The sequence below is a fragment of the Pseudomonas alloputida genome, assembly GCF_021283545.2.
Classification (GTDB): Bacteria; Pseudomonadota; Gammaproteobacteria; order Pseudomonadales; family Pseudomonadaceae; genus Aquipseudomonas; species Aquipseudomonas alloputida.
Genome location: NZ_CP128540.1, coordinates 717501 through 773188, shown reverse-complemented (window position 1 = coordinate 773188; position 55688 = coordinate 717501). Strand labels below are relative to the sequence as shown.

The window sequence follows — 55688 nt, the reverse complement described above, 5'->3', positions numbered from 1 at the left end:
CGACCAATGATGCACAAGGCTCTTGGTCGAGATATTCAAGCTTTTCTTCAGCCGCTCGTAGGCCCCTAGATTCAGATGTTTATTTAGAAAAGTCGCCTTCAGCTGACCATCTAGCTGCTCCAATAACAGCCGTCGTTCGGCGAAGAACGATGGACTATTCAGATGGCCATGGCGCAGAAATTCTTGCTGATGCAAACGCTCGATGTTGCCAAGTGTGCTGCGAAGCTGCCGGAGGCCGTGGTCCATCATGTCCTTACCCACACCCATGGAGAGACTGGCGTCACTAAGCAGCCCGGCAATTTCAGCCTGATACTCCATCATGAAATCTGACTCGGCAAAATCGAGTACAGCCAAGGAACGTCGCGCGCGCTCGGCGGCCGCCATGAGTTGGCCCTCCTCCTGGGTGCAGGCATAACCGTTATCCGGATCGCCGATGACGAAGATTTCCCCTGCCTTGAACCCCTGCTCGAAAGTCGGGTTAAGGCGTTGCAGGTACGAAATGGGCAAGGTCGAATCATGGCTAGCCAGCTCCAACAGAATCTGCGGGAACGACATGCTCCGGGGCACCACATAGAATCCCGGCTGCATCTGCCCAGGCAACCCGCCAACCATGGCGGGCGAAGCCCCTGCCAAAGCGCTAGAGCTCCCAGGGCCGGCGGGTGTGAGGCTAGTGCGTACGGCAACCGGCAGCCGCGGCGGGGGCATTTCCCCTAAAGGCGCCACCACCCGGTTGCTACCCTCTGGGCAACCGCAATCAACTAACGCGCCATCCATCGCGACTGGCTGGCCATCCGAGATGAAGTGCCACACCCCTTCGACGACCTTTCCTTCCAGCCCGCAAAGTGGACAAGGTGTGGTGGGATCCCCCATCCTCAGGACCATTCGTCCTTCGTCGAGGTAACCTTCCCCGGTGGCGATGCAAATCGCACCTGTGGTGGTCACATCACCGTCTACTGCTTGGCCAAGCCCATCCAGACTGACGCGCATTTCAGAGTCCCTTGCGAACTGTAGGAGCGAAAGAACCTAACAGCTAGGAAGGGGCAAATGAGGCCTCGAGCAGCTAACGAGACGATTCCTACGAGCAACGCGGATTTAGGACTAAGCACAACCTAGCGGTTTGGGAACTAGAGCCCTCCCCCTTTTTGTTCACTCCCGCAAATAAAAAAAGGGGGACAGACCCGAATGGCACTAACTTAACGTGCTTCGGGTGCCCTTTTTTTGTGTCGGAGGCAGAGCGATGACCAAAGCACGGCGCACTGGCATGACCTACGAAATGGCCAACCACATAGACCGTCACAACCGGACAACAAAAGGCCCGATGACGATTAGCCAGGAGCTGACAGCCAGGATTATGAACAAGGCCAAAGACCTTGCATTGCAGTATGAACACCGCGCCGTTGTCGGCCTCACAGGCAAGGCGCGAGACGCGCTAGCCCGTGATGATAGTGTGGCCAGCATCATCAAGGAATTGCAGCTGTAGCGGCGCGCCAGAGCTTCACAGGGGTGGCCTGGCCCTGGCCGCCACCAATGAGGCTATGCGCCAGATGATCAGCTTCGGCTCGATGTTGGGCCTGGAGCCGGCCAACCATGCGCGGATCATCGGGGGCAACAGGCAAAGCCCGGCGAATGAATTCGCCGCCCTGCTGAATGCGTGATTTCGCGACCGTCCGCGCGCTGGAGCGGCACCTGCGCAACGCGGGCGTGCCCAAGTCGCTGGCCACCAAGATATCCAGCCAGGTGACGGACGAAACCGCGCGCCGGCTGCTGCCGCTGCACGTTCGGTTTTGGATTGTTGCACGGGCCATGACCGCCAGGCCCCGGAAAATCTGAGTTCCAGGCGGTGCCCAGCATCACATTCAAATCAGCCCCGATACCGGCCAGGCTTGTGCCAGCGGATCAGCACCAGGTTCATTGCGACGGTGCCGACCGCCGACCAGGCCATTTTGTCGGCGGGCAGGTAGAAGGCCGCGACCAGGAACAGCGCCGCATCGCAAGCGAGCTGCGCCACGCCGGCGTTAACGCCGAATTTCCGCTGAAACCAGAGAACCATCGAGCCTGTACCGCCCATGGATGCGTTGTGCCTGGCCAGGCAAAGGATGCCCATTCCCAGGAGCGTTCCGCCGAGCGCCCACCCCACCGCCGGGTCGATGCCAGCAACGTTTAACGCCGGGGTAACCAGCTTAACGCCCAGGCCAAGGGCGAAGCTGACCAGGACGCTTTTCAGGGTGAAGTTCCGCCCCATCGTGAACAGCGCAAACAGCAGGAACGGCACGTTGATAGCCGGCACCAGGATCGACGACGGGTAGGGGGTGACGAACGAGGCCAGCAGGGCCATTCCAGCAATGCCCCCGGTGATCAGCCCGCTTTTGCCCAGGATGGCGATTCCGGTCGCGGCCAGCGCGATGCCAGTGAACAGCCCGTATGCGTCATCTAGCGCGCTGTGGCGCGGGTAGAAGGCGTGGGTATCACAGCTCATAGGGCGCCCCCATTAGCGTCGTAGCGCGCTGGCGCAGGCCTTCCACTGCGGTGACGCGGGCAATCTCGATGCCCTGGCGAACGATGATAACCACGGTTCCATAGATCACTTGTTCGAGGATGAATTCAAGGCTCGACTGAGCGTCGGCCAGGTCGTATTTCACCTGGTGCACGGTGCGGGTTCCTTTTGGGAGGGTGGCTCGAAAGGTGGGTTTCACCTGGGGCGCCGTGGGCCAGGGTAGGCCTACAGGCGAGGGGAAATGATGGCGCGGATTGTGCGAAAAGTGCTTTCTAACTTTGCAGGGTATGGGGGTATTCTCGAATGGACTATGCGCAGACTGGTAGAAACTCAGAAAATCTATGCGCCGGCGCGAAAATGATCGGTTTCGATAGGAGCCTAATAAATCCGATCCTGGCGCGCTGCTGGCTGCACGAAAACACTCCCACATCTAAAGCGATTCGGGCGACGCAGAGATAAATACCACCAAAAGGTGGGGGTTTGGGTTTACTGCCACCCGGTCGGCGCCGCTGGTGAAATCCCCGGAAAAGCGGATATTTGGGCAGTTTGCTGTCACGCTGCTGGCACGCTGGGCGGGAGGTGATAGCGGGAGGCGCTGGAGGCATTGAATTGACTGGTGCGGAGACAGGAACCAAAAATGGTGCTTACAAGCCACATAAAACAAGGGGCCGATAAAAATCAATCCTTACGCGTATCCCTAAACGTATCCCTAAACCAAAATCCACTGTCTGCTCAGGACGCGGCGCACTGCAAACCCTGTTTGTTCTCGCCTCCATAATGGATTCGTAGGTATCAGGCCGAACCACGGAAAATTGTCATACGATGGTACTGAAGGAAAGGTATGGCACCTGGATTGAATGCAACCTTTTTGGGAGCGTTTACGCCGTATATGGATTGATCTTCTTGACTGAGGGCGTTCGAAACCAAAAGGTTCCCCTCATCGGAAAATGAGATAAAACCTTCATCGAGCAATCCATGAAGTGCCACATTCAAAATAATACTGTTGTAAGGGTTCAGCATATCGGATTCGCTATCGCGTTTAGATGCAGCAACTCCTTTGATATGGGCAGCCTCCAACAGACATGTCGCTCCGCTAAGCGCACATTTGGGCTCCCACAATTCTAAGGCTTTGGCCCTGAAATCCATTTGAAATGTCCTCATCTCCCGTGTGACCTGGCGAAACATCGGACCTTCAGGGTTGGCTCTCAAGCGTTTGGAGGTCACTAGGATTTTTCCTGACGACTCGATTTCGAGCGCTAACTCCTCGTCAGAAACTTCCTCTAACAGCTCAAATGGAATTTCAACCCAACCCGATGTAGGACTGAGCAGTGGAGAGCTTTTCTTCCTACCGTGGCGCCACGCATCCTTTCGTTGAGGCTCAGGCCCACCCGCAACGATGAAGGTCTTCCTCCCCCCCTCCACATACGCTTTTTGAATCGATCTGAGAGCCTCAAAGTACGGTGATAATTCCGGTTCAGCTTTGTAACCATGAGCGTACTGGCCGCTTAACCCAGCGAATGGCAGGAGTGCTCGTGCTTGGCCCTGCGGCGATCTGCTACTGACCGGCACCCAGATCGTGGGGTCACCCTTCTCGTAGATTTTAATTTTGAGGTAGCTCAAGACTTGGCTCCCGTGATTGACTGTTGAATAGGCAGGCCGCAATGCATCAAAAGTAGCTCGGTATCATTAAAGCGCCTTTCATCAGCGCCGGGCCAGCCTGAAGCTGCCGGGGACCCTGAGGTCTTCCAAGGGATACGGGGACGGAAACCCGCGCAGCTTTGCTAGCGGCTGCCAGGTTGACGATGGTTGACAGTTGACGAGGTTGACGCCTCCCGAAGAGAAGGGTCAGTAGCCTGGTGAATGGTTGATTGGGTTCACCACCCAGACGGGTGTGTTCACCCGGTTCACCTGTTCACTAAGCTGGGCCCCCTGCTGCTAACAAAGTCCCGCGGGTTCCCAGCCCCGTACTACGAGGTAGGTGCCAGGGTCCCCGGGATCCTTTGCACCACAAACGCTTCGAGGAAACTCATTCCGCTGAGGGTGCGTGACATACGGGGCGGAGGGGTTAAGAAAAAGGGTGTAACAGGTGTCACGGGTGTTGCAGTTCGCGCAAGCCATTGAATTTCTTGGATTTATTGTTGATACACGATTTGCAGCCTTCCTAGGAGGCTCGTGTTACAAGCCCCTCGCGTGTTACAAGGCGTTGAATCAGCTTGCAGCTTGACTAAGCATGCGATAAGCATCAGCAATTGCGTGGACTAGAAGAATTCTGCTGGTTACATTTACGGCTTATCCAGCCCACCTGAAGGTCAACAGACGAACGCCACGGAGGCTATTTGTCAACCATTACCGCTAACGATCTCGAGAATGCCCTCACAGGAAACCCAGAGGCACTCCAGGTCCATCTCACGCTAGTAGAACGAGACGTGTCTGTAGAAGGACACTTAGTCAAAATTCACTGCCATTGTCTTTCGGTAGATGGAAATGGGCGTGTTCAGCCAAATCGCTTAGCTGAGTTCATGCGGAATTCCATAGTTGACTACGCGATCCCAAGATCGAAGTTGGCTGAAGCGAAAGCCCGCGACATTAGGTTCAACAGCACCGAAGCCGTGGCGGAGCTTGTGGAACGAGCCAAACGTTCTTTCACTGATTTGGCGAAGACTGGGGAAGGAGGAGAGATGCTATTGTTTTTATTAGCAGAGCGTTTCCTCAAGCTCCCTCAGATACTATGCAAGATGGATTTAAAGACTGACTCACGCATGCATTTCCATGGAGCAGATGGGGTATACGCAGACGTCTCACCTGAAGGCACCTTGAAACTATTTTGGGGAGAGTCAAAAATATATTCAGATCCAAATGCCGCCATTCGCGACTGTTTCAACTCTCTTGCTCCTTTCCTAATTGAGCCAGAGCACGAAAGCGCGGCTCGGGAACGGGATCTATTACTCTTAAGCGATAAAGCTGACCTCAGCGATCCAGCGCTCACCGGAGCGCTTAAGAAATACTTTGATAAGTCATCAGTCATGTCAAATAGGGTTCAATATTGTGGTGTAGCCCTCATTGGCTTCGATGCATCTTTCTATCCTCAAGAAAATGCAAAAGCGGTTGCTGAGGAGCTTGTGAGTGCTTCCCGAGCAGAACTCACAGGCTGGTGTAAAAGTATTGGAAACCGCCTTAAGCTGGAGAAACTCGATCAAATGGAAATCGAGGTGTTCTGTTTGCCTTTACCTTCAGCTGAAGGATTTCGGGATGCGTTTCTCAAGGCTATGGGAATTAAGACTCAATGAGTATCGCTTCTCTCCAATCGTGGCTTCTCGAAGACGGTGTAAGAGAAGATCTAGATGCGATTACGCTGCTCACCGTAAGAAATGAACTCGACAACCTCACGGTTGACTCCTCTGCACCTTCTTCCTCAGAGATAGACTGGCCTAGATTGTTGCTCGCGGGCAGCATACTGGCTCGATCCGAAAAGAGGGTTGATCAAGAAGCGGCTCTCAGAATCGCAACTGCAGTGATTTCATTAACCGAAGATCAGGCATACAAGGACGCCGGTTATGTTTTACTCGGTAAGCTTTCTAATTTCCGAGCTACCTCGTTAGCAGTTAACCGCGGTTTGGTTGCTCCAGGTCTAGAAAGCAGACTAGGTGTCGCTTTGCGTCTAGAAGCTCAGCGCCGTGAAATGAATCGTTCTATCCTCTTACAATCGAGCGGGGCGTGGGTACAAGTTAACGACTTTCAGCAAAGTTTTTGGACTAATGCGAGCGGAAACCGATGGCTATCTGCGTCAGCCCCTACGGCCTCAGGCAAGACATATCTTGTCCTTCAGTGGTTAATAGATCAAGTTATAACTGGCGAAACAAAGGTTGCGGTGTATCTCGCACCAACGCGCGCGCTTGTATCCGAGATTGAAACCAGCCTTACAGAGCTTCTTAGCGATACGGAGCTAGTTGAAGTATCATCACTTCCGCTACCCGCCAAGTACAAAGCTGCCCTTACAGGCGGAGCACGGCTGATATTAGTATTTACCCAGGAACGGTTACATCTCCTGGCAAATATTCTTAACAATTCAATTTCAATTGATTTACTCATCGTGGATGAGGCACACAAGATCGGTGACAGTCAGCGTGGCGTAATTTTACAGGACGCGATCGAGCGAGTCACACGCGCCAATCCAAAACTTAAAGCAGTCTTTATAAGTCCGGCGACTCAAAACCCCGAAGAGTTGCTAACCGACGCGCCTGAAGGTGTTCAGAAAACCTCAATTGATAGCGACTCCTCCACAGTGCTTCAGAATTTGATAGTCGCTAATCAAATGCCTAGAAAAGCGAAGCTATGGTCGCTGACACTGCGACAGCAGAACTCGACGATCCCTATCGGAACTCTTCAACTTTCAAGCACACCTGTTGGGCTAAAAAAAAGGCTCGCATTCATCGCAGCAGCAATCGGCGAGAGGGGGGGGACGCTCGTTTATACAAATGGTGCTAGCGAGGCAGAAGATGTAGCCGATTTGATAAGTCAACTACTACCCGGCTTTAATAGCATCGATCCGGAACTTATCGAGCTCGCTGAGCTCGCCCGCAAAGGAGTACACCAAGACTTTCGCCTCGCCCCGTTAGTTGAGTCAGGCGTGGCTTTTCATTACGGCAATATGCCGTCGCTGCTTCGGCTGGAGATAGAAAGACTATTCAGGACAGGTAAAATTCGATTTCTGGTATGCACGTCAACTTTAATCGAGGGAGTCAACCTTTCGTGTCGAACTATAGTAGTGCGCGGTCCGCGAAAAGGGAGAGGCCACCCCATGGAACCGCACGATTTCTGGAATTTAGCCGGCCGGGCAGGCCGATGGGGTGACGAGTTCCAAGGGAATATCATCTGCATTGATCCAGACGACAATCAAGCGTGGCCTACCGGGGTGCCTAGCCGTGCGCGCTATCCGATAAAACGGGAAAGTGATGCGGTTCTCGAGGATTTTAATGGTATGGCGAATTACCTCACCCAGCGTGCGGTATCGGATCTGCCTGAAATTGAGGAAACTGATAAGTTCGAGCAGGTCGGTGCTTATCTACTAACCACGTACATGCGTCTCGGTACCATATCGGTTGCGAATCTCGCAAAACGCCATGACGCGTCGTCTATTGTGATGCTCGATCAGGCCCTCAATGTTTTGGCCCAGAAAATTGAGATCAACATTGATTTAGCTATTCGGCATCCAGGAGTAAGTGCGTTAGGACTTCAGCGTCTCCTTGAAGCCTTCCGGTCCTACACAGGTGACGTCGAAAATTTACTTCCAGCTGAAGTTGCGAGCAATGATAGCTACGACAGATTTGCAACTATCATGGCGCGAATTAACAGACACTTGTTCCCCGCTTTCACCCCCGAAAACCGTATCAGACTTTACTCACTGATCATTATAAAATGGCTAAAGGGATACTCATTAGCCAGGATCATCCGCGATAGTATTGAGTGGCATCAAAACGCCAATAGACCGTTCAAATTACCCGAACTGATACGCAGCACAATGGAATTAGTTGAACAGATTGCCCGCTTTAAAGCACCAAAATATCTCTCAGCGTACATGGATGTTCTGCATCTATATCTTCGCGAAATCGGCCGTGAGGATCTAATTGAGGAAGGTTTAGATATTGGAACCCAGTTAGAGTTCGGTGTCTCGTCAACTACCCTCCTTTCGCTTATGGAGCTAGGGCTTTCCCGAATGAGCGCTGTAGCTATGTATGAAAAAATTGCTCGTGACGACCTTAGTAAAGAAGAGTGTATAAATTGGTTTATAGCGCGAGTGGGGCAGCTGCCAGCGATGGGAATTCCTGCAATCATTATTCGTGAAGTACGTGAACTTCTGATACCTAATTCATCTGCCACTTAACCCCTCCTAAAAGGAGATTAGATATGCCTGCAAAGCCCATTACTCTAGGTCCACTTGAATTCGACCGTAGGGGAGACGCGGTCAAACATTTAAGAGCCATGCTGCACCGGTATGATGTTGGAGATCGGGTTAACTCCGATGACGCGGTGATTTTGCAAGCTGCGTTAGAGCATCATCCTAACTCCGCTTCGAAAATTGGATGTGGAGTTATCGGTTTCAGCGTTCGAAGTGCTGACTATGGCACGAAATGCTTCTGGCTAAATCGATCAGACGGATCGACCGAGAAGTTCTCCATAACTGGTGCCATCCACGGAAAATAGAAGTTTCGCATAAGAGCTATTTTCAAGGACTACTTTAGAAGGATTTTCCGTTGGGAATCTTAGACAGCTTAAAAGCGTTGGATCCAAGGCTATTTGAGAACCTATCATATGACCTCTTAACGCAGTCAGGAATAACCAACCTAGTCTGGCGAACACCTGGCGCCGACAGAGGCAGAGATCTAGAGGGTGAATTTCCCGTCATTGACTTTAGTGGAACCGGCTTCACTGAAAAATGGTACATTGAGTGCAAGCGATACGAGTCGTCTATCGATTGGCCGACTGTCTTTGGAAAGCTCTCATACGCCATTAATAACGGCGCTGACTATCTCCTAATGATAACTACTTCTAACCTTTCAACCAATTGTGTGGACGAAGTAAATAACTGGAACAGTAAGAATAAATACCCCAAGATAAGGTGCTGGCCAGGATATTATCTTGAAAACTCCCTACAGCTTTTCCCATCTATCCTTTTGAAATATGGTCTCACTTCAAATTCAGCCATTGTTCCTCCTGCTTTCCTTCAACTAGCCCAAACGGTGGCAAAGACAACTGCTGCCGCTATGGGCAGAGACTCACTAGAATCCAAAAATCAAGAAAACCGAGAGCTTACATTTGCTGGGTCGCTTGCAGAGTTGATGCAGGCAAAAATGATGCAACATGAACTTGAAGGAAAAATAAGCCCTTCGCCATTTAACGCAAAAGTTGACGGATTCGAAGGCGACAACTACTCAGAAAAAATATACCCAGTAGATAAATATGCACTTAGGGCTTTGTTAGCTTTTGTGCGCATGCTCAAGAAAAGCTCATCAATTGATGTAAGCTCAATTCAAAAAGACAACTCCATAATTATTGATGCCGATATTTCAATGCAACCAGAGAGCGACATCCAGCTACTAAAACTCGTTGCATTCTGGGGATCTTTTCAGATAGAGCACCAAGCAGGAGTCATAAAGATTCATGAATGACAACAACTTCGAATCAAAAGCAAATGAAGCTCAGCGCATTGATCTTCTATTTCTTGGAAACTTTGTCCACCAACTTGTTAATCCTTTAAACGGCGTAGCTGGAACATTAGATAATGTGGTAGATGGCATATATAAAGGCGCAGAAATAAACCAAAAGATTAACGCCGCAAGAGCACAAATCGAACAATGCATTCACCTTACAAAAAATCTTGCTTTTTTCTCTGAGATTTCTTCCGAACAAAAACTCTTGAGCGCCCCAAAGAAAGAGGGCATTGTAATTTTACCTCAATCTATAATTGAGGCACTTCAATTTTACTCAGAGCTTGGAGCCAAAAGGAACATTAAAATTGGCTTAACTGACAAGGTCACGCAATACAAGATCAAGGGAAGACCGGAGGCATTACGGCAGGTTTTTATGAACCTATTTGACAACGCAGTTAAATATGGGATTCCTGACACAACAATATCCGTTACCCCAACCGTACAAAAAAAGACTGGGGCGCTGAGGGTATCATTTGAGAACCACAGCATTGGATTTTCGTCGCACGATGCTGAGAAAATATTTGCATTAGGATTTCGTAGCCAAGAGGCTAAAGCATCCATCGCTTTGAGCACTGGACTTGGTCTGTATTTATGTCGAGAAATTATGCGGACGTTTTTCGGCGGAGATGTTACCGCAGCTCATAGTAGGCGGCGTGGCATTTCAACCTTCACTGTAATTTTTCCCAAGGACTCGTGGTACCTATAATGAAAAAATATTTAGAAAAAACAATTCTTCTTGCAGACGACGAACCAACCAATCTTGATTGGCTAATCGACTTTATCAACCACATAGGCTTTAATGTCGAGATTGCTCTGACTGCTAGTGACGCGATACAAAAAATTCAAACCGATGACTACAGAGCCCTTATCATCGACTTAAACATCCCTAAAGGTGAAGGTTTCCACCCACAAGGAAATGAGCCCACACTATTCAAACAGTATCCAGGACTCCATATAGCCAGATCCGCCAGAAATAATGGCAACAACCAACGCAGAGTCATTATCTACTCGGTCTATCAGACCGAAGAACTTGCAAAAGAAATAGAAAAATTCGGCTGCGAATACGTTTCGAAGCAAAGACCAAAACTAATAAAAGAAACAATTAAGTCCGCAACCGACTTCGACCCAAAGGCGACCAGCCAGAATTGATCTTACTTTAAGCCGCGGAAACCAGTTAGGTTTCCGCTAAACTACAACCCCTTTCTTGCAGCGAAACAACGAATGCAAAACCAATAGATTGGGGATCTACCGCCTTATACTCTCCACTCCGAATGATACACGCGCACTGAATATGCTCAGGGCATCCTATTCAACTCATGCGCAATTAAAACTCATAGTTACACAATTAACATAGTTTATATGAGATATCCACTCGAAAAACGCATTACCGCACACAGTTAGGCAATGCGTTCGGCGCTTTCTTTAGGACAGGGCGCTATTTTTTTGGTGATCTATGAGTTTGATATCTATGATCTGAGCGGGGGAATATTGATGGCTCATTACAGCCAAATCGCTGTCACTCCAGTGAGTGTAGCTTTCCAACTGACTACTTACATGAAAGCGATGAAATGCCATCCCTTCACGCCCCATGTAACGCTTCGCAGCATACAGTTTTGCACCTAGCTCAAGAAGCTCTTTCACCGCTACATCCCACTGTTCTTCCAGGCGTTCCAGTGCGATGACTACCGCAGACCGTTCTGCTTTGAGAACTTCCTTAGCTGCTTCCTCGATATGCACGTCGATAATGCCAATTTCCTGCTCCATGGCAGCGATTATTAAACCTTGGCGGCGCTCATGGTCTCTCGCTGAGCTCAAAGCCTTCGCCGCTTTCTGCATGTCATCGGCAGCTTTTTTCTCACCCTCGTCATCGCTCCAAGCAATCGCTTGTGCATAGGCCCGTGCGGCCTCTTCTTCAGTCTGACGAGCAACGGAGATAAGCTTCTCGGTCTGGTTCTTGATTTCTACCACTCGAGTGTTCAGTACCTTCCGCTTGCCCTCTAGGTCCACCTTATCAGTTGTCCAGTTGCTCATGGTCTCTTTGTACTCAGCCATCAGTTCGGAGCTATTTGCCTTTCGGCCATACCATGCAATGTCCTGATCGATGGCGGAAATCCTGTAATTGAGGTTGTCGACCTTCGACTTTGCTTCTTGGCGAGGTATCTCAAGGCTCTGTCCGGCCGGCGTTACCGCGAAGTCTGGGTCACACAAGTGCGCTTCCCATTGGGCGATTTGCTGTTCTAGCTCCTGGAGTTCTGTTTGATATTGCCTGCGTTCAGTGTTCAGTTTTTCAAGGCTTTTCATTGATCTGTCATCCTAGAGTTGAGGTTATGGTTGAGCGGCTGGCGAGGCCGGACACGCCGGTGTATGCCTCATGTGGAAAAGCTGCTTTTAGGCAGCCGTTGCCTCAGCCAGCGGACCCTCGGTGCTTGGTTCACTGAGCACCACATAGCAGCGCTGCATTCCCATGCCAGGCAACCTCACAGTGCAGGACGCCTTTCCGTCCTTACCGCTCTGGAGAACGCCCCGCTCTATCAGCTCGCGGTTAACGGCCGTGATGTTCATTCCCCGGAACACCTCCGATCGCCACGCCTCCGGGAGCACGTAGTAGGTGATGGTCGTGTGCATGGTGTCGCCCATGCCGTGCTCCATTGTTTTGCGAAAGCCCAAACGGTCGATCGTGCGAGGGCCGTGCTCATCGATCTTCGCGGCGACGGACTCCCACCGCGTGAAACGGCTCTCGCCGAAGCGCTCAATGACTTGGCGCAGGCGTGCCATGATGGCTTCCCCCTCCATATTCCCAGCACCGCCGCGCTCCGCCAGCCATGCGTGCAGGCAAACGCGAGCTGCCGTGAGCGCAGCGCCGTCTGGCCAGCCGGTCACGCCCAAGGCAGTTGCGAGCTCGCCCGCGGCCCCGGCCAGGCCGAAGCGAAGAGCAGCACGCTGGACCTGCCCACTTGCTGACGTCGGGAGGTTCTGTGCGATGAACTGCTCGACCGTACGACGCATGATGCTCACCAGGCCGGGAAGCTTGCCGGGAGCGCACAGGGCCTCCAGGAATGCTGTGAGCGGCGTACCATAGAACTTGCTCACCCGCAGCTTGAGTGCATCGGAGAGCGTCGCGGCATCTTCAAATCCACACAGGGTGTCGAACATCCCTAACCCTTTGCTGGCGTTCGCCGGTACCGCCAGCATGCGAACCTCCATGCCAGCCTTAAGCTCTTTGTTGGCTTCAGCCATGTGCTGCGCCAGCGTCTTCTCACCAGTCGAAAGAAACAGCAGGCGCCATTCCTGTACGGTACGGCCTGCTTGTCCTCGATCATTCGCCCGGGCTTTGCCGGTGCCATTGCCGAGCATGTAGACGGTCTCGCCGATAATGCGAGCGTCGCACATGCCGATTTCATCCAAGATCAACAGTCCATCAGAGTGCGCCGCAGCGATTGACTCAAGCGCATTGTCGGTCGATCGCCATGACCGTACCAAGCGTGGTCCGCCGTACACCGAGGCGGCTACCTGCAAGTGCGTGGTCTTCCCACCAGAACTGTCACCATAAAGGTGAAAACCGCCAGACTCGTGTCCCAGCAGATGAAGCAAGGGGCCAGCAAAGGCCGTGCTGACCACAAACGCCAAGCGATGATTACCGACACAAAGAGCGCCGATCTGGCTCTGCCACTGCTCTAGGGTGCCCGCCTCGTTGATTGGCGGGAGCTGGGCTCCAGCGTCATAGAAGTGCAGGTGCTCACCATGCTGACCGACCTGACGATCAGGCAGCAGGAATGCATTGTTGTGCCAGCCCAAACGGGTACGCGTCCATGCTTGAACCTCGGAAAGAACCCAGGCTACCGGGGCACCCCGGGCGGTGCTGTTGCTCAGCTTCACCGGCAGCGGAAAGCCACTCTCGGCCTGCTGCATCAGCTTGTAGATCGTGGGGCGGGCCAACCCGACAATGGCCATCACTTCAGTGATGCGTATCAGTGTGGTCTGCGGGTCGCGCCCAGAATGGAGGGTGTTTGCTGCGGAGAGAGTGGTCATAGTCATGCCTATATCTACAGAGACAGGCACAGACTAAAAACTCAAAAACGAATCAACACGGTCCGCTCGTTTTTCTTTTTTTCCTCGGGCCGTACTCTCCCAGCGCTCTGAGATTTTCCCTTATCGTGTCGCGCGTTCCGATTCCCTCTATGCCGACCAACCTGGACAGCAGTGCCTTAGGTTCAATTTCAGGATAGGACTTCTTGATACGCTCAACGGCGGCCCGAGTGAGCTCCCGCTTCTTCGCCTTTCCATCTTGAGTAGCGGTACCTGGCCGACTGTTCCCCTTGCCAGCCAAGCGCGCCCTCTCGGAGCTTTTCACGGTGTAGATTTTGTCGATCATCGTTGGGAAAAAACTACCTGGCTGAATCGTCCCAGAGCTCAACGCGACTTCAGACTGGCGATGAAGGTCAGCAAGCATCAAAACCTTTTCCGATTCAGCCACCCACTGGGCAAAGGTCTCTCTGACCTCAGCTTCCCTGCCCGGTTGGGTACGGCGTTGGCGCTCAACCATGGTGTGAAAAAACTCGGGATCATTCAGCCTTAGGAATTCGACTAAGTCAGGGTTGATGTCGTACACATTTAGCTCAACATTCCCCAACCAGTCAGCCAGCACCTGAACAGCGTCCAGCGCTTGCGCGAAGGCGTAGCTCGCCGCCATTCGAGAGCTAGAAATAGCTTCAACTTGACCTAGCACCTGACGCACTACATCCGGCAGCGAAAACGACTGGGCATAGCACAATCGCTCGTAAATGAGATCTCGCTGCCTGAACGTCTCATGGATTACCCGCCTTGCTTGACTAGAATACCCCAAGCCTTCCTCGAGCCAATATGAAGCTGCCTCGTTTATCACATCAAATGCCTGGCGAAAGTGCTCACGAAACTCAGGGAAAAGTGCAGCTTCCGCTACAGCATCCTCCATCATCTGGATCTCATCGAGCAGGCTACTGATGTCAGTATTCGCAAGCGCGAACGTGAATTGCTCCAACTCATTTTCGGACCAGATCACACCCCACGCCCCCTTGATCGAAAAATGAGCCTGCGCGATAGATGATCGCTAAGCTGCCGACAGGACCGACAGGCAACAGTGGTGCGAAACACCATATAGCTTTGATACACCTGCTTGTCCGTGTGGGCCAGCGATGTGTTACCAGTCCGGAGGCTAGGATTTTCAACGGTTCCACCAGCCCCGAAACACGAGTTGCACATGAAACACCCCAATTGGTGGCTACGATCCACGAGCATTGACGACCGTAACGTATCGCTGGCTCTCGATGCCTCATGCGTTGCTTGAAATCTCAAATGTCGCTCGCGACAGCATCTCGGTGGGCAAAGTCGTACGGGGTGATCGCTTCCACTCGATTGGCGTCTAAATAATCTGCCCACCACTGCACCATGAGCCTTCGCTCCTGAATGTGTTCTGCTTTGTGGATATACGCTGCGCGCACCGTGTTTCGCTCCTGATGGCTCATCTGTCGTTCGACGGCGTCTTTACTCCACAACCCCGACTCAACTAGTGCTGAACAAGCCATTGTCCTGAAACCGTGGCCGCACAACTCTGACTTCGTGTCATACCCCATGCGTCGAAGGGCCTTGTTGACGGTGTTTTCGCTCATGGGTTTCCAGTGATGGTGATCACCTGCAAATACCAAGTCGAATCGGCCGGTGAGATCGCGGATTCGCTCCAAGACACTAACTGACTGGCGACTGAGCGGAACCAAGTGTGGTGTGCTCATCTTCGAGCCGCGATGGGAGTTCTTTACGCCCTCGATAGGCGCTCGCTCACCAGGGATTTCCCACATCAACCTTCCCATGTCGATCTCACCCCAGCGAGCGAATCGGAGCTCACTAGAGCGGATAAACACCAGCAAGGTCAGCTGCACCGCGAGCTTGGTCAGGCCGCGCCCGCTGTCGGCATCTATCCGCTGGAGGAGCTCAGGTAAGCGCTCAAATGGCAAAGCAGGCCGGTGCGCTGTTTTGCGGGTAGCCGTGGCGCCTTGCAGATCTATCGCAGGGTTGAAATCCAGATGGCCATGCTGAACCGCCATGCGGAGGATGCCCGTCATGTACTGCCGTAGGCGTGCAGCCGTATCCAAGGTATCCCGCTTTTCCGCCGCCTTCAGTGGAACCAGCAGATCCCGTGTTTTGAGTTCCGCGACCGGGCGATCACCGAGAGTGGGCAACAGGTGGGATTCAATGCGTCGCCACACGGTGGAGGCATGACCAGGTGTCCACTTACGAGCGCAGGCCGCGTGCCATTCCTGAGCAAGCAAACGGAATGTATTCGCCCGGGCGTTAGCCGCTTCCTGTTTGTCCAAGCGCGCCTGCTCGATGGGGTCTTTCCCAGCAGCAAGGAGCTCAAGCGCCTGAGCGCGTCGCTCCCTGGCCGCTTTCAAGCCGAGCGCCGGATAGTTGCCAAACGTAGCTAAACCATCACGGCCATCAGGTTTGGTGTACTTCATACGCCAAGTCTTGACCCCTGACGGCTTCACCAGCAGGTAGAGGCCTTTGCCATCGAACAGCTTGTAGTCCTTCTCCCGAGGCTTGGCCGCATCACATTTGGGATCGGTGAGAGGCACCACTGTGCGCGCCATAGGGATACGTTTCCTTGTCGAACCGAGATATCCCTAACCATATCCCTAAATCGCGTAGATGCCCAGAGACAAAACGAGACAGACAGAAACAACAAAACCCGCGCTAGGCGGGCTTTGCGGGGTGTTTCGTAGACAGTCATAGACTTCTGGAAACTGGTCTCTGGTGCCGGAGACAGGAATCGAACCTGCGACCTTCGCGTTACGAGTGCGCTGCTCTACCGACTGAGCTACACCGGCGTGTAGCGCAACGTACCACTGCTCACACCCGTAACGCAAACCCCTGTTTCCGCTGGTTTATTGCCCTGCCCTCAAGCCCCCTTGCACCCTTTGGGCGCCAGGTCGTCCTCGATGTCGGTCGTGCACGCCCAGCCGCTGGTCGAACGCGTCAGGGTCAGGGCCTTGCCCAGCGCGTTGGCAGGCGCATCCACCAGGGTGCAGACAATGCTGCCGCTGCCATCTGCGGCCTTGCCGCTGGCCGTGATCGCACAATGCGCCGTCGCTGGCTGGCCACCCAGGGCGGCTACATCCGCTACATCCTTCCCATCATTCAGCCGCAGATCCATCGCCGTCTTCAGGGCGCTGATCTCCAGCAACCCGGCCGCGGCCTTGGAGCGTGCCTGGTGGTTGGTGTACATCGGTAAGGCGATGGTCGCCAGAATGCCGATGATCGCGACGACGATCATCAGTTCGATCAGGGTGATACCGCGTTGCCCTTTCATGAACGTAGTTCCTTTTTGATTCGCTTACACATTGAGGTCAGTTGCGCCCCAACCGGCAGCGGCGCAGTAGGCCTGAACAGACACCTTTTGTCACCCCTGCCCGCACGGGCGTCATCTTCGCTGAACTACTCTAGTGAGCATCACGGACGCGTGCCCTTGCATGGACGCGGCAAGCTGTTTCCAGGCTTGTCGCCGGGGCTGAACAAGGACCTTTGCATGACTTCATCTTCACTTCTCTACCACTGGCACGGCACCGACGCCAACGGCGCGCCGGTCAGCGGCCAAACACCCGGGCGCAGCCCGGCTTATGTGCGCGCCGGGCTGATTCGCCAGGGCATCACGGTGGCGAGTTTGCGGCCGGCCAGCGGGCTGGCGTTCAGCTTGCCAAAGCGGCGCGAAAAGGCTGACCCGGCGGGGTTCAGCCGGCAGTTGGCGACGTTGCTCAAGGCCGGCGTGCCGCTGCTGCAGGCGTTCGAGGTGATGGGCCGCAGTGGTTGCGATGCGGCGCAGGCGGCGCTGCTGGAAAGATTGAAACAGGATGTGGCCTCGGGCCTGGGGTTGGCGGATGCGTTGCAGCGTCACCCGGCATGGTTCGATGCGCTGTATTGCAACCTGGTACGGGTGGGCGAGCAGTCCGGTACGCTCGACCGGCAACTGGAGCAACTGGCGGGCATGCTGGAACAGCGTCGGGTGCTGCACAAGAAGGTGCGCAAGGCAATGATCTACCCGCTGCTGCTGTTGCTGACCGGGCTGGGGGTGTCGGCGATCTTGTTGCTGGAGGTGATTCCTAAATTCGAGAGCATGTTCTCGGGCATGGGTGCGGCGTTGCCGGCATTTACCCAATGGGTGATCAACTTGTCCACAGGGCTGAGCCGGTTTGCGCCGCTGCTGCTGGTGATGGGCGTGGTGATGGGTGTTGCCGTGCGCCAGCTTTACCGGCAGCACGCGCCAGCGCGCCTGTGGATATCTCGACGGGTGCTGGGCTTGCCCGTGTTTGGCAAGTTGCTGGGGCAGGCCGCGCTGGCGCGGTTTGCGCGCAGCCTGGCAACGTCCTACGGCGCCGGGGTGCCGTTGCTGGATGCGCTGGGGACGGTGGCGCGGGTAACGGGTGGCGACCTGCACGAGCAGGCGGTGTTGCGGCTGCGCCAAGGCATGGCCAATGGGCAAGGGCTGAACCAGGCGATGGCCGGTGAACCGCTGTTCCCCCCCTTGCTGGTGCAGTTGACGGCCATCGGTGAATCCAGCGGCACGCTGGACCAGATGCTGGAAAAAGCCGCCAGCCATTACGAGGAACAGGTCAGCCAGGCGCTGGATCAGTTGACCAGCCTGCTGGAGCCGGCCATCGTGCTGATCCTGGGCTTGCTGGTGGGTGGCCTGGTGGTGGCGATGTACCTGCCGATCTTCCAGTTGGGTAGTTTGATCTGAACATGACTTTATGGGCTTTGCTGGCTGAACAGCCAGCGTATTTCCTCACCCTTGCCACGGTGCTCGGCCTGCTGGTGGGCAGCTTTATCAACGTGCTGGTGTATCGCCTGCCGATCATGCTGGAGCGGCAATGGCAGCGTGAGGCGCAAGAGGTATTGGGGCTGCCGACCACGCAGCACGCGCGTTTCGACCTGTGCCTGCCCGCCTCCCGGTGCCCACACTGCGCGCACCGGATTCGTGCGTGGGAGAACATTCCGGTCATCAGCTACCTGGCCTTGGGCGGGCGCTGTTCGTCCTGCAAAAACCGCATCAGCCTGCGTTACCCGGTAGTGGAAGTGGCCAGCGCGCTGCTGTCGCTGGTAGTGGCCTGGCGCTTCGGCGCTTCGGTAGAGGCGTTGGTGGCTCTGCCGCTGACCTGGTGCCTGCTGGCGCTGAGCCTGATCGATGCGGACCACCAGCTGCTGCCGGATGTGCTGGTGCTGCCGACCATGTGGCTAGGGCTGATCGTCAATGCCTTTGGCATCCATGTGCCCCTGGCCGACGCACTGTGGGGCGCAGTGGCCGGGTACCTCAGCCTGTGGACGGTGTACTGGGTGTTCAGGCTGGTCACCGGCAAGGAAGGCATGGGCTATGGCGATTTCAAGCTGATGGCGCTGATCGGGGCGTGGGGGGGTTGGCAGGTGCTGCCGTTGACGCTGCTGTTGTCGTCGGTGGTGGGGGCGCTGTTTGGCCTGTGCCTGCTGCGTTTTCGCCGGGATGCCATGGGCACGGCAATCCCGTTTGGCCCTTATCTGGCAATTGCGGGGTGGATTGCCGTGCTCTGGGGTGATGAAATATACGCCTCATACATGCAACTGCTTGGATACTGATGACCACTGCGGCCTTTACCCCCTGGATTCTCGGCCTGACCGGCGGCATTGGTAGCGGTAAAAGCGCCGCTGCCGAGCGCTTTGTCGAGCTTGGCGTGCACCTGGTCGATGCGGACCAGGCGGCGCGCTGGGTTGTCGAACCTGGCCGCCCGGCCCTGGCCAGCATCGTCGAGCGCTTCGGCCCGGGCGTGCTGCAGGGTGACGGCCAGCTCGATCGCGCCGCCCTGCGCCAGCTGATATTCGCCGACCCGGCGCAACGCAAATGGCTGGAACAACTGCTGCACCCGCTGATCGGTCAGGAGATTTTCAGCTATCTGGCCAAGGCGCAGTCGCCTTATGCGGTCTATGTGTCGCCGCTGCTGATCGAATCGGGCCAGCACCATAAGACCCAACGCGTACTGGTGATCGATGCGCCGCAGGACCTGCAAATAGCCCGTACCCTGGCGCGGGACAACACCAGTGCCGAGCACGTGCAGGCCATTTTGCAGGCGCAGTTGGCCCGTGAGGATCGCTTGCGCCATGCCGATGATGTGGTGGTCAACGACGGCGGCCTGGCCGCGCTGCACGAGCAGATTGACCGCCTGCACCACTTTTACCTGACTTTGAAAGGAGGCCAGCCATGAGCCAGCCATTGACCGTCGATTGCCCAACTTGCGGCGCGCCTGTGGAATGGAGCGAAAAAAACGCGTTCCGGCCGTTTTGTTCGGACCGTTGCAAACTGATCGACCTGGGCGCCTGGGCGGCTGAGGAGCACAAGATTGCGGGGTCGGAAGAGTCCGAAGATGAGCTGTATTCGGGGGACCTGGAGCCGCGGCATTGAGCTGATCCACCAATACAACGCGGGCCCACAACCCGCGCGGTACCTGTGGGAGCGGGCAAGCTCTGAGTGCTGTGCATTACCCCCGAAGAGGCCGGCACAGCCACCACACATTCACCGCTCATCTTCCTTCCAGGGCGCCTGCAAATACCGCGTCCGGTTGAAGGTTTCCAGCCACTCGGGGCAAAACACCACCAGCGCACTTATCACCATGCCGTTGATGAACGCCTCGGGGAACATCATCAGCCACAGGTAGCCGACAAAGTCGCTGAGCCATTCCGGCAGGGCAAACCGCCCGTCGAGCCACAACACCCCTAGCGCCGCCGGTACGCAAACCAGCACGGTGAGCGCTGCCGGGAAGAACCCCGAACAAAAAATATAAACGAACAGGTTTCGCGGCTGGGCGCGCTCGACCACTATCGCGCACACCTCAGTAATCAGCACCGGCAAACCAATCAGCATCAAGCCGTTCACCCCCAACGCCGCCAGGTCTTGTCGCCCAAGCGCCAGCAAGCCGAGCTGGGCCATGAAGCCACCCAGCACCGCCAGCGGCCAGTCCAGCAACAGGGTGACCGCCGTCATGCCAATAAAGTGGTACGACACCCCGGTATCAAAGTCGCGCCGCACCAGCCACAGCGCAAACAGGCAGAACACCGTGCCAAACAGCAAATGCTGGCGGCGCCGGTCGGTAAACAGTTCCACCCAGCGAACCCGGCTGACCGCCCAGATCAGCAACGGCACATAACCCAGCCAGCCAAGGGTAAGGGTGGTGCCGGATAACACCTGCGCGCTGATCACCTGAACAATACCCTTTGCGGCCATGTGGATAAAACCGAGTCTACACCCATTCTCCCATTCCTTCGGCTGCGGTAGGCTGACGCTTCCATTCGATGCAGGAAGCATTGGTCATGCTGGAAGGAACCAACCCCGCCCTGCTACTGGCAGCGGCACTCAACGCCATCATCGGTGTAATTCACCTGGCCATCATCGCCGTGGGGCCGCGTTGGTACCGTTTGTTCGGGGCCGGTGAGCGCATGGCGGTGGCCGCCGAGAAGGGCCGCTGCTACCCGGCGCTGATCACCGCCGCCATCGCCTGCGTGTTGCTGGCCTGGTCGGCCTATGCGCTGTCGGCTGCCGGGGCGATCGGGCGGCTGCCCTTGCTGCTGCCAGTCATTTGCCTGATCACCCTGGTGTACTTGCTACGCGGCCTGCTGGGGCCAGTATTGCTGGCGGGCACCGGGCGTTCGCAGCGTTTTATCGTGGTCAGTTCGCTGATCTGCCTGGGCTTTGGCGTGGTGCATCTGGTCGGGCTGGTGCAACAGTGGCCAGTGCTGGGCTGATTCTCACGCTTAAACAGCATCTTACCGTCATCGATTAGCGGCTAAGCTTGTCTGCATGGATGACTCAGACTACCTGCGCCTGCTTACCATCCAGGCCGAACAAGCCAATGCCTTTCTCTCCAACGCCCGTAAGTGGGAGCGGGAGCGTTGGGTGTGCCAGCGCCTGTTGCAGGGGCTGAACATTCCCTACCGCAGCGAGGACTTCACCCCGGCGGGGCAGGAGCCACCTGACGTGCTGTTCCGCGACGCCGCCTTCGAGGTGTTTTTCGTGCTCGACGAGGGCCGCCGGCTGAACGATGAATGGCGCGAGGAGCTGCAGCGGCGACGCAGTGCGTTTTCCCTGGCGCAGCTGGTACGCCGCGAAGCACGCCCACGGCGCATCAGTGCCACCGAACTGCTGGGGCGCCTGGCGCCCACCTTGCGCAAGAAGGCGCACAATTACCGGGAACGCGGGCTGGAGCTGAACGAGCTGGACATCATCGCGTTCTCCAGCCTCAAGCGCGAAGTGCTCGACCTCAACACCCACTTCCCGCCGCCTACCGAATACCTGCGCCAGGGCTGGCGCTCGCTGTCGCTGGTCGGGCCAACCTTTGCCCGGGTACTGTTTGCCCACCCCGATGCGCCGGATTTCCTGCGCGGCAACCTGGGCCGCAGCATCGTCTTCGACGTAGGCATCAGTCTTTGATCCAGTGCAGCGACTGTTTGCGATGGCGTACACTCGGCGCCAGGGATAGAAAGCATTATCATTTGTTTCAAGCGCCTGCGCGAACGCTGTAGCGTTTGCGCAGTCACAAACGTCTACCTGACGAGGCCCACCATGACCAGTCGCCTGAACCCGGAAGATCAGCGTCGTGTCGATGAGTATCTGCGAGCCCCCCAGCACCAAGTCGAGCGCAGGCCCTTCCGGCCGTGGCTGCTCCTTGTGCTGGTGCTGGCCGTGACCATCGGGTTGGGTCTCATCAGCCGCCTGCTGAGTGGACTGGTGCTATGAGCTGCTTCGCGCTCGCCCTCCCCTCGTGCAGTTTGCGGCCGGCCCCCAGGGCCACGAATTCCGTAAACCTTATGAGATATTCCCATGACTCATCGCATCGTGATTGTCGGCGGCGGCGCCGGCGGCCTGGAACTGGCGACCCGCCTGGGTAAAAGCCTGGGCAAGCGCAAGCAGGCCGAAATCACCCTGGTCGACACCAACCTCACGCACATCTGGAAGCCACTGCTGCACGAAGTGGCCGCCGGCTCGCTGAACTCCTCGGAAGACGAACTGAACTACGTGGCCCAGGCCAAGTGGAACCACTTCAATTTCCAGCTGGGGCGCATGAGCGGCCTGGACCGTGAAGGCAAGCAGATTCAACTGGCTGCCACCCTCGACGAAGAGGGCCGCGAGCTGCTGCCTGCGCGCACCCTGGGCTACGACACCCTGGTGATTGCCGTGGGCTCCAACACCAACGACTTCGGCACCCTGGGCGCAGCGCAGCACTGCCTGTTCCTGGATACCCGCAAGCAGGCCGAGCGTTTCCACCAGCAACTGCTCAACCACTACCTGCGTGCCCACGCCGGCGACGTGGCCAGCGAGAAAATCAGCGTAGCCATTGTCGGCGCCGGTGCCACCGGTGTAGAGCTGGCGGCCGAGCTGCACCACGCTGCCCACGAGCTGGCGGCCTATGGCCTGGACCGCATCCAGCCCAAGGACATGCACATCACCCTTATCGAGGCGGGCCCGCGCGTTCTGCCAGCGCTGCCGGAGCGCATCAGCGTACCGGTTCACAAAACCCTGGAAAAACTCGGGGTGAAGGTGATGACCAACGCCGCAGTCAGTGAAGTGACCGAGGACGGCCTGAAAACCAAGGACGGTGAAGTGATCCAGGCCAGCCTGAAGGTGTGGGCAGCCGGTATCCGCGCGCCAGGTTTCCTCAAGGACATCGATGGCCTGGAAACCAACCGCATCAACCAGCTGGTCGTGCGCCCTACCCTGCAAACCACCCGCGACGACAACATCTTCGCCTTCGGTGACTGCGCCGCCTGCCCGCAACCCGGCAGCGATCGTAACGTGCCGCCGCGCGCACAGGCGGCGCACCAGCAGGCTTCGATGCTGGCGCAAAGCCTGAAGGCGCGCCTGGAGAACAAGGCCCTGCCGACGTACGAGTACAAGGACTATGGCTCGCTGGTGTCGCTGTCGCGCTTCTCGGCGGTGGGCAACCTGATGGGTAACCTGATGGGCAGCGTGAAGCTGGAAGGCTGGCTGGCGCGCATGTTCTATGTGTCGCTGTACCGCATGCACCAGATGGCGCTGTACGGGTTCTTCCGCACGGCGTTGATGATGCTGGGCAGCAAGATTGGCCGGGGTACCGAGCCGCGCCTGAAGTTGCACTAACAGGCGCCCCCATGCCCTGTAGGCGCGGGTTTACCTGTGAATGCGATGGTGGCTGCACTGCCGCATTCGCGGGTGAACCCGCTCCTACATAGGGGCGGTGTGGCAAATAGATGCAGGTGGGATTGCGCCGATGGGCGCATTTTTCGAGGCAAAAGAAAAAGGGCATCTCATGCGAGATGCCCTTTGTTCATGGTGGGTCGTGTAGGATTCGAACCTACGACCAATTGGTTAAAAGCCAACTGCTCTACCAACTGAGCTAACGACCCAAAAATGGTCGGGGTGAGGGGATTCGAACTCCTGACATCCTGCTCCCAAAGCAGGCGCGCTACCGGACTGCGCTACACCCCGAGTGTTTCAAAAAAAAGGGCATCTCTTTGAGATGCCCTTTTCTACATGGTGGGTCGTGTAGGATTCGAACCTACGACCAATTGGTTAAAAGCCAACTGCTCTACCAACTGAGCTAACGACCCGGAAAATGGTCGGGGTGAGGGGATTCGAACTCCTGACATCCTGCTCCCAAAGCAGGCGCGCTACCGGACTGCGCTACACCCCGAGATTGGCTCCGCGACCTGGACTCGAACCAGGGACCCAATGATTAACAGTCATTTGCTCTACCGACTGAGCTATCGCGGAACTGAACTTCGGTACAACTCCGAAGACTGTGTTCGCTTCGGACTCTTTAGCTTCTTCGCTTTCGCGTTGTCGCTGCTGAGGCCGGCTATTCTACATTCTTCGTTTTGCTTGTCAACCACTTTTTTTCATTCAACTTACTGATTTGTAAGTTGTTTTGCGATCACCGATGTTGCTGGTGTTTCGCTTAGTGCCTGACAACGCGGCGTATATTAGGGGCACTCTAAATTTGATGCAAGCAAAAATTTCAAAAATTTCAGGCGGTTACCCCGGGTTGGCCCAAAGGCCCGAAATAGCTGGGCTGTGCCGGCATTGGCAACAGGCAAAAAAAGCCCCGCAAACGCGGGGCTCATGGTGCAACACAATCAGCCAAAGACGATTTCGTCGCCTTCCACCTTGGCGGTGATCGCCGTACCGGGCAGGAACTTGCCGGCCAGAATCAGCTGCGCCAGCGGGTTCTCGATCCAGCGCTGGATCGCACGCTTCAGCGGCCGCGCGCCGTACACCGGGTCATAACCCACGGCAATCAGCTTGTCCAACGCCTCTGGGCTCAGGCTCAACGACAGTTCGCGCTCCAGCAGGCGGCTGCGCAGGCGGCCGAGCTGGATTTCTGTAATACCGGCAATCTGCTCGCGGCCCAAAGGCTCGAACACCACCACTTCGTCGATGCGGTTGATGAATTCCGGACGGAAGTGCGCCCCCACCGCATCCATCACTGCCGCACGCTGTGCCTCGCGGTCACCCACCAGTTCCTGAATCTGCGCCGAGCCCAGGTTGGAGGTCATCACGATCACGGTGTTGCGGAAGTCCACGGTGCGCCCGTGGCTGTCGGTCAGGCGGCCGTCTTCCAGCACCTGCAACAGCACGTTGAACACATCCGGGTGGGCTTTTTCCACCTCGTCCAGCAGCACCACCGAGTAAGGCTTGCGCCGCACGGCCTCGGTCAGGTAACCGCCCTCTTCATACCCTACATAGCCTGGTGGTGCACCGATCAGGCGCGCGACGGAGTGCTTCTCCATGAATTCGGACATGTCGATGCGCACCATCGCCTCTTCGGTGTCGAACAGGAACTCGGCCAGCGCCTTGCACAGTTCGGTCTTGCCCACACCGGTCGGGCCGAGGAACAGGAACGAACCACTTGGCCGGTTCGGGTCGGACAGCCCGGCACGCGAGCGGCGTACGGCGTTGGCTACGGCGGTTACCGCCTCGCTCTGGCCAATCACGCGCTGGTGCAGCAGCTCTTCCATCTTCAGCAGCTTCTCACGCTCGCCTTCGAGCATCTTGGCCACAGGAATGCCGGTCCATTTCGATACCACTTCGGCAATTTCTTCCTCGGTGACCTTGTTGCGCAGCAACTGGTTGTCGGTCTTGCCGTGCTGGTCGACCATCTGCAGGCTGCGCTCCAGGTCCGGGATCACCCCGTACTGCAGTTCGGCCATGCGGTTCAGGTCGCCTTTGCGACGGGCGGCTTCCAGCTCCTGGCGAGACTGCTCGATCTTTTGCTGGATCTGCGCCGAGCCCTGCACTTCAGCTTTCTCCGAAGCCCAGATTTCTTCCAGGTCGGAATACTCACGCTCCAGCCGCTCGATTTCCTCGGTCAGCTTCTCCAGGCGCTTTTTCGCCGCTTCGTCTTCTTCTTTCTTCAGCGCCTGCGACTCCACCTTCAGCTGGATCAGGCGGCGATCAAGGCGGTCGAGCACTTCCGGCTTGGAGTCGATCTCCATGCGGATGCGGCTGGCCGCTTCGTCGATCAGGTCAATGGCCTTGTCCGGCAGCTGGCGGTCGGTGATGTAGCGATGGCTGAGCTTGGCCGCAGCGATGATTGCACCGTCGGTGATGGCCACCTTGTGGTGCACTTCATAGCGCTCTTTCAGGCCACGCAGGATGGCGATGGTGTCTTCCTCGCTCGGCTCCTCGACCAGCACCTTCTGGAAACGGCGCTCCAGGGCGGCGTCCTTTTCGATGAACTGGCGGTACTCGTTCAGCGTGGTGGCACCTACGCAATGCAGCTCGCCGCGGGCCAGGGCCGGCTTGAGCATGTTGCCGGCGTCCATGGCGCCCTCGCCTTTGCCGGCGCCGACCATGGTGTGCAGTTCGTCGATGAACAGGATGATCTGGCCTTCCTGCTTGGACAGTTCGTTCAGCAGGCTTTTCAAGCGCTCTTCGAACTCACCGCGGTACTTGGCACCGGCAATTAGCGCGCCCATGTCCAGCGCCAACAGGCGCTTGCCTTTGAGGCCGTCGGGCACTTCACCATTGATGATGCGCTGGGCCAGGCCTTCGGCGATGGCGGTTTTACCCACGCCAGGCTCACCGATCAGCACCGGGTTGTTCTTGGTACGGCGTTGCAGCACCTGCACGGTACGGCGGATTTCATCGTCACGGCCAATGACCGGGTCCAGCTTGCCCTCTTCGGCACGCTTGGTCAGGTCGACGGTGTATTTGTCCAGCGCCTGGCGCGATTCCTCGGCGTTGGCGTCATTCACTGCCGCGCCGCCACGCAGGTTGTTGATGGCATTTTCCAGCGCTTTCTTGCTCACGCCCTGGCTCAGCAGCAGCTTGCCGAGCTTGCTGTTTTCGTCCATGGCGGCCAACAGCACCAGCTCGCTGGAAATGAACTGGTCGCCCTTCTGCTGTGCCAGGCGGTCTGCCTGGTTAAGCAGACGTGCCAAGTCCTGCGACATGTTCACGTCGCCGGTAGGGTTCTGTATTTTCGGCAGTTGGTCGAGCTCTTTCACCAGCCCCTGGCGCAGGCCATTGATGTCGAAGCCTACCTGCATCAGCAGCGGTTTGATGGAGCCGCCCTGCTGTTCGAGCAGCGCCTGTAACAGGTGCACGGGCTCGATGGCAGGGTGGTCCATGCCAACGGCCAAAGACTGGGCATCGGATATTGCAAGTTGCAGCTTGCTGGTTAAACGGTCTATTCGCATGGTGTACCTTCCTTTAAAGGGCAGGTCGGAGCGATGGACAGCGCCTGTTTATAAAGAAACCTGCCTGAGATGACTTTATAGATAAGGCTGATTCTGGAAGATTCAAGCTTAGCGGGGTTGACCAAAGTCAACCTGTTGGATTAACGGGGGCCATTCGCGGGCATGCTCGCCCCCACAGGTACACCACCAGTTTCAACGTTTGCGGAATCTCTGTGGGAGCGGGCGTGCCCGCGAAGAGGCCGGTACAGGCTAGCGCGGGTCCAGCCAGACCAACGATGCAAAACGCCCACCCTGCGGGGTACGGCGATAGGAGAAGAACCGCGCATCACTGACCGTGCACAAGCCACCGCCATAAACAGCAGTCACGCCACGGGCAGCCAGGCGAATACGCGCCAGCTCATAGATATCCGCCAACAGCTTGCCTGGCCGTTCGCCGTCGACGAATGCCCGAGCTGCTTGCGGGTGCACGGCGGTAAAGGCATCACGCACTTCCAGCCCCACTTCGAATGCTTGCGGGCCGATGGCAGGCCCCAACCACACCAGCACCTCTTCTGGCGGCAGCGCCAGCCGGTCCAGCGTGGCTTCCAGCACGCCACCCGCCAGCCCACGCCAGCCAGCATGCGCCGCCGCCACGCGGGTGCCCGCGCGGTCGCAGAACAGCGCAGGCAGGCAATCGGCGGTCATCACGGTGCAGGCAATGCCAGGCTGGCGGGTCCAGCTGGCATCGGCCTCGGCCACCACGGTCGGGTCGGCATCCGCCACCACCCGCCCATGCACCTGCTTGAGCCAGGCCGGTTGGATGGTGAACTGTTCGCTCAGGCGGCGGCGGTTCTCGGCGACCGCGGCAGGGTCATCCCCAACATGGTCGCCGAGGTTGAAGGTTTCGTAAGGCGGCAGGCTGACGCCGCCCTGACGGGTGGTGACACAGGCGCGGACCGAAGCCGGGGCCGGCCAGTCGGGGAACAGCAACGCCTGCGTCAGGTCACTCATCCGATGAAGCTCTCGCGGTCCTGGTTCAGCAGCGACAGCAACCAGACGAAGTCATCCGGCAGTGGCGATTCCCACTTCATGACTTCACCGGTAATCGGGTGGGCCAAGGCGAGGAAACGCGCATGCAGCGCCTGGCGCGGGAAGGTCTTGACCGCCTCGACCATGGTCGGGCTGGCAGCGGGCGGAATACGAAAGCGCCCGCCGTACGTCTGGTCACCAACCAGTGGGAAACCCACGTGGGCCATGTGCACGCGAATCTGGTGGGTACGGCCGGTTTCCAGCTTGACCCGCACATGGGTGTGCGAGCGGAAGCGCTTGAGTACGCGGTAGTGACTGACCGCCGGCTTGCCGCCGTCGGTTACAGCCATGCGCTGGCGCATGCCGCCGTGGCGGCCGATGGGCGCGTCGATCTTGCCACCGGCAGTCACCACGCCAATCACGATGCACTCGTAGATGCGGCTGACCTTGCGGGCCTGCATCTGCTCGACCAGCTTGGTCTGCGCCTGCAGGGTCTTGGCCACCACCATCAGGCCGGTGGTGTCCTTGTCCAGGCGGTGCACGATACCGGCGCGCGGCACGTTGACGATGTCTGGCACATGGTGCAGCAGCGCGTTGAGCAGGGTGCCGCTGGCATGCCCGGCCGCCGGGTGCACAACCAGCCCGGCAGGCTTGTTGATCACCAGGATGTGGTCGTCTTCGTAGACGATATCCAGTTCGATATCTTCTGCGATCCACTCGCCCTGGGCCTCTTGTTCGGCCTCCAGGGCAAGCTGAGAGCCACCATGAACAAGGTCTCGAGGGCGCACGACTGCACCATCGACCGTCAGGCGGCCCTCTTTGATCCACGAAGTTAGCCGCGAACGCGAGTACTCGGCGAACAATTGGGCGGCGACCTGGTCGAGGCGTTGGCCGCCCAGTTCGGACGGTACCTCTGCGCTAAGTTGAATGATCTCGGACATGCTCGATTCGGCGGGCGCACAGCCTTTGGTTTCGGCTGCGAGCTTGTGGTTAAATACGGCTTCTTTTGTCCCGGGGTTGGCCGGGGCGCTCATCATAACAGGACGGCACCGCCCAAGACAGCGGCCGTCAAAGGGACGCAAGCCGCCATGCGAGTGAAACACCTGCTGCTGATCGCCATCCTCGGGCTTACCGCGGCCTGTTCCTCTAATAAAGAGGTCATTGACGAGAACCTCAGCGAGGCCGAACTGTACCAGCAGGCCCAGGCTGATCTGGACAACTCCAGCTACACCAGCGCCGTGAACAAGCTCAAGGCCCTGGAGTCGCGCTACCCGTTCGGCCGCTATGCCGATCAGGCGCAGCTCGAGCTGATCTACGCCAACTACAAGAATTCCGAGCCCGAGGCCGCCAAGTCGGCCGCCGAGCGCTTCATCCGCCTGCACCCGCAGCACCCGAACGTCGATTACGCCTACTACCTCAAGGGCCTGACCTCGTTCGACCAGGACCGTGGCCTGCTGGCGCGCTTCCTGCCGCTGGACATGACCAAGCGTGACCCGGGCGCCGCCCGCGACTCGTACAACGAGTTCGCCCAGCTGACCAGCCGCTTCCCCAACAGCCGCTACGCGCCAGACGCCAAGCAGCGCATGATCTACCTGCGCAACCTGCTGGCTTCGTACGAAATCCACGTGGCCGACTACTACCTGAGCCGCCAGGCTTATGTAGCGGCTGCCAACCGTGGCCGCTACGTGGTCGAAAACTTCCAGGAAACCCCGTCCGTCGGTGACGGCCTGGCGGTGATGGTCGAGTCGTACCAGAAGCTGCACCTGGACGAACTGGCCGCCACGAGCCTGGAAACCCTCAAGCTCAACTACCCGGATCACCCGAGCCTGGTCGATGGCGAGTTCCAGCCCAAGCAGACCGAGTCTGACGGCCGCGGCTGGCTGTCCAAGGCCACCTTGGGCCTGATCGAAACCGAAACCCCGCTGCCGCCAGGCGAAACCCGCGCCAACCAGGACGTGGTCAAACAGTTCCAGGACGCGCGCGACGAGATGCCGCGAGAGCTGCTGCCTAAAGACGAGAACGGCGACCCAATCGTGCCGGAAGGCCCGAAAGAAGCCGAGAAAGACCGTTCCTGGTTCAGCTACATGACCTTTGGTCTGTTCGACTGACCTTCAGCGGTGAATGAAAGGGAGGCCTTGGGCCTCCCTTTTTTATTGGCCGCGTCCTAGACTGTTGGCTTCTTCAATCGACAAGCTGGACACCATGGTTCGCCTACTTTTCTGGATCGCCCTGATCGCCGCCGCGTTCTGGCTGTGGCGCAAATACAAAGTCAGCCAGCAGTCGCACCCCGAGGCGAAGCTGGATGCGCCGCTGAAGATGGTGCGCTGTGCCCATTGCGGCGTGCACCTGCCCAACGACCGGGCGCTGCAGCAGGGCAATGAGTGGTATTGCAGCCAGGCCCACCTGCAGCAGGGCCCTGGCCACCAAGGCTGAACACGATGTCTGTTCAATCCTGAAACCAATTCGAAATCTGTGGGAGCGGGCTTGCCCGCGAAGCAGGCACCACGGTGTATGGCACCGGCTTCGCCGGTGTTCGCGGGCACGCCCGCTCCCACAGTTTTTATCTGCAATTTCGTGTTCCACATATCCCTCCCCGACCCTTTCACACCATTTACGACCCCTCCCCCCCGCCAGCATTGACCCGTCCGGGCAAAATTCGCTAAATCCTATTTATCCGCATAAATATGAAAAATAGCGAAATGCTCAAACCCAAACGCAAGCGCCAGAAGCTGTCCGATGTGATCGTCGAATCAGTCAAGCGCTCGATCGTCACCGAAGCGCTGCACCCCGGCGACCGCCTGCCTACCGAGCGGGAGCTGATGGAGCATTTCGAATGCTCCAAGGGCACCGCCCGCGAAGCCCTCAAGGCGCTCGAAGTCGAAGGCCTGGTGAGCACCCGCACCGGCCCGACCGGGGGCGCCTACCTGAACGAAGTGGGCACCGAACCAGCCAGCCGCGCACTGCGCAACTACCTGCACTTTCAGCACCTGGACGGCGAACAGGTGTACCAGCTGCGCAAAGTCATCGAGGTAGAACTGGCGGTGTCGGTGATGGGCAAGCTGAGCGAAGCCGATTACGCCGCGTTGCAGGCCAACATCGACTTCTGCAGCGCGCCGGAAGACAGCGAAGAAGGCCAGCGTGAGCAGCGCTTGGCGGAGCTTGAATTCCACACCCTGCTGGCCGACCGCTGCCCCAACCCGTTGCTGCGTTTCATGGCGGTGTTCCTCAACGACCTGCTGCGCGACCTGGTGGTGCTGAAAAAGGCCTACCTGCCCAAGCGCCAGCAGTTCGCCGCCGCCAACATCGGCTACCACAAGCAACTGCTGACCGCCTTGCGCGCCAGCGACGAACCCGCCGTACGCCGGCTGATGCACGAACACATGTGCGACGCCGAGCACCACATGACCGCGCTGGAAGGCGAGGTTGCCCGTAACTTCCTGCTGGAGTTCGATCACCACCACTGATGCGCCTGTAAAGAGGCCTGCACACAGGCCCGGCCGTACCCGCTTTGTCATTGCCACTCCTGCCTAATAACCACAAACAAGGAGTTACTCATGCAAAGACGTACCCTGCTCAAGGCAGGCCTTGCCCTGGGTGCCTTAGGTAGCCTCCCCTTGGGGGCACACCGGGCATTCGCCGACCAACCGCTGACCTTCTATGGGCTCAAGTCCATGTCGGGCGCCTTCGCCAGCTACGGCAAGTACGCCGACATGGGCTCGCGCCTGGCCATCGCCGAGCACCCGCAGTTGCTCGGCCACCCGCTCAAGTACAAAGTCATCGACACCGAAGGCAACGCCGGCAAGGCGGTGCGCAAGGTGCAGGAAGCCATCGGTCAGGATGGTGCACGCTTCTTCCAGGGGTGCACCCTGTCGTCTTCGGCACTGGCAGTGTCCAAGGAAATCCACAAAGCCGGCGGCGTGTTCATGACGCCTGTGGGCGCCGACGAAATCACCGGCAAGGACTGCAATGCCTCAACCTTCCGCTGGTCGGTGCCCACCTATGGTGCCATCCGCGAAACCCTGGTGCCGATGAGCCGCCAGCTGCCCCAGGCCAAGCGCTGGTACACCATCACCCCGCAATACGTATTCGGCGATGCCCTGCTGGACAACGCCCGCAAAGTGTTCGCCGAGCTCGGCGTGGAACACATCGGCAACAGCTACCACTCGCTGCAGGAGCAGGAATTTTCCGGCTACCTGACCAACGCCATCGCCGCCAAGCCCGACGTGCTGGTGCTGCTCAACTTCGGTAGCCAGGCCTCCAACGCCCTGCGCCAGGCGGTCAACTTCGGCATCAAGGACCGCATGAAAGTGCTGATGGTGTGGTCTGCCGGCCTCGACCAGTTCCAGGAGCTGGGCAGCGACGTGCTCGAGGGCGTGTACCTGGGTGCGCAGTACTGGCACCAGGTCGACACCCCGCTGAACAAGCTGTTGGTCGCCGCCACCCGCAAGGCCTATGGCATCAACCCCAACTATCCGCTGGCCGCCGACTACATCGGCACCAAGGTGATGCTCGAAGCCATCGTCAAGGCCGGCAGCCTGGACGGGGCCGCCGTGTCTGCGGCATTGCAGGGCATGCGCTTCCAGGGCCCGACCGGCGAAGAACTGATCCGCCCGGGTGACCACCAGGTGCTCAAGGACTACTACCTGCTGCGCGGCAAGCCCCAGGGGCAGATGCGCGACGAGGACGACCTGGCCGAAGTCATCAGTTCGGGCCGCTCGTTCGTCGAGGTCGATCACACCGGTTGCGCCCTGGCCTGAAGCTGCGGCGTTAGTCACAAACACTTGTACAGGCAGCCGCCCGGCGCGCTGTCGAGGGCACGCTCATGCTCGATTTGTACCTGTTCCAACTGCTCAACGGCCTGGGCCTGGGGATGATCTACTTCCTCATCGCCGTAGGCCTGACGATCATTTTCGGCCTGCTCAACTTCGTCAACTTCGCCCACGGCGCGTTTTTCTTGCTGGGCGCCTACCTGTGCTACACCGCCGTGGCCGTCACCGGCAACTTCTGGCTGGCGCTGCTGATTGCGCCACTGGTGGTGGCCGCGCTGGCCTGGGCGGTCGAGCGCCTGTTGATCAAACGCATCTACCACCTGCCGCACACCTTCCAGATCCTCGTCACCCTCGGCATCGCGCTGATCATCCAGGAAGCGTCGGTGCTGATCTGGGGCCCGGTGGGCAAAAACATTGCCGTGCCACCCGAACTGCGCGGGGTGCTGATACTCGGCGACTTCATCTACCCCTACTACCGCTTGTTCCTGATCGGCTTCGCAGCGCTGATCGGTATTGGCCTGTGGCTGCTGCTGGAACGCACCCGTTTCGGCGCACTGGTGCGGGCCGGTAGCGAAAGCACCGAGACCGTGTCGCTGTTGGGCACCAACATTTTCCGCCTGTTCTCCCTGACATTCGCCCTGGGCGTGGGCCTGGCAGGTGTGGCGGGTGTGCTATTTGCGCCGCTACGGGGCGCCCAGCCCTTCGTCGGCCCGGAAATCCTCGGCATTGCCTTCGTGGTGGTGGTGATTGGCGGCATGGGGTCGTTCGGCGGGGCGCTGGTTGGCGGCCTGCTGGTGGGTGTGGTGCAAAGCATGATGACCAGTCTCTGGCCGCAAGGCGCCAGCCTGATGATCTACGGCGCCATGGCAGCAGTGATTCTGGTCCGTCCCTACGGCCTGTTCGGGAGAGCCTGAGATGAGCGAGAAAAACCCATTGCCAGTCGCCAAGGGCCGCGCCCCGGCGCTGCTGTCGCTGGTAGTTGCCAGCCTGGTGGCGCTGCCGCTGTTGCTGCCCTCGGCCACCCTGGCCACCGAGATCCTGATCTTTGCCATGGCCGCACTGGCCTGCAACCTGCTGCTCGGCTACACCGGACTGCTGTCGTTCGGCCAGGGCATCTTCTTTGGCGTGGGCGCCTATGGCGCAGCGCTGCTGATGATCCACCTGCAGTGGGGCATGTTCGCCGCGCTGCTTGGCGCAGCAGTGTTCGGCGCCTTCCTCGCGCTGCTGGTGGGCGCACTGGCGATCCGTCGCACGGGCATCTACTTCGTCATGCTGACCCTGGCCTTCAGCCAGATGGCCTACTTCCTGGCCTATACCCTCAGCGGCTGGACCGGCGGTGACAACGGCCTGCTTGATGTGCCACGGCCGAATATCGAAATCGCCGGCCATGTGCTAGTCGACCTGGCCGACCCACGGCACTTCTATGTGTTCGTCGCGGTGCTGTTCCTGTTGATCTTCGCCGCAGCCCTGCGGGTGATCCGTTCGCCATTCGGCAGCACCCTGCTGGCTATCCGTGAGAACGAGACCCGCGCCGCCGCCATCGGCTACGACACCCGCCATTTCAAGATTCTGGTGTTCATGCTGTCGGGCGCCATCACCGGCATCGCCGGGGCGCTGTACGCCATGCTGCTGCACTTTGCGCCGCTGTCGAACATCGACCTGATGATGAGCGAGAACATCCTGATCATGACCATCGTCGGCGGCACCGGCTCATTGTTCGGCTCGCTGCTGGGGGCCGGCGCCATCGTGCTGCTGGGTGACGTGCTGTCGGAGCTTTGGCCACGCTGGCTGATGCTGCTGGGGGTGATCCTGATTCTGGTGGTGGTGTTCATGCGTGGCGGCCTGTGGGGCGGCCTGACCGAACTGGGCAAGCGCCTGCTGGCCACGCGCAATGCCGATGACAAACCCCAGGCCAAGACCAAGGAGACCCTGTAATGAGCGACTACCTCCTGGAAACCCGCCACCTGGAGCTGGCCTACGGGCCGTTCAAGGCGGTCGCGGGCGTTGACCTCAAAGTGCGAGCCGGCACCATCCACACCATCATCGGCCCCAACGGCGCCGGCAAGACCAGCCTGTTCCACTGCCTGACCGGCGAGCGTCAGGCCACGGCCGGCAAGATCCTGTTCAATGGCCAGGACATCATTCGCAAGCCGTCCCACGGGCGCGTGGCGCTTGGCATGGCGCGCTCGTTTCAGCTCACCAGCCTGTTCCAGAACCTTTCAGTGCGCGAGAACCTGCGCCTGGCAGCCCAAGGCCGTGATGGCCTGGGCGCGCTGAACTTCTGGCGCAGCGTCGAGCACAAGCGCAGCCACTGGAACACCGCCGACCAGGTGCTGGAGCGCCTGAAACTGAGCGCCCGTGCCGAAACCCTGGCGGGCGAACTGTCGCACGGCCAGCAAAGGGTGCTGGAAGTGGGCATGTCGATCTGTGCCAAGCCCACCCTGCTGATGCTTGACGAACCCACTTCGGGCATGGGCATCGACGACATCCCGGTGATGACCGACCTGATCAGCGACCTTGGCCGCGACCATACCGTGCTACTGATCGAGCACAACATGAGCATTGTCATGTCGATCAGCCAGCGCATCACGGTGATGAGTCACGGCCAGATCCTGGTCGAGGGTACCCCTGAACAGGTGCGCAACGACGAGCGCGTACGCACCGCCTACCTTGGAGAGGCCGCCTGATGCTCAACGTCGATTCGATCCATTCCTACTACGACAAGAGCCATGTGCTCGAAGGCGTCTCGCTCAAGGTCGAGGCAGGCGAACTGGTAACGCTGCTGGGGCGCAACGGCGCAGGCAAGACCACCACCTTGCGCAGCATCCTTGGCATTGTCCGCCCACGACAGGGGCAGATCAGCTTCAACGGCCAGCAGTTGGTCGGCCGCGAAATTTTCGATATCGCCCGGCTCGGCATTGCTCTGGTGCCGGAGCACCGCGGCATTTTCCGCCAGCTCAGCGTGGAGGAGAACCTGAAGATTGCCGTGCGCAAGACCAGTCGCTGGCAGCTGGAGGACGTCTACAGCATGTTCCCGCGCCTGAAGGAGCGGCGCCGCAACGGTGGTTTCGCCCTGTCCGGTGGCGAGCAGCAAATGTTGGCCATCGCCCGCGCCCTGCTCAACGGCCCCAGGCTGCTGATCCTCGACGAGCCCACCGAAGGCCTGGCCCCGGTGATTGTCGATGAACTGGTGAAGATCCTGCGACGGATCAAGGACGAAGGGCTGTCGATCCTGCTGGTAGAGCAGAACCTAATGGTCTGCGATGCCCTTGCTGATCGCCACTATGTGCTGGAGCAGGGCCGCGTCGCTTACCAGGGCAGTGCGGCGCAGTTCCGCGAGGACCCGAGCATCAAGAACCGTTACCTGGCCCTTAGCGCCTGACCCGACCGTGCTTACCTGTACCGGCCACTGCCAGGCCTTTGTAGGAGCGGGTTCACCCGCGAATAGGCCGGTACAAGCAACCCAGTAATTTCAGGAGAGATGAACCATGAACACCCGCATCGATCCCTCGCAGCACCTGCTCGGCCAAGGCCCTCTGATCAACCGCGAGCGCCTGTGGCAATCATTGATGGACCTGGCCCAACTCGGCGCCACCGCCAAGGGCGGCGTATGCCGCCTGGCCCTGACCGACCTCGACCGCCAGGCTCGCGACCTGTTCGTCCATTGGTGCGAGGAGGCCGGCTGCACGGTCAGCGTCGACGCCATCGGCAATATCTTCGCCCGCCGCCCAGGGCGCAACCCTGCCCTGCCGCCCATCATGACCGGCAGCCACATCGACACCCAACCCACCGGCGGCAAGTTCGATGGCTGCTACGGCGTCATGGCCGGCCTCGAAGTGATGCGCACGCTCAACGACCTGCACCTGACCACCGAAGCCCCGCTGGAAGTGGTGGTATGGACCAACGAAGAAGGTTCGCGCTTCCCGCCCTGCATGATGGGCTCGGGCGTGTTTGCCGGTAAATTCGGCCTGCAGGAAACCCTGGACAAGGTCGATGACCAAGGTCTGTCGGTCGGCGCTGAGTTGCAGCGCATCGGCTACGCCGGCCCACGCGTGCCTACCGGGCATGCCGTGGGCGCCTACTTCGAAGCACATATCGAACAAGGCCCGGTGCTGGAAGACCAACGCACCACCATCGGCGTGGTCCAGGGCTGCCTGGGGCAAAAATGGTTCGACCTGACCCTTACCGGCGTCGAGGCGCATGCAGGCCCCACACCCATGCACCTGCGCAAGGACGCATTGGTCGGCGCAGCCGAGGTGGTGGCTGCGGTCAACCGCGTCGCTCACGCGCACCAGCCACATGCCTGCGGCACGGTCGGCTGCCTGACCCTGCATCCAGGTTCGCGCAACGTCATCCCCGGCCAGGTACACATGACCATCGACCTGCGCCACCTCGACCCTGGGCACCTCGACGTCATGGTCAGCGAAGTGCGCGCAGCCATCGAAAACAGCACGGCGAAAAATGGCCTGAGCTATCAGCTGACCCCGACAGCCGACTTCCCGCCACTGTACTTCGCCGAGCAGTGTGTGGATGCCGTGCGCCAGGGGGCGCGTGCGCTGGGCCTGAGCCACATGGATATCGTCAGCGGCGCCGGTCACGATGCGATCTTCCTCGCCGAGCTGGGCCCGGCCGGGATGATCTTCGTGCCATGCGAAGGCGGCATCAGCCACAACGAAATCGAAAATGCCGCGCCCCAGGACCTGGCCGATGGTTGCGACGTCCTGTTGCGCGCCATGTTCCAGGCCGCCAACCCGGGAGCCCGTTGAAATGACCCAGAAAACCGCGATTGGCGAACTCACCGCCGTCGAACTGCTCGAACTGTACCATCGCCGCCAGTTGTCACCCGTCGAGGTGGTCGACGATGTGCTGGCGCGTATCGACCTGCATAACCCGGCGGTCAACGCCTTCTGCCATGTCGACGGCGAAGGCGCCCGCGCCGCCGCCCGTGCCAGCGAACAGCGCTGGCAACGTGGCCAACCCTGTGGCCGACTGGATGGCGTACCCGCCTCGATCAAGGACCTGACCCTGACCCGCGGCATGCCTACCCGCAAGGGCTCGCGTACTACCTCGGGTGCCGGGCCGTGGGAAATCGATGCGCCCTTCAGCGCCTTCATGCGTGAAGCCGGTGCAGTGCTGGTGGGCAAGACCACCACGCCAGAGTTCGGCTGGAAAGGGGTGACCGACAACCCGCTGTACGGCATCACTCGCAACCCGTGGGACACCAGGCTGACTGCCGGTGGTTCGTCTGGTGGTGCTGCGGCAGCCGCCGCGCTGAACCTGGGGGTGCTGCATCAGGGCAGCGATGCCGGTGGTTCGATTCGCATCCCTTGCGCCTTCACCGGCACCTTCGGCATCAAACCGACCTTCGGCTATGTGCCGCAATGGCCGGCCAGCGCCATGACCGTGCTGTCGCACCTGGGGCCGATGACGCGTACCGTGGACGACTCGGTGCTGATGCTCGACTGCGTAGCGCGCCCCGATGCCCGCGACGGTTTGGCCGGCGCACCCCGGCAGGCGCCGTGGCTCAGCCAGCAGCAAGATCTGAGCGGCCTACGCATCGCCTACAGCGCCAACTTCGGTTACGTGCAGGTCGACCCACAGATCCAGGCACTGGTGGCGCAAGCGGTGCAGCGCCTGGCGCGGCTGGGTGCGCAGGTAGAGGAAGTGGACCCGGGCTTCAGCGACCCGCTGGAAACCTTCAACACCCTGTGGTTTGCCGGCGCGGCGCGGTTGGCCAGTGCCTTGAGCGATGAGCAGAAAGCGTTGCTTGACCCGGGGCTGCGCTGGATTGCCGAACAAGGTGCACAGATCAGCCTTGGCGAATACACCCAGGCGCTTGAGGCACGGGCAGAATTGATTGCGAAGATGAATGCCTTTCATCAGCGATATGACGTGCTGGTATCGCCGATGCTGCCGTTGGTGGCGTTCGAAGCCGGACACAACGTGCCGCCTGGGTCGGGGATGGCGCAATGGATGGAGTGGACGCCGTTAAGCTATCCGTTCAACCTGACCCAACAGCCGGCGGCCTCGGTACCCTGCGGGTTCACCCGCGAGGGGTTGCCGGTGGGCCTGCAGGTGGTGGCCGGGCGCTTTGCTGATGAGCAAGTGCTGCGGGTGTGCAAGGTGTATGAGCAGCATTATCCGAGCCGGCACCTGCAAGCACCGATTACTGGCTGAAATCTGTATTGGCTTCTGCGGCCCTTTCGCGGGTAAACCCGCTCGCGTAGGAGCGGGTTTACCCGCGAAGAGGTCCTCAGCCCAAACGCCCTTCTGGCGCATACGGCGCCGGGTCGATAATCGGCTCGGCCCCTGTCAGCAAATCGGTAAACAGCTGGCACGAAGCCGGCGCCAGCACCAGCCCATTGCGATAATGCCCGCAGTTCAGCCACAACCCTTCATGCCCTGGCACAGGCCCAATGTAAGGGATGCCTTCTGGCGACCCCGGCCGCAGTCCCGCCCAGTGCGCCACCACTGTCGCGCCTTCAAGCTCAGGCAACAACTCCACCGCCGATGCCTTCAGGCTTTCCAGCGCATCCGCGGTCGGGGTCTTGTCATACCCGGCGTGTTCCAGCGTGCTCCCTACCAGAATGTGCCCGTCACGTCGCGGGATTGCATAGCGCCCCTTGGCCAGCACCATGCTCGGCAAGAAGTCTTCAGCACACTTGAACAGAATCATCTGGCCCTTCACGGGCTCCACCGGCAGTTCAAGGCCAAGGGTACGCAACAGGTCGCCACTCCAGGCGCCTGCGCTGAGCACAACCTCATCCGCCGCCAGTACGCCATCAGCCGTCTGTACACCAGTCACGCGCCCCTTTTCCTGCACGAAGCCGGTGATCTGGCAGTGTTCGCGCAAGCTCACGTTCGGCAGCGCCAGCAACGCCGCCTTCAGCGACTTGACCAAGCGTGGGTTGCGCACATTGGCCACACCAGCCATGTAGATGGCGTGCTTGAAGCCCGGGCCCAGCACCGGCACCGCATCGTAGGCCGCCGAAATATCCACGGCACTGAGCGGCCGCTGCTCGCGCGCGGCCCAGGCCAACGCTTCGGCCTCGTCGTCCAGGTCGAGCCAGTACAGCCCGGTGGTGTGAACTTCCGGGTCGACACCGGTGCTGGCGAACAGACGCTCGCCCAGCTGTGGATAAAAGTCCTGCGACCAGTGCGCCAGAGCGGTCACGGCGGGGCTGTAGCGCCACGGGTACAACGGCGAGACAATGCCTCCGCCAGCCCAGGACGACTCTCGGCCAACCTCGCCCTGATCGCACACCACCACCTGGCCGACCTTGGCTGCCAGGTTGAATGCCGTCAGCAGGCCGATCACCCCGCCGCCAACCACCACTACTTGCTTGCTCATCTGTCGATCCAACACCTGAAGTAAAACCGCGATGCACCGGGCATCATTGAACCTTCAACTTCCCCAACAGTGCGTGCTGTGCTCAACGGCGCCCGGATTGTGCTGCACGCCAGCCTGGTCGAGCTGGAAATCGCCACAGCCATCCTGTGCCATCAGCCCATGCGGTAGCCGCCGGGCGCGCAGCGTGAAGGTGTCACTGTCGCGCTGGGCCTGAAGGCTGTAGTAGCGGGTACCTTCGGGCAAGACCAGGTCGCCCTCGGCGTATTGGCCAGTGCGCACGCGGTGGCGCTCCAGGCGCAGGGCGGCATCATGCAGCAGGCCAACCACTTCGCTGCGTGCGGCTCGCCGAAGCTGGTCGCTGTAACTGGGGTAGGCAATGGCTGCCAGAATGCCGGTCACGGCCAGCACAATCAACAACTCGATCAGGCTCAAGCCTTGCTGCATGTCAGTCTCCTCGCAATCTTTGTCGCCAGGTGATGCGTTGGGTTTGATTGCCGGCCATGGCGTAGACCGCTTCCAGCACATGCCGTGAGCGGCTTTGCTTGCTGACGGCGGTAATCCGGAACAGGCTAACCGGCTGCCCTTCGGGCATGTGCGCGGCACGTTCGCTGACACCCAGGTTCTGCAGCTGGAAAAAGCCGGTCTGGGTACTTTGCCACTGCCCAATCAGATCGTGCGGCCTGGGCGGTGGCGGGCACGCGCTACAAGCGTCAGGGGGCGCCCGTTCAAGTTCGCGTACCCCGGCCAGCAAAGTGGCCTCAGCCTCTTCCAGCGCCATCAGGCCATCGCTCAGGTAGCCGGTCATCCGCGTTTCCACCAGCGCGTCGCGCAGGGCAGATGTGGCAAGCAGGCCCAGCAGGACGCTCAGGACCAAGGCCAGTAGAAGAACCACGCCACGCTGGTGAGTCATGAAGCGGGGACCGGGTTGCGGATTGCGACGCTCAACTCATGGCGCTGCTGAACCTTGAGCGTGGGTTCGTAGAGTGTCAGGCTGATATCCACCCGTTCTCCCCCCACCATCTGCACACGCTCCACACGCATCGCCTGCACATTATCAACCAACGGTTGAAATTTGCTGTTTCCGCGTTTGAACCTCAGCTTATCGTCCTGGAGCTGGTAGACATACCTGCTGACCGGGTACACCAGTAGGTCCCCAGCCTTGCGTGCTGCATCGACAGACACTTCGGTCAGGCAATCGGTGTGCAGAAACCAGTCAGGTCGGCCAGCTTGCCCAGGCAACTCCGCCACGATCAGGCTGAGGGTGGACGCTTCGATCACCAGGGGGCGAGCGAAGACCTGCTGTAATGCCGGGTCATCGAAATCGGAAGGTTTCAGGCGCAAACAGCCAAACATGCCGGCCATGCGAATATCCTGGGCCATGCGCAGCAACGCCTGCCGCGCCTCATCCTGCATGCGCAGCGCAGTACTTTGCAGGCGCCAGGCCTGTTGAGCCGATGCAAAGAGCTGACTGGCGGCCGCCAACAGCATCAACCCGATAGTCAGCGCCAACATCAGCTCAACCAAACCAAAACCAAGTTGGCCGCGCCTCATCGACGCCCCCGTTCATGCTCGCTGTGCGCCGCCATTGCCGCCTGCCCATTGCGCCGCGCACTGTCCACAGCCTGCAATGCCTGCAATTGCAGCCCCGCTGCGGCGAACATACCCACAGCCACGACCACAACCGCCAACAACACTTCCAGAAGCGTCATGCCCCCTTGCCTTGCGTGCATCCCTGCACCTCCTGCGACTTTTCCCGTCATTGCTTTCAACTTGGGCGACTGGACCTCTTGTCCAACCGCCAGGAAGCTATAGCCAAGCACGTCCAGGGAGGAATGCACGGTGAAGCAACGCGGCGTAACACTGATACAAATGTTGTCGGCCTTGGCCGTGGCGGTCTTGCTGACCCAGCTGGGCATGCCGGCCTACGCCAGAATGAGCGATGACCTGCACCGGGCGGCGGCTGCCCGTGATCTGGCGCAGGCGCTGCGCAGTGCACGCAGCCATGCGCTGTTGCAGGGTCAGCCGGTGCTGGTGCTGGCGCTGGACGGTAATTGGGGGAATGGGTGGCGGGTAGTGCTGGAGCATAACCGGCAGGTGCTGCGCGAACAGCGCCTTTCAAAGCCGCTGAAAATAACCAGCAATCGCGGTGAGCAGTTCAAATTCAGTGCGCTGGGCGTGCCCATGACGTCGGGCAACAGCTGGTTGGGCGCAAAACTGGAAATGTGCGAACGCGCCGCTGCTCGCAGCCGATATCAGGTGGTGCTGGCATCAAGCGGCAGAGTCAGGTTGCTTACGGAGGACCTGAGCAATGACCGCTGCTAGCGCGGTCATTGCAGGAGCGGTCTTGTGTCGCGCAAGGGCTGCAAAGCAGCCCCTGCATTGGCGGCGGTACTGCCCGTCAGATCAGCGAGCGAACCCGCAGCTCTTTGGGCATTGAAAAGGTGATGTTCTCTTCGCGCCCGTCCAGCTCTTCAGCGCCAGTGGCGCCCCAGGCCTTGAGCTGTTCGATCACGCCACGCACCAGCACTTCGGGCGCAGAAGCACCGGCGGTGATGCCGATGCGCGCGGCCTGGTCAAACCAGCCGCGTTGCAGGTCCTCGGCACCGTCGATCAGGTAGGCCGGGGTGCCCATGCGCTCAGCCAGCTCACGCAAACGGTTGGAGTTGGAACTGTTCGGGCTGCCGACCACCAGCACCACGTCGCTTTCGCCGGCCAGTTGCTTGACGGCATCCTGGCGGTTCTGGGTGGCGTAGCAGATGTCGTCCTTGCGCGGGCCGCCGATGTTCGGGAAGCGCGCACGCAGCGCATCGATGACGCGGCTGGTGTCGTCCATCGACAGTGTTGTCTGGGTGACGAAAGCCAGGTGGTCCGGGTCGCGCACCTGCAGGTTGGCCACATCTTCCTCGTCTTCGACAAGGTAGATGGCGCCACCGTTGCTGGCATCGTACTGGCCCATGGTGCCTTCGACTTCCGGGTGCCCTTCGTGGCCGATGAGAATGCACTCACGGCCATCGCGGCTGTACTTGGCCACTTCGATGTGAACCTTGGTCACCAGCGGGCAAGTGGCATCGAACACTTTCAGGCCACGGCCAGCAGCTTCCTGCCGCACGGCCTGGGAAACACCGTGGGCACTGAAGATGACGATGACATCGTCCGGCACCTGGTCCAGCTCTTCGACAAAGATGGCGCCGCGGTTACGCAAGTCTTCCACCACGAACTTGTTGTGCACCACTTCGTGGCGCACATAGATCGGCGGGCCGAAGACTTCCAGCGCGCGGTTGACGATCTCGATCGCCCGGTCGACCCCGGCGCAGAAGCCGCGAGGGTTGGCGAGTTTGATTTGCATGCTCGGCTCCAGGCTTACAGGGCCTTCACCTCGAGGATCTCCACCTCGAAGGTCAGGGTCTTGCCAGCCAGTGGGTGATTGAAGTCGATGGTGACCTGGTCGTCATCGAACGCTTTGACCACACCCGGCAGCTCGGTGTTGGCGGCGTCGTTGAAGATGATCAGCAGCCCTTCGGACAACTCCATGCCTTCGAAGTTGGACCTCGGCATGACCTGCACGTTCTGCGGGTTAGGCTGGCCGAACGCGTTCTCCGGGGCCACTGCCACGGTGCGCTTGTCACCGGCCTTGAAGCCGAACAGGGCGTTTTCAAAGCCCGGCAGCAGGTTGCCATCACCCACTTTGAAAGTAGCCGGGGCCTTATCGAACGTGCTGTCGACGGTGTCGCCGTTTTCCAGGTGCAGCGCGAAGTGCAGGGTGACTTCGGTGTTCTGGCCGATACGGGTGTCAGTCATGGACCGGATCCTCGGACTTCTTGCTCTTGAACATATCCAGCGCCAGCATCACCGCACCAACGGTGATGGCGCTGTCGGCCACGTTGAAGGCCGGGAAGTAATGGCGGTTCTGCCAGTGCACCAGGATGAAGTCGACCACATGGCCCAGCACGATGCGGTCGTACAGGTTGCCAATCGCCCCACCCAGCACCAGCGCCAGCGCCACGGCCAGCCAGGTCTCGTTGCGCCCCAGGCGCTTGAGCCAGACGACCAGTACCGCGCTGACCACCACGGCGATCAGGGCGAACAACCAGCGCTGCCAACCCGCTCCGTCAGCCAGGAAGCTGAACGCGGCACCGGTGTTGTAGGCCAGGGTCCAGCTGAAGTAGTCAGGAATGACCACGATCTGCTGGTACATGGTCAGGGCGTTGTTGAAGTACAGCTTGGTGGCCTGGTCGATGACCAGGACCAGCAAGCTCAGCCACAGCCATGCAAGGCGCCCGAAGCGCCCCGCTGCAGGGTTAGGCATAGTGGCGCACCTCACCCGAGCCGGTCAGGTTGTCGACGCAACGGCCGCAGATTTCCGGGTGCTCCGGATGGCTGCCGACGTCGGCGCGGAAGTGCCAGCAACGGCCGCACTTGGTGTGGCCGGACTTGACCACTTGCAGCTTGAGGCCTTCGACTTCGGTGGCTACCGCTTCGGCCGGCGCCTGTGCGAACGGCACCACGCTGGCGGCCGAGGTGATCAGCACGAAGCGCAACTCGTCACCCAGCTTGCCCAGGTCGGCACTCAGGCCTTCGTCGGCGTACAGGGTCACTTCGGCTTGCAGGTTGCCGCCGATGACCTTGGCGGTGCGCTGGTTTTCCAGCTCCTTGTTGACCGATGCCTTCACTGCCATCACGCGGTCCCAGTAGGCGCGGTCCAACTCGGTGCCTTCCGGCAGCTCGCTCAGGCCTTGGTACCAGCCGTTGAGCATTACCGACTCGTTGCGCTCGCCCGGCAGGTACTGCCAGATTTCGTCGGCGGTGAATGCCAGGATCGGCGCGATCCAGCGCACCAGCGCCTCGCTGATGTGGTACAGCGCAGTCTGGCAGGAACGGCGGGCGACACTGTTGGCGCCGGTGGTGTACTGGCGGTCCTTGATGATGTCGAGATAGAAGCCGCCCAGCTCCTGTACGCAGAAGTTGTGCACCTTGGAGTAGACGTTCCAGAAACGGTACTCGCTGTAGTGCTCTTCCAGTTCGCGTTGCAGCAGCAGGGTACGGTCCACGGCCCAGCGGTCCAGCGCCAGCATGTCTCCCGGTGCCAGCAGGTCGCGGGCCGGGTCGAAGCCGGACAGGTTGGACAGCAGGAAGCGGGCGGTATTGCGGATACGCCGGTAGGCGTCGGCACTGCGCTGCAGGATCTGCTCGGAAACGGCCATTTCACCGGAATAGTCGGTGGCCGAAACCCACAGGCGCAGGATATCGGCACCCAGGGTGTTGTTGACCTTCTCCGGTTCGATGGTGTTGCCCAGCGACTTGGACATCTTGCGGCCGTTCTCGTCCACGGTGAAGCCGTGGGTCAACAGCTCGCGGTATGGCGCATGGTTATCGATGGCGCAACCGGTCAGCAAGGACGAGTGGAACCAGCCGCGGTGCTGGTCGGAACCTTCCAGGTACAGGTCAGCGCGCGGGCCGGTGGCGTGGCCGATGTCGTGCGAGCCACGCAGTACGTGCCAGTGAGTGGTGCCCGAGTCGAACCACACGTCGAGGGTGTCGGCGATCTTGTCGTACTGGTCGGCTTCAGCGCCCAGCAGTTCGGCGGCGTCCAGCTTGAACCAGGCCTCGATGCCTTGCTGCTCGACACGCTTGGCCACTTCTTCCATCAGTTCGACAGTGCGCGGATGCAGATCGCCGGTCTGCTTGTGCAGGAAGAACGGGATCGGCACACCCCAGTTGCGCTGACGCGAGATGCACCAGTCCGGGCGGTTGGCGATCATCGCGTGCAGGCGCGCCTGGCCCCAGGCCGGGACGAACTTGGTGTCTTCGATGGCTTTCAGCGCACGCTCACGCAGCGGCTCGCCGGTGCTCGGCTGCTTGTCCATGCCCACGAACCACTGCGCGGTGGCGCGGTAGATCAGCGGGGTCTTGTGGCGCCAGCAGTGCATGTAGCTGTGGCTGATGGTTTCGGTGTGCATCAGCGCACCGACTTCGCTCAGCTTCTCGACGATGGCCGGGTTGGCCTTCCAGATGAACTGGCCGCCGAAGAATGGCAGCGAGTCGACATACACGCCGTTGCTCTGCACCGGGGTAAGGATGTCGTCGTTGACCATGCCGTAGCGCTTGCAGGTGACGAAGTCGTCTTCACCGTAGGCTGGCGAGGAATGCACCACGCCGGTACCGGCGCCCAGCTCGACGTAGTCGGCCAGGTAGATTGGCGACAGGCGATCGTAGAACGGATGACGGAAGTTGATCAGCTCCAGCGCCGAACCTTGGGCGCTGGCAACAACCGAACCTTCCAGGTTGTAGCGCTTCAGGCACGACTCGACCAGCTCTTCAGCCAGCACCAGCAGGCGCTCGCCGGTGTCGACCAGGGCGTACTTGAATTCCGGGTGGATGTTCAGAGCCTGGTTGGCCGGGATGGTCCACGGGGTGGTGGTCCAGATCACGATGGCGGCCGGCTTGGCCAGCGAGGCCAGGCCGAAGGCGGCGGCCAGCTTGGCTTCATCGGCAACCGGGAAGGCCACGTCGATGGTCTGCGACTTCTTGTCGGCGTACTCGACTTCCGCTTCAGCCAGCGCCGAACCGCAATCAAAGCACCAGTTCACCGGCTTCAGGCCCTTGAACACGAAGCCTTGCTTGACCATCTCGGCCAGGGCGCGGATTTCACCGGCCTCGTTGGCGAAGTTCATGGTCTTGTATGGGTTGTCCCAGTCACCCAGCACGCCCAGGCGGATGAACTCGGTCTTCTGCCCTTCGATCTGCTCGGCAGCGTACTCGCGGCACAGCTCGCGGGTACGGTCGGCGGAGAGGTGCTTGCCGTGGGTAACCTCGACCTTGTGCTCGATCGGCAGGCCGTGGCAGTCCCAACCTGGCACGTACGGCGCATCGAAGCCGGCCAGGGTCTTGGAACGGACGATCATGTCCTTGAGGATCTTGTTCAGCGCATGACCGATGTGAATCTTGCCGTTGGCATAGGGCGGGCCGTCGTGCAGGACGAACTTGGGACGATCCTTGCCAATTTCGCGCAGCTTCTGGTACAGGCCAATGCTGTCCCAGCGCTGCAGGATCTGCGGTTCGCGCTGAGGCAGGCCGGCCTTCATGGGGAAGGCGGTGTCCGGAAGGTTAAGCGTGGCTTTGTAGTCGGTCATTTCAGGCTCTTCGTTAGCGGTTGAGCGTGCCAATGTGCACGTGCGGCGGCGATATCCGCATCGATCGCCGACTTCAGCGCCTCCAGGGAGGCGAATCGCTGCTCTTCACGCAGCTTGTGGTGGAACTCCACCGTCAGGCGCCGGCCGTAAAGATCGCCGGCAAAGTCCAGAAGATGAATCTCCAGGTGCGGGCGCCCATCACCGGCAACGGTGGGGCGCACGCCGATATTGCCGACACCCGGCCAAGCTTTGCCGTCGATCACGATGCTGGCCAGGTATACCCCGGACAGCGGCACGCGGCGGCGCTTGAGCTGGATGTTGGCGGTTGGTGTGCCGAGCTGGCGGGCCAGCTTCTGGCCGTGCAGCACGCGGCCTGTAATGCGGTACGGGCGGCCCAGCAGGTGTTCGGCCAGTTCGAAGTCGCCCTCGGACAAGGCCTTGCGCACTTCGGTGCTGCTGACCCGCAGGCCATCCTGGATGACCGTGTTGGCGGCCTCGACGGTAAAGCCGTACGCGTTGCCGGCCTCGACCAGGAAAGCGAAGTCGCCAGCGCGGTCGCAGCCGAAGCGGAAGTCATCGCCCACTTCGAGATGACGCACGCCCAGGCCGTCGACCAGGATGGCCTTGACGAAGGCATCGGCACTGAGCTTGCTCAGACGCTGGTTGAACGCCAGGCACAGCACCCGGTCGATGCCTTCGGTCGCCAGCAGCTCGATCTTGTCGCGCAGCCGGGCCAGGCGCGCTGGCGCGGTATCGGGTGCGAAGTACTCGCGTGGTTGTGGTTCGAAGATCACCACGCAGGTCGGCAGGCCCAAGGCCTGACCGCGCTCGCGCAGGCGCGCCAGGATTGCCTGGTGGCCGCGGTGAACCCCGTCGAAGTTGCCAATGGTGGCGACACAGCCCCGGTGCTCGGGGCGCAGGTTGTGAAGACCTCGAACCAGCTGCATAACGCGCTTCTTGCTCATAAAGTGGCCGATTATAACCACACCCGGGCGCTGGTGACAGGCAGCAGCGCCCAAGGGCGGCGTGGAATGCGAAAAACCGACGCCTGACCCGCCAAAAGCCTCAGTGCAAGGCCTTGCGAGCGAAATGCCGGGGCCGGAAGCCACACAGGTACAGGCAGCCAAAATACGTCACGACGCCCGCCAGGATCAGCGCCCCAAGCCGCAGGAAGCGCTCAAGCATGATGCCCTGCTCCCAGGCCGGCATATAGTGCATGCCCGCCAGCAGTACCGCCGACATCAGCGTCACCGCCAACACAAGCTTGAGCAGGAACACTGCCCAGCCAGGCTGAGGCTCGAACAGCTGCTGACTGCGCAGCTTCCAGAACAGCAAACCGGCATTCAGGCAGGCACCGAGGCTGATCGCCAATGCCAGGCCGGCATGTGCAAGCGGGCCGACCAGGGCAAGGTTGAACAGCTGGGTGCAGACCAGGGTGAAGACTGCGATCTTCACCGGCGTGCGAATATTCTGCTGCGCATAGAAGCCAGGTGCCAGTACCTTGATCAGAATGATCGCCAGCAAGCCCACGGAATAGGCGATCAACGCCCGCTGGGTCATCGCCGCATCAAACGCGCTGAACTTGCCATATTGAAACAAAGCAACGGTCAGCGGTTCGGCAAGAATGGCCAACGCCAGGGTGCAGGGCAGTACCAGCAGGAAGCACAGGCGCAGGCCCCAGTCGAGAATTCGCGAGTACTCCTCGCGGTCCTTGTTGGCGTAGGTCTTGGCCAGTGTCGGCAGCAGGATAGTGCCCAGGGCAACGCCCAGCACACCGGAAGGCAGCTCCATGAGGCGGTCGGCGTAGTACATCCACGACACCGAGCCGGCCACCAGGAAGGAAGCGAAGATGGTGTTGATGATCAGCGAGATCTGGCTCACCGACACCCCCAGGATCGCCGGCAGCATCTGTTTCAGTACCCGCCACACTCCCGCGTCCTTGAGGTTCAGGCGCGGCAACACGAGCATGCCGATCTTCTTCAGCGCTGGCAGCTGGTACAGCAACTGCGCCAGGCCACCCGCCAGCACGCCCCAGGCCAACGCCATGATTGGCGGGTTGAAGTACGGCGTCAGCAACACGGCGAAGGCGATCATCGCCACGTTCAGCAAGGTAGGCGTGAAGGCCGGCACCGAAAAGCGGTTCCAGGTATTGAGGATCGCTCCGGCCAGGGAAGACAGCGAGATCAGGAATATATAAGGAAACGTCACCCGCAACAGGTCGGTGGTCAGCGCGTATTTTTCGGTGCTGTCGACAAAACCCGGGGCCGTGGCCCACACCACCCACGGTGCAGCGAGGATGCCGATGGCGGTCACCAGGGCCAGCACCAGGGTCAGAAGGCCGCTGACATAGGCAATGAAGGTGCGCGTCGCCTCCTCGCCCTGCTGGGTCTTGTACTCGGCCAGAATCGGCACGAAGGCCTGGGAGAATGCGCCTTCGGCGAAGATGCGCCGCAACAGGTTGGGCAGTTTGAACGCGATGAAGAAGGCATCGGTAGCGACACCAGCACCAAAGATGCGGGCCAGGATGGTGTCGCGAACAAAGCCCAGCACCCGCGAAATCATGGTGATCGAGCTTACTGCAGCCAGGGATTTGAGCAGGTTCATCGAAAAGATTCACGCCAATGACAGAGGACGCTGCCAGACAGCGTCCGAATGTGCGATACTCCCGCGCCTTCGCAGGGGAGCCAAAAATTCCCGAGTGTACAGGTCGCGCAGCAGAAAGGAATCTTTCCCGCTTGTTGGCGCACCGCTCGGCGGAACCTTGCAGGTGGCCTTGACATCCGCTCGACTGATCGGCATGATTCGCGGCCTATTTTGTTTGCTATTTACCTAAAGTCTTTCGAGGAGCTCGACGGTGGCCAACACACCTTCCGCCAAGAAACGTGCAAAACAGGCTGAGAAGCGTCGCAGCCACAACGCCAGCCTGCGTTCCATGGTCCGCACCTACATCAAGAATGTAGTTAAAGCCATCGACGCAAAAGACGCCGAAAAAGCGCAAGCCGCTTACGTTCTGGCTGTACCTGTAATCGACCGTATGGCCGACAAGGGTATCATCCACAAGAACAAGGCTGCTCGTCACAAAGGCCGTCTGAATGGCCACATCAAGGCGCTGAAAGAAGCTGCAGCTGCCTAAGCGACGCGCTAGTCGAAAAACCGACCCTAGGGTCGGTTTTTTGTTGCCTGCGATTTATGCTTGCGGGCCCAGTTCCATGCGGGACTCGATCTGTGGGAGCGGCCTTGTGTCGCGATAGGGCTGCGGGGCAGCCCCGGCAATCTCACTTTCTGCGCTGAGACCGAGGGGCCGCTACGCGCCCCTTTCGCGACGCAAGGCCGCTCCCACAAAAAAGCAGGGCCGCGCTTGGCGGCCCTACTTTTACATCACTTGGCGATCTGAATCTTCGGTGCCCACTGCAGCCATTCATCCTCGGCCTTTTCGAACAAGGCAAAGGTCTGCTGCGGCCGCGCCGGGTTACCCATCTGCTCGCCATCTGGCGTTGCGAAGGCGATACCGCCATCGATCAGGGTTTCCACCGACTCGGTACGCACTGTAGCGCCCTTGAACAGACCCCAGTCGAAACCGAAACCACTGCTGTTCCAGAAGCGGCTACCGCTGCGCACCAAGGCGGCATAGCGCGGCTCGATGAGGATATGAATCAGCACGCGGTCAGCGCTCTGGCCCAGCTCGAAGCCTGTCACCTTGCCCACCGTAACCTCACGATAGGTAACCGGCACACCCGGCTTGATCGAGCCACGGCGTGGCGCACTGAGCGTCAATGGCAGGCCGACCTCTGGCCCTGCTACCTCCGGTGCTTCGGCCAGGGCGATGAAATCGCGCTGTGGCCCACGGTTCTTGGCTGCTGGCTGCACTTCCAGGTACTGCCCACCTATCAAGGTGTCCAGGTTTTCAGTGCGCACCAGGCCCAGGGCCGGCTTGACCACCCAGAACTGCGTACCGGCACGGGCAATGCGATCCGCCGATTCGGTAATGCGCGCCCGTAGCAGCACCGCCTGCAGGTCATCGGTGAGGTCGACGCTCTCGATGCTGCCCACATCCAGGCCGCGGAAGCGGATGGCCGTACCCGGTTTCAGGCCATCGGCACGATCCACACGGATGGTGATCAACGTACCCGCACGGTTCACCGCTTCCTGGCTGTCATGCAGGCGGAAGCGTGGAATGTGCCGTTTCAGCGGTACATCGGGCCGTGGCGTATCGAACGCAATACCGCCGGCCATCAGTGTTTGCAGCGACTCACTCTTGATCTTGATGCCCGACAGGCCGCCGGTCAGGGTGATCCCACTGACGTTCCAGAAGCGCGACGAACCATTGACCAGCTTCTCGTACTCCTTCTCGATATGCACACCGATCAGGATGCGGTTGCTGTTACGGGCGAACTGATAGCTCTGCACGCTACCCACCTTCACCTGGCGGTACGTCACCGGGCTGCCGATTTCCAGCGAACCCAAGGTGTCGGCGAACAACACCATGTGCAGGCCCGGCGCTTTGAGGTCGAGCGGCGGCGCCTTGGCACGCGCCTCGAACTCACGCTCTGGCCGTGCGCCCTTCTCACCAGGACGAATGGCAATGTAGTTACCTTTGACCAAGGCTTCCAGGCCAGTGATTCCCGCCAGGGAAATCGACGGTTTGACTACCCAGAACTGTGTCCCGTCTACCAGGTAGTCCTCGGTCAGTGGGTCGAGTGTCAGCTCGGCCGAAGCGCTGGCCAGGTTGTCTTCCATCTTCAGGGCTTTCAGCGAGCCCACCTGGATGCCCTTGTACATGACCGGCGTGCGACCCGCCTGCAGGCCTTCATAATCGCTCAGCTTCACTTTTACCCGGATACCCGCCTGGGCGGCATCGAAGTCCTCGTACAGGCGGAACGGCAGGCTCGGGTCGGTGGGAGGGCTGTCCTTGCGGTACTCCGGCGTGGCGAAGGCGATACCACCCGCCACAATGCTCGACAAAGACTCACTGCGCACCTTCACACCCGAAAGCGAAGCATCGATGCTGACACCGCTGGCGTTCCAGAAACGCGTGTGCTTGCGCACCAGGCTGGCGTAGGCCGGCTCGATGAAGACTTTCACCTCTACGGTGCTCTGGTCCTCGGACAGGCGGTAGCTTTTCACCCGGCCTACCTGAATCTGCTTGTAGAACACCGGGCTGTCACGGTTGAGCGAGCCCAGCCTGTCGGCCTTGAGGGTCAGGTGCAGGCCTGGTTCAGAATCCGAGAGCGGTGGCGCCACCTTCAATGCCACAAAGCGTTTGGTACGTTCCCCCTCTCCCGGGCTAACGGCGATGTAGTTACCCGACACCAGTGTTTCAAGGCCAGATATACCGGCCAGGCTGACACTCGGCTTCACCAGCCAGAAACGCGTGCCTTTGGTTAGATGGGGCTCGGCAGCCTTGTTCATCTCGATGGTAGCGATCACCCCCTGCGTGTCGCCCTTGGCGTCGAGCACCAGGCTTTTCACCTTGCCAACCGGCATGCCTTTGTAGATGACCTCGGTCTTGTTGGCGACGATACCCTCTCCCGACTCGAAGCGGACTTCAATTTCCACACCAGCGTCGCGGTAGGCCTGCCACGCGAGCCAGCCACCGATCATCAGCGCAATCAAAGGCAGGATCCAGATGGCCGACCAGTTCGAGGCTGGGCGGGTTTTAGCCGTTGGCAGGTCACTCATGGTCGTCCTCCGACTCCGTGTTATCCCAAATCAGTCGGGGATCGAAAGTTAAAGCGGCAAGCATTGTCAGGATCACCACAGTTGCGAAGGCGACAGCGCCCAGGTTGGCTTCGACACTGGCTATTCGGCCAAAATTCACCACTGCCACCAGGATGGCAATGACGAAGATGTCCAGCATGGACCAGCGCCCAATGAATTCGATGAAGCGGTACATCAATATCCGCTGCCGGGCCGAAAGCGGCTGCCGCCGCTGAACGGAGTACAACAGCAAGCCGATGCCCACCAGCTTGAACGTGGGGACCAGGATACTGGCAATGAACACCACAGCCGCAATGGGCACCATGCCGTGCTTGAGCAGGGTGATGACACCGGACATGATGGTGTCCGGGCTACCCTGACCGAGGGTACTCACGGTCATGATCGGCAGTATGTTGGCCGGGATGTAGAGGATCGACGCCGCAATCAGCAACGCCCAGGTGCGCACGATACTGTTCGGCCGGCGTGCATGCACGATAGCGCCGCAACGTGTGCAGGTTTGCGAAGTGCTGTCTGGCTCCTGCCTGTTCAGCTCGTGACACTCATTGCAGACAACAATGCCTGCGTCAATCGCCCGCATGCAGGTCCTCCCCCGATAGCGCACTCCAGATCTGGTGGGGCGACATCACCACTTCGAGCCACACCTGGATCAATAACAGACTGATGAAACAGAACAGCCCAAGGCCCACGGTCAGTTCGGCCAGGTCAACCAATTTGACGATGGCCACCAGCACCCCCATGAAATAGACCTCGAGCATGCCCCAGTCACGCAGGTGGTGATAGATGCGGTAGAAGACCAGGCCGTAGTCACGCCCGAAGTTCAAGCGGATGCTCAACAGCACGGCCAGCTGACAGAGCAGCTTCGCCAGCGGAATGACCATGCTACAGAGCAGTACCACTACGGCAACACCGCGCATTCCCGAGTTGTACAGGCCTAGCACGCCACTCCAGACCGTATCGTCCGAAGTCTGGCCAAGCAGGTGCAACTGCATGATCGGCAGGAAATTGGCCGGCACGAACAGCAAAAGGGCCGTCAGCACCAAGGCCAGGCTGCGATTGACCACATTGTGCCGATGGGCATAGAGCTCGTAGCCGCAGCGCGGGCATTGGGCTTTCTCATCATGCTGCAGCACGGGCTTGCGCAGCAGCAGGTCGCATTCATGGCAGGCGACAAGCTCGTCCAACGGCAGCTGGGCCAGGGTTTCAGGTTCGACAGAATTGGACATAGAGCGCTTCTGTATAGGTGCGTGGGGGCTATTCTAGTGTTCTGACTCGAATTATGGGAGGCGACGCTGTCCTGAAGAGTGTGCGGGGGTGCGCCCCTGCCTGGCGTTGCACCCATCCCTTGTAGGAGCGGGTTTACCCGCAAACACCGGCAACGCCGGTGCCATCTCCGCTCCCGCAGTGATTCGAGCAGTTCCAGTTTTTTTCCCACCAAAGACAAAACCCCTACCTGCATGCGCAGATAGGGGTTTTGCGAAATGAATCTTGACGATGACCTACTCTCACATGGGGAAACCCCACACTACCATCGGCGATGCATCGTTTCACTACTGAGTTCGGGATGGGATCAGGTGGTTCCAATGCTCTATGGTCGTCAAGAAATTCTGTTGCCAGAATGTCCAGATGGACAGCCCAGCGAATTCGGATATGCGATATTTGCGAAGCTCTTGTGTAAAGCACGAATTTTCGGGTCTTTCGTCTTCACCACCACAATCTGCGTAGCAGATTGCTTGGGTGTTATATGGTCAAGCCTCACGGGCAATTAGTATTGGTTAGCTCAACGCCTCACAGCGCTTACACACCCAACCTATCAACGTCGTAGTCTTCGACGGCCCTTTAGGGGATTCAAGATCCCAGTGAGATCTCATCTTGAGGCAAGTTTCCCGCTTAGATGCTTTCAGCGGTTATCTCTTCCGAACATAGCTACCCGGCAATGCCACTGGCGTGACAACCGGAACACCAGAGGTTCGTCCACTCCGGTCCTCTCGTACTAGGAGCAGCCCCTCTCAAATCTCAAACGTCCACGGCAGATAGGGACCGAACTGTCTCACGACGTTCTAAACCCAGCTCGCGTACCACTTTAAATGGCGAACAGCCATACCCTTGGGACCGGCTTCAGCCCCAGGATGTGATGAGCCGACATCGAGGTGCCAAACACCGCCGTCGATATGAACTCTTGGGCGGTATCAGCCTGTTATCCCCGGAGTACCTTTTATCCGTTGAGCGATGGCCCTTCCATACAGAACCACCGGATCACTAAGACCTACTTTCGTACCTGCTCGACGT

At 59.4% G+C, this 55688-nt stretch carries 55 protein-coding genes, 6 tRNA genes and 2 rRNA genes (2 of these 63 cut by a window edge); 28 read left to right on the top strand and 35 right to left on the bottom strand.

Annotated elements, in window-relative coordinates:
- On the bottom strand, positions 1-987 hold the 5' portion of the coding sequence (locus tag LU682_RS03500; protein WP_010951904.1) for a PAAR domain-containing protein. The gene continues 414 nt to the left of window position 1, outside the view; 987 of the gene's 1401 nt are visible here — the first part of the coding sequence; it begins with the start codon at positions 985-987; its stop codon lies beyond the left edge, outside the window.
- Positions 988-1237: 250 nt separating this feature from the next.
- On the opposite strand from LU682_RS03500, the gene LU682_RS03495 reads away from it, so the two are divergent.
- Positions 1238-1480, top strand: a complete 243-nt coding sequence (locus tag LU682_RS03495; protein WP_051122507.1) for a hypothetical protein — start codon at positions 1238-1240, stop codon at positions 1478-1480.
- A gap of 167 nt (positions 1481-1647) precedes the next feature.
- Positions 1648-1830: a hypothetical protein gene (locus LU682_RS03490; protein WP_010951901.1), complete on the top strand. Its 183-nt coding sequence runs from the start codon at positions 1648-1650 to the stop codon at positions 1828-1830.
- Between the two features lie 31 nt (positions 1831-1861).
- Here the strand turns inward: LU682_RS03490 and LU682_RS03485 are convergent, their stop codons facing one another.
- From LU682_RS03485 to LU682_RS03475, 3 genes are all read right to left on the bottom strand, one after another.
- Positions 1862-2476, bottom strand: coding sequence for a DUF6198 family protein (locus tag LU682_RS03485; protein ID WP_010951900.1), 615 nt, complete (start codon positions 2474-2476; stop codon positions 1862-1864).
- Positions 2466-2648 carry a hypothetical protein gene (locus LU682_RS03480; protein WP_049586345.1) on the bottom strand — a complete coding sequence of 61 codons (183 nt, stop codon included), beginning with the start codon at positions 2646-2648 and terminating at the stop codon, positions 2466-2468. Before LU682_RS03480 ends, LU682_RS03485 begins: the two co-directional genes overlap by 11 nt.
- A 638-nt stretch (positions 2649-3286) precedes the next feature.
- Positions 3287-4114, bottom strand: a complete 828-nt coding sequence (locus LU682_RS03475; protein WP_060489711.1) for an HNH endonuclease — start codon at positions 4112-4114, stop codon at positions 3287-3289.
- 716 nt (positions 4115-4830) lie between these two features.
- Between LU682_RS03475 and LU682_RS03470 the strand changes: the two genes are divergently transcribed.
- From LU682_RS03470 to LU682_RS03445, 6 genes are read left to right on the top strand one after another with little or no spacing between them, the layout of a single operon-like run.
- Positions 4831-5781: a HamA C-terminal domain-containing protein gene (locus tag LU682_RS03470; RefSeq protein WP_232857466.1), complete on the top strand. Its 951-nt coding sequence runs from the start codon at positions 4831-4833 to the stop codon at positions 5779-5781.
- Entirely contained in the window at positions 5778-8375 is a 2598-nt protein-coding gene (locus LU682_RS03465; protein WP_060489708.1) for a DEAD/DEAH box helicase, read from the top strand. The genes LU682_RS03470 and LU682_RS03465 overlap by 4 nt, the downstream gene beginning before the upstream one ends.
- Positions 8376-8398: 23 nt before the next feature.
- Positions 8399-8695, top strand: a complete 297-nt coding sequence (locus LU682_RS03460) for a DCL family protein (RefSeq protein WP_082412189.1) — start codon at positions 8399-8401, stop codon at positions 8693-8695.
- A gap of 50 nt (positions 8696-8745) precedes the next feature.
- Positions 8746-9660 carry a restriction endonuclease gene (locus LU682_RS03455; RefSeq protein ID WP_060489706.1) on the top strand — a complete coding sequence of 305 codons (915 nt, stop codon included), beginning with the start codon at positions 8746-8748 and terminating at the stop codon, positions 9658-9660.
- On the top strand, positions 9653-10408 hold the full coding sequence (locus LU682_RS03450) for a sensor histidine kinase (RefSeq protein WP_060489704.1): 756 nt from the start codon (positions 9653-9655) through the stop codon (positions 10406-10408). The genes LU682_RS03455 and LU682_RS03450 overlap by 8 nt, the downstream gene beginning before the upstream one ends.
- Positions 10408-10851, top strand: coding sequence for a response regulator (locus LU682_RS03445; protein ID WP_060489702.1), 444 nt, complete (start codon positions 10408-10410; stop codon positions 10849-10851). Before LU682_RS03450 ends, LU682_RS03445 begins: the two co-directional genes overlap by 1 nt.
- A 273-nt stretch (positions 10852-11124) precedes the next feature.
- On the opposite strand, the gene LU682_RS03440 is transcribed toward LU682_RS03445, so the two are convergent.
- From LU682_RS03440 to LU682_RS03410, 6 genes are all read right to left on the bottom strand, one after another.
- A complete protein-coding gene (locus LU682_RS03440; RefSeq protein ID WP_060489700.1) occupies positions 11125-12003 on the bottom strand; it encodes a hypothetical protein in 879 nt (292 codons plus the stop codon).
- Positions 12004-12090: 87 nt separating this feature from the next.
- Positions 12091-13731, bottom strand: a complete 1641-nt coding sequence (locus tag LU682_RS03435) for a DUF927 domain-containing protein (protein WP_082412190.1) — start codon at positions 13729-13731, stop codon at positions 12091-12093.
- Positions 13732-13783: 52 nt separating this feature from the next.
- Positions 13784-14740: a hypothetical protein gene (locus LU682_RS03425; RefSeq protein WP_060489698.1), complete on the bottom strand. Its 957-nt coding sequence runs from the start codon at positions 14738-14740 to the stop codon at positions 13784-13786.
- Between the two features lie 289 nt (positions 14741-15029).
- Positions 15030-16325 carry a tyrosine-type recombinase/integrase gene (locus LU682_RS03420; RefSeq protein ID WP_060489696.1) on the bottom strand — a complete coding sequence of 432 codons (1296 nt, stop codon included), beginning with the start codon at positions 16323-16325 and terminating at the stop codon, positions 15030-15032.
- A 161-nt stretch (positions 16326-16486) separates the two neighbouring features.
- Positions 16487-16562: transfer RNA gene (locus LU682_RS03415), tRNA-Thr, on the bottom strand.
- A 71-nt stretch (positions 16563-16633) separates the two neighbouring features.
- Complete coding sequence (locus LU682_RS03410; protein WP_010951892.1) at positions 16634-17044, bottom strand: pilin; 411 nt, start codon at positions 17042-17044, stop codon at positions 16634-16636.
- 216 nt (positions 17045-17260) lie between these two features.
- Between LU682_RS03410 and LU682_RS03405 the strand changes: the two genes are divergently transcribed.
- From LU682_RS03405 to yacG, 4 genes are read left to right on the top strand one after another with little or no spacing between them, the layout of a single operon-like run.
- The gene (locus LU682_RS03405; protein ID WP_010951891.1) at positions 17261-18469 is read left to right on the top strand and encodes a type II secretion system F family protein; all 1209 of its coding nucleotides are present in this window, start codon (positions 17261-17263) and stop codon (positions 18467-18469) included.
- Between the two features lie 2 nt (positions 18470-18471).
- Complete coding sequence (locus LU682_RS03400; RefSeq protein WP_010951890.1) at positions 18472-19338, top strand: prepilin peptidase; 867 nt, start codon at positions 18472-18474, stop codon at positions 19336-19338.
- Positions 19338-19961: a dephospho-CoA kinase gene (gene coaE, locus LU682_RS03395; protein WP_004575721.1), complete on the top strand. Its 624-nt coding sequence runs from the start codon at positions 19338-19340 to the stop codon at positions 19959-19961. Before LU682_RS03400 ends, coaE begins: the two co-directional genes overlap by 1 nt.
- Positions 19958-20158, top strand: a complete 201-nt coding sequence (gene yacG / locus LU682_RS03390; RefSeq protein ID WP_010951889.1) for a DNA gyrase inhibitor YacG — start codon at positions 19958-19960, stop codon at positions 20156-20158. The genes coaE and yacG overlap by 4 nt, the downstream gene beginning before the upstream one ends.
- A gap of 111 nt (positions 20159-20269) precedes the next feature.
- Here yacG and LU682_RS03385 read toward each other — a convergent pair whose 3' ends face one another.
- Positions 20270-20977 carry an energy-coupling factor ABC transporter permease gene (locus tag LU682_RS03385; RefSeq protein ID WP_049588121.1) on the bottom strand — a complete coding sequence of 236 codons (708 nt, stop codon included), beginning with the start codon at positions 20975-20977 and terminating at the stop codon, positions 20270-20272.
- A gap of 86 nt (positions 20978-21063) precedes the next feature.
- Here LU682_RS03385 and LU682_RS03380 point away from each other — a divergent pair, with 86 nt between their 5' ends.
- The 4 genes from LU682_RS03380 to LU682_RS03365 all read left to right on the top strand — a co-directional run bounded on the left by LU682_RS03380 (position 21064) and on the right by LU682_RS03365 (position 23866).
- Complete coding sequence (locus tag LU682_RS03380) at positions 21064-21495, top strand: hypothetical protein (RefSeq protein WP_049588119.1); 432 nt, start codon at positions 21064-21066, stop codon at positions 21493-21495.
- 55 nt (positions 21496-21550) lie between these two features.
- Positions 21551-22180 carry a DUF1780 domain-containing protein gene (locus LU682_RS03375; RefSeq protein WP_003247546.1) on the top strand — a complete coding sequence of 210 codons (630 nt, stop codon included), beginning with the start codon at positions 21551-21553 and terminating at the stop codon, positions 22178-22180.
- Positions 22181-22312: 132 nt separating this feature from the next.
- Entirely contained in the window at positions 22313-22486 is a 174-nt protein-coding gene (locus LU682_RS03370; protein ID WP_008091951.1) for a DUF3094 domain-containing protein, read from the top strand.
- A gap of 84 nt (positions 22487-22570) precedes the next feature.
- A complete protein-coding gene (locus LU682_RS03365; RefSeq protein WP_003247549.1) occupies positions 22571-23866 on the top strand; it encodes an NAD(P)/FAD-dependent oxidoreductase in 1296 nt (431 codons plus the stop codon).
- Between the two features lie 190 nt (positions 23867-24056).
- On the opposite strand, the gene LU682_RS03360 is transcribed toward LU682_RS03365, so the two are convergent.
- From LU682_RS03360 to rluD, 8 genes are all read right to left on the bottom strand, one after another.
- Positions 24057-24132, bottom strand: a tRNA-Lys gene (locus LU682_RS03360).
- Positions 24133-24137: 5 nt separating this feature from the next.
- Positions 24138-24214: transfer RNA gene (locus LU682_RS03355), tRNA-Pro, on the bottom strand.
- A gap of 46 nt (positions 24215-24260) precedes the next feature.
- Positions 24261-24336: transfer RNA gene (locus tag LU682_RS03350), tRNA-Lys, on the bottom strand.
- Between the two features lie 6 nt (positions 24337-24342).
- Positions 24343-24419, bottom strand: a tRNA-Pro gene (locus tag LU682_RS03345).
- A gap of 4 nt (positions 24420-24423) precedes the next feature.
- Positions 24424-24499 (bottom strand) — tRNA-Asn (locus LU682_RS03340).
- 362 nt (positions 24500-24861) lie between these two features.
- Positions 24862-27426 carry an ATP-dependent chaperone ClpB gene (clpB, locus tag LU682_RS03335; RefSeq protein ID WP_010951887.1) on the bottom strand — a complete coding sequence of 855 codons (2565 nt, stop codon included), beginning with the start codon at positions 27424-27426 and terminating at the stop codon, positions 24862-24864.
- Between the two features lie 249 nt (positions 27427-27675).
- Positions 27676-28416, bottom strand: coding sequence for a peptidoglycan editing factor PgeF (gene pgeF, locus LU682_RS03330; protein WP_010951886.1), 741 nt, complete (start codon positions 28414-28416; stop codon positions 27676-27678).
- Positions 28413-29375, bottom strand: a complete 963-nt coding sequence (gene rluD / locus LU682_RS03325; protein WP_049588123.1) for a 23S rRNA pseudouridine(1911/1915/1917) synthase RluD — start codon at positions 29373-29375, stop codon at positions 28413-28415. The genes pgeF and rluD overlap by 4 nt, the downstream gene beginning before the upstream one ends.
- Before the next feature lie 147 nt (positions 29376-29522).
- Between rluD and LU682_RS03320 the strand changes: the two genes are divergently transcribed.
- The 10 genes from LU682_RS03320 to LU682_RS03275 all read left to right on the top strand — a co-directional run bounded on the left by LU682_RS03320 (position 29523) and on the right by LU682_RS03275 (position 39380).
- Positions 29523-30542 carry an outer membrane protein assembly factor BamD gene (locus LU682_RS03320; RefSeq protein ID WP_003247556.1) on the top strand — a complete coding sequence of 340 codons (1020 nt, stop codon included), beginning with the start codon at positions 29523-29525 and terminating at the stop codon, positions 30540-30542.
- Positions 30543-30636: 94 nt separating this feature from the next.
- Positions 30637-30867 carry a PP0621 family protein gene (locus LU682_RS03315; protein ID WP_014589594.1) on the top strand — a complete coding sequence of 77 codons (231 nt, stop codon included), beginning with the start codon at positions 30637-30639 and terminating at the stop codon, positions 30865-30867.
- A gap of 266 nt (positions 30868-31133) precedes the next feature.
- On the top strand, positions 31134-31898 hold the full coding sequence (locus LU682_RS03310) for a FadR/GntR family transcriptional regulator (protein ID WP_010951884.1): 765 nt from the start codon (positions 31134-31136) through the stop codon (positions 31896-31898).
- A 90-nt stretch (positions 31899-31988) separates the two neighbouring features.
- Positions 31989-33191 (top strand): ABC transporter substrate-binding protein, encoded by a 1203-nt coding sequence (locus LU682_RS03305; RefSeq protein ID WP_010951883.1) that lies wholly within the window; start codon positions 31989-31991, stop codon positions 33189-33191.
- A 65-nt stretch (positions 33192-33256) separates the two neighbouring features.
- Entirely contained in the window at positions 33257-34117 is an 861-nt protein-coding gene (locus tag LU682_RS03300) for a branched-chain amino acid ABC transporter permease (RefSeq protein ID WP_003247565.1), read from the top strand.
- 1 nt (position 34118) lies between these two features.
- Entirely contained in the window at positions 34119-35138 is a 1020-nt protein-coding gene (locus LU682_RS03295) for a branched-chain amino acid ABC transporter permease (protein ID WP_003247567.1), read from the top strand.
- A complete protein-coding gene (locus LU682_RS03290; RefSeq protein WP_010951882.1) occupies positions 35138-35890 on the top strand; it encodes an ABC transporter ATP-binding protein in 753 nt (250 codons plus the stop codon). Before LU682_RS03295 ends, LU682_RS03290 begins: the two co-directional genes overlap by 1 nt.
- Positions 35890-36585, top strand: coding sequence for an ABC transporter ATP-binding protein (locus tag LU682_RS03285; RefSeq protein WP_010951881.1), 696 nt, complete (start codon positions 35890-35892; stop codon positions 36583-36585). The genes LU682_RS03290 and LU682_RS03285 overlap by 1 nt, the downstream gene beginning before the upstream one ends.
- 106 nt (positions 36586-36691) lie before the next feature.
- A complete protein-coding gene (locus LU682_RS03280; protein WP_010951880.1) occupies positions 36692-37969 on the top strand; it encodes a Zn-dependent hydrolase in 1278 nt (425 codons plus the stop codon).
- A gap of 1 nt (position 37970) precedes the next feature.
- On the top strand, positions 37971-39380 hold the full coding sequence (locus LU682_RS03275; protein WP_010951879.1) for an amidase: 1410 nt from the start codon (positions 37971-37973) through the stop codon (positions 39378-39380).
- Between the two features lie 76 nt (positions 39381-39456).
- On the opposite strand, the gene thiO is transcribed toward LU682_RS03275, so the two are convergent.
- From thiO to LU682_RS03250, 5 genes are read right to left on the bottom strand one after another with little or no spacing between them, the layout of a single operon-like run.
- Positions 39457-40554: a glycine oxidase ThiO gene (gene thiO / locus LU682_RS03270; RefSeq protein ID WP_010951878.1), complete on the bottom strand. Its 1098-nt coding sequence runs from the start codon at positions 40552-40554 to the stop codon at positions 39457-39459.
- A gap of 54 nt (positions 40555-40608) precedes the next feature.
- Positions 40609-40998 carry a type IV pilin protein gene (locus tag LU682_RS03265; protein WP_010951877.1) on the bottom strand — a complete coding sequence of 130 codons (390 nt, stop codon included), beginning with the start codon at positions 40996-40998 and terminating at the stop codon, positions 40609-40611.
- 1 nt (position 40999) lies between these two features.
- Positions 41000-41464: a hypothetical protein gene (locus LU682_RS03260; RefSeq protein ID WP_010951876.1), complete on the bottom strand. Its 465-nt coding sequence runs from the start codon at positions 41462-41464 to the stop codon at positions 41000-41002.
- Entirely contained in the window at positions 41461-42105 is a 645-nt protein-coding gene (locus LU682_RS03255) for a PilW family protein (RefSeq protein ID WP_010951875.1), read from the bottom strand. The genes LU682_RS03260 and LU682_RS03255 overlap by 4 nt, the downstream gene beginning before the upstream one ends.
- Positions 42102-42284: a prepilin-type N-terminal cleavage/methylation domain-containing protein gene (locus LU682_RS03250; protein ID WP_049588116.1), complete on the bottom strand. Its 183-nt coding sequence runs from the start codon at positions 42282-42284 to the stop codon at positions 42102-42104. The genes LU682_RS03255 and LU682_RS03250 overlap by 4 nt, the downstream gene beginning before the upstream one ends.
- Positions 42285-42393: 109 nt before the next feature.
- Here LU682_RS03250 and LU682_RS03245 point away from each other — a divergent pair, with 109 nt between their 5' ends.
- Positions 42394-42876: a GspH/FimT family pseudopilin gene (locus LU682_RS03245; protein WP_010951873.1), complete on the top strand. Its 483-nt coding sequence runs from the start codon at positions 42394-42396 to the stop codon at positions 42874-42876.
- Between the two features lie 76 nt (positions 42877-42952).
- On the opposite strand, the gene ispH is transcribed toward LU682_RS03245, so the two are convergent.
- From ispH to murJ, 6 genes are all read right to left on the bottom strand, one after another.
- Entirely contained in the window at positions 42953-43900 is a 948-nt protein-coding gene (gene ispH, locus LU682_RS03240) for a 4-hydroxy-3-methylbut-2-enyl diphosphate reductase (protein ID WP_010951872.1), read from the bottom strand.
- A 14-nt stretch (positions 43901-43914) separates the two neighbouring features.
- A complete protein-coding gene (fkpB, locus tag LU682_RS03235; RefSeq protein WP_010951871.1) occupies positions 43915-44352 on the bottom strand; it encodes an FKBP-type peptidyl-prolyl cis-trans isomerase in 438 nt (145 codons plus the stop codon).
- Positions 44345-44860, bottom strand: a complete 516-nt coding sequence (gene lspA / locus LU682_RS03230; RefSeq protein ID WP_003247609.1) for a signal peptidase II — start codon at positions 44858-44860, stop codon at positions 44345-44347. The genes fkpB and lspA overlap by 8 nt, the downstream gene beginning before the upstream one ends.
- Positions 44853-47684 (bottom strand): isoleucine--tRNA ligase, encoded by a 2832-nt coding sequence (gene ileS / locus LU682_RS03225; protein ID WP_232914931.1) that lies wholly within the window; start codon positions 47682-47684, stop codon positions 44853-44855. Before ileS ends, lspA begins: the two co-directional genes overlap by 8 nt.
- Positions 47681-48631, bottom strand: coding sequence for a bifunctional riboflavin kinase/FAD synthetase (gene ribF / locus LU682_RS03220; protein WP_010951868.1), 951 nt, complete (start codon positions 48629-48631; stop codon positions 47681-47683). The genes ileS and ribF overlap by 4 nt, the downstream gene beginning before the upstream one ends.
- Before the next feature lie 118 nt (positions 48632-48749).
- Positions 48750-50288, bottom strand: coding sequence for a murein biosynthesis integral membrane protein MurJ (gene murJ, locus LU682_RS03215; RefSeq protein WP_004577288.1), 1539 nt, complete (start codon positions 50286-50288; stop codon positions 48750-48752).
- Between the two features lie 250 nt (positions 50289-50538).
- On the opposite strand from murJ, the gene rpsT reads away from it, so the two are divergent.
- Complete coding sequence (rpsT, locus tag LU682_RS03210; protein WP_003247625.1) at positions 50539-50817, top strand: 30S ribosomal protein S20; 279 nt, start codon at positions 50539-50541, stop codon at positions 50815-50817.
- A 245-nt stretch (positions 50818-51062) separates the two neighbouring features.
- On the opposite strand, the gene LU682_RS03205 is transcribed toward rpsT, so the two are convergent.
- The 5 genes from LU682_RS03205 to LU682_RS03185 form a co-directional block, all read right to left on the bottom strand.
- Positions 51063-53363: a PqiB family protein gene (locus LU682_RS03205; protein WP_010951867.1), complete on the bottom strand. Its 2301-nt coding sequence runs from the start codon at positions 53361-53363 to the stop codon at positions 51063-51065.
- On the bottom strand, positions 53356-53979 hold the full coding sequence (locus LU682_RS03200; protein WP_049588113.1) for a paraquat-inducible protein A: 624 nt from the start codon (positions 53977-53979) through the stop codon (positions 53356-53358). Before LU682_RS03200 ends, LU682_RS03205 begins: the two co-directional genes overlap by 8 nt.
- Positions 53966-54625, bottom strand: coding sequence for a paraquat-inducible protein A (locus tag LU682_RS03195; RefSeq protein WP_020190949.1), 660 nt, complete (start codon positions 54623-54625; stop codon positions 53966-53968). The genes LU682_RS03200 and LU682_RS03195 overlap by 14 nt, the downstream gene beginning before the upstream one ends.
- A 260-nt stretch (positions 54626-54885) precedes the next feature.
- Positions 54886-55001 (bottom strand): 5S ribosomal RNA (gene rrf / locus LU682_RS03190).
- 142 nt (positions 55002-55143) lie between these two features.
- Positions 55144-55688 (bottom strand): 23S ribosomal RNA (locus tag LU682_RS03185); it runs 2348 nt beyond the window's last position.

Coding starts and splice junctions, on each gene's coding strand:
- LU682_RS03495 (WP_051122507.1), top strand. CDS start 1,238: ATGACCAAAGCACGGCGCACTGGCATGACCTACGAAATGGCCAACCAC.
- LU682_RS03490 (WP_010951901.1), top strand. CDS start 1,648: ATGCGTGATTTCGCGACCGTCCGCGCGCTGGAGCGGCACCTGCGCAAC.
- LU682_RS03485 (WP_010951900.1), bottom strand. CDS start 2,476: ATGAGCTGTGATACCCACGCCTTCTACCCGCGCCACAGCGCGCTAGAT.
- LU682_RS03465 (WP_060489708.1), top strand. CDS start 5,778: ATGAGTATCGCTTCTCTCCAATCGTGGCTTCTCGAAGACGGTGTAAGA.
- LU682_RS03460 (WP_082412189.1), top strand. CDS start 8,399: ATGCCTGCAAAGCCCATTACTCTAGGTCCACTTGAATTCGACCGTAGG.
- LU682_RS03450 (WP_060489704.1), top strand. CDS start 9,653: ATGAATGACAACAACTTCGAATCAAAAGCAAATGAAGCTCAGCGCATT.
- LU682_RS03445 (WP_060489702.1), top strand. CDS start 10,408: ATGAAAAAATATTTAGAAAAAACAATTCTTCTTGCAGACGACGAACCA.
- LU682_RS03440 (WP_060489700.1), bottom strand. CDS start 12,003: ATGAAAAGCCTTGAAAAACTGAACACTGAACGCAGGCAATATCAAACA.
- LU682_RS03435 (WP_082412190.1), bottom strand. CDS start 13,731: ATGACCACTCTCTCCGCAGCAAACACCCTCCATTCTGGGCGCGACCCG.
- LU682_RS03420 (WP_060489696.1), bottom strand. CDS start 16,325: ATGGCGCGCACAGTGGTGCCTCTCACCGATCCCAAATGTGATGCGGCC.
- LU682_RS03410 (WP_010951892.1), bottom strand. CDS start 17,044: ATGAAAGGGCAACGCGGTATCACCCTGATCGAACTGATGATCGTCGTC.
- LU682_RS03405 (WP_010951891.1), top strand. CDS start 17,261: ATGACTTCATCTTCACTTCTCTACCACTGGCACGGCACCGACGCCAAC.
- LU682_RS03400 (WP_010951890.1), top strand. CDS start 18,472: ATGACTTTATGGGCTTTGCTGGCTGAACAGCCAGCGTATTTCCTCACC.
- coaE (WP_004575721.1), top strand. CDS start 19,338: ATGACCACTGCGGCCTTTACCCCCTGGATTCTCGGCCTGACCGGCGGC.
- yacG (WP_010951889.1), top strand. CDS start 19,958: ATGAGCCAGCCATTGACCGTCGATTGCCCAACTTGCGGCGCGCCTGTG.
- LU682_RS03385 (WP_049588121.1), bottom strand. CDS start 20,977: ATGGCCGCAAAGGGTATTGTTCAGGTGATCAGCGCGCAGGTGTTATCC.
- LU682_RS03380 (WP_049588119.1), top strand. CDS start 21,064: ATGCTGGAAGGAACCAACCCCGCCCTGCTACTGGCAGCGGCACTCAAC.
- LU682_RS03375 (WP_003247546.1), top strand. CDS start 21,551: ATGGATGACTCAGACTACCTGCGCCTGCTTACCATCCAGGCCGAACAA.
- LU682_RS03370 (WP_008091951.1), top strand. CDS start 22,313: ATGACCAGTCGCCTGAACCCGGAAGATCAGCGTCGTGTCGATGAGTAT.
- LU682_RS03365 (WP_003247549.1), top strand. CDS start 22,571: ATGACTCATCGCATCGTGATTGTCGGCGGCGGCGCCGGCGGCCTGGAA.
- clpB (WP_010951887.1), bottom strand. CDS start 27,426: ATGCGAATAGACCGTTTAACCAGCAAGCTGCAACTTGCAATATCCGAT.
- pgeF (WP_010951886.1), bottom strand. CDS start 28,416: ATGAGTGACCTGACGCAGGCGTTGCTGTTCCCCGACTGGCCGGCCCCG.
- rluD (WP_049588123.1), bottom strand. CDS start 29,375: ATGTCCGAGATCATTCAACTTAGCGCAGAGGTACCGTCCGAACTGGGC.
- LU682_RS03320 (WP_003247556.1), top strand. CDS start 29,523: ATGCGAGTGAAACACCTGCTGCTGATCGCCATCCTCGGGCTTACCGCG.
- LU682_RS03315 (WP_014589594.1), top strand. CDS start 30,637: ATGGTTCGCCTACTTTTCTGGATCGCCCTGATCGCCGCCGCGTTCTGG.
- LU682_RS03310 (WP_010951884.1), top strand. CDS start 31,134: ATGCTCAAACCCAAACGCAAGCGCCAGAAGCTGTCCGATGTGATCGTC.
- LU682_RS03305 (WP_010951883.1), top strand. CDS start 31,989: ATGCAAAGACGTACCCTGCTCAAGGCAGGCCTTGCCCTGGGTGCCTTA.
- LU682_RS03300 (WP_003247565.1), top strand. CDS start 33,257: ATGCTCGATTTGTACCTGTTCCAACTGCTCAACGGCCTGGGCCTGGGG.
- LU682_RS03295 (WP_003247567.1), top strand. CDS start 34,119: ATGAGCGAGAAAAACCCATTGCCAGTCGCCAAGGGCCGCGCCCCGGCG.
- LU682_RS03290 (WP_010951882.1), top strand. CDS start 35,138: ATGAGCGACTACCTCCTGGAAACCCGCCACCTGGAGCTGGCCTACGGG.
- LU682_RS03285 (WP_010951881.1), top strand. CDS start 35,890: ATGCTCAACGTCGATTCGATCCATTCCTACTACGACAAGAGCCATGTG.
- LU682_RS03280 (WP_010951880.1), top strand. CDS start 36,692: ATGAACACCCGCATCGATCCCTCGCAGCACCTGCTCGGCCAAGGCCCT.
- LU682_RS03275 (WP_010951879.1), top strand. CDS start 37,971: ATGACCCAGAAAACCGCGATTGGCGAACTCACCGCCGTCGAACTGCTC.
- thiO (WP_010951878.1), bottom strand. CDS start 40,554: ATGAGCAAGCAAGTAGTGGTGGTTGGCGGCGGGGTGATCGGCCTGCTG.
- LU682_RS03265 (WP_010951877.1), bottom strand. CDS start 40,998: ATGCAGCAAGGCTTGAGCCTGATCGAGTTGTTGATTGTGCTGGCCGTG.
- LU682_RS03260 (WP_010951876.1), bottom strand. CDS start 41,464: ATGACTCACCAGCGTGGCGTGGTTCTTCTACTGGCCTTGGTCCTGAGC.
- LU682_RS03255 (WP_010951875.1), bottom strand. CDS start 42,105: ATGAGGCGCGGCCAACTTGGTTTTGGTTTGGTTGAGCTGATGTTGGCG.
- LU682_RS03250 (WP_049588116.1), bottom strand. CDS start 42,284: ATGCACGCAAGGCAAGGGGGCATGACGCTTCTGGAAGTGTTGTTGGCG.
- ispH (WP_010951872.1), bottom strand. CDS start 43,900: ATGCAAATCAAACTCGCCAACCCTCGCGGCTTCTGCGCCGGGGTCGAC.
- fkpB (WP_010951871.1), bottom strand. CDS start 44,352: ATGACTGACACCCGTATCGGCCAGAACACCGAAGTCACCCTGCACTTC.
- lspA (WP_003247609.1), bottom strand. CDS start 44,860: ATGCCTAACCCTGCAGCGGGGCGCTTCGGGCGCCTTGCATGGCTGTGG.
- ileS (WP_232914931.1), bottom strand. CDS start 47,684: ATGACCGACTACAAAGCCACGCTTAACCTTCCGGACACCGCCTTCCCC.
- ribF (WP_010951868.1), bottom strand. CDS start 48,631: ATGCAGCTGGTTCGAGGTCTTCACAACCTGCGCCCCGAGCACCGGGGC.
- murJ (WP_004577288.1), bottom strand. CDS start 50,288: ATGAACCTGCTCAAATCCCTGGCTGCAGTAAGCTCGATCACCATGATT.
- LU682_RS03205 (WP_010951867.1), bottom strand. CDS start 53,363: ATGAGTGACCTGCCAACGGCTAAAACCCGCCCAGCCTCGAACTGGTCG.
- LU682_RS03200 (WP_049588113.1), bottom strand. CDS start 53,979: ATGCGGGCGATTGACGCAGGCATTGTTGTCTGCAATGAGTGTCACGAG.
- LU682_RS03195 (WP_020190949.1), bottom strand. CDS start 54,625: ATGTCCAATTCTGTCGAACCTGAAACCCTGGCCCAGCTGCCGTTGGAC.